We start from the raw sequence: 57,671 nt of genomic DNA, 5'->3' as shown, positions 1-57,671 counted from the left end.
GCGCTCTCGGCCGTCTGCGACCTGCGGGTCAGGTCGCCGATCACCAGCACGTCCGGATCGCGGTCGGCGACGGTCTCCCAGTTGATCTGGGGCCATTCCTCGTGGGTGTCGTCGAAGACGTTCTTCGCGCCGAGCTCCTCGGTGATGATGCCGGGGGCTCCGCAGCAGCCCGCCAGATAGGGGGCCTCGGCGTTGGCGAACCAGTAGAGCAGGGTGGTGCCGGACGCGTCGACGTCCGCGGTCGCCTCCGCGATCCTTTCCTGGAGACTCCCGACCAGCTTCTCGCCCCGTTCCGGGACTCCGAACACCTCGGCCAGGTCACGCACTTCGCCGTAGACGCCGTCCATGGTCAGTGGTGCGGTGCGGGAGCCGTCGCTGCTGCCGGTGTTGTCCTTGCCCGCGCAGTCCGTGGGTGAGAGGTACGTCGGTACGCCCAGCTCCTCGAACTGGTCCCGGGACGCCACACCGCCCTTGCCTAGGGTGGACTCGAACGACGCGCTGACGAAGTCGGGTTCCTCGGCGAGGACCTTCTCGGAGGAGGGCCGGCTCTCCGCGATGCGGGGCACCCCGGCCTCGTCCTTCTCCAGCCCCTTCATCACCGGGTCCGTCCAGGTCGCGCTGCCGGCGAGCCGGTCGGCGAGGCCCAGGGAGAGCAGGATCTCCGTCGATCCCTGGTCGAGGGAGACGGCGTGCCGCGGCGGCGCGTCGACGGTCACCGTGCGACCGCAGTTCTCCAGCGTCACGGGGAAGCCGTCGGCGGAGCCCTCCCGCGCGGCGCCGTCGGACGCGCTCCCACCCCCGCCGCAGGAGGTCAGGAGGACAAGTGCGGTGATGAGCAGGGCGGTTCGGTATGCGGTGCTAGCTATGGGCGGCACAAGGTCCCTCGGCGTCTCTGGGCTCATGCGCGGAGCCCGGTACGGTGTTCCGCTCCCGGTGCGGAAGCGGGTGCCAGCAGGTCTTCGGACTCGGGTTCGTCCGGACGGAGCGCCTTCCCGGTGCACCCGAGGGTGTTCCAGTGGCAGTGGCCCCGCCCGTCCCCCTCACCGCTGCGCGTCAGTTCCGGATTCACACCGGATTCCCTGACTCCACGTGGAGTGTGACTGGCGTCTGCAAGCTATCACGCGGCGTGTCGCCGGACTTCGGGGCCGTCGCCGGTCGTCGGGCAGCCGCTCCCCTCCGTACCGGCGACGGCCGTCGGGCGGGTCAGCGCATGGGGTGAACCGATTCGCCGCCGCCGCTCTGCGTCTTCCCGCACCGACGGGCGAGCACGGACGTGGTGCCCCAGTAGGCCAGCAGCACGGCACGCAGACCCAGGATCTCCAGGCGCTCGCCGAGCCCGCCGCACATCACCTGCTCCTTGCGCGGGGCGCTCACCGGGCGTCCGTCGCGGCGGTGTTCCAGGGGCCCTCGGGGTCGTCGTAGGCGTCGGCGTAGCCGGGGCCGGCGATCGGCCAGTCGGCGAGCAGCGCCTCGGGCAGGGCGAAGGAGTCGGCGAGCTGAGGGGCGTGAGCGGCGACGGCCGTGATCAGTTCCTCGGCGTCCCGCGCCAGGGTCTCGGTCTGATCGCCGCTCAGGAGACCGGCGGCCATCAGGTCCCCGCTGTTGCGAGCCACCCACTCGACGGCGAACAGGCGCTCCAGTTCCCCCAGCCGGTCCTTCGCGGCCCCTTCGGGCAGAGCGGCGCGGGCCTCGGCGTACGCCTCGGCGGCCTGCCGGTACGCATAGGCCTCGACCCCGCGCAGCGCGGGGCCCGATGCGACGTTCCAGCGTCCGAGCGCGTCGGCGTCCGCCGCCCGCAGCACCCGCTCCCTGGCCCGGGCGAACCAGATGTCCTGGACCGAGGCGAGGAGTGCGCCGAGGAAGCGCGGGTCGGCGAGGTCGCCGGTGTGCGCGGCCCGGTCGTCCGCACGGCCGGGCCCGGCGGCGAAGAGCATGTCGGCGGCCGCCTTGGTGTACAGGGCGATGTTGTCGCCCTCCGCCGTGATGGCACCCTCCACTCCGGTGACGAGTTCGGTCATGCCGTTGTTCTCGAGGAGTGCCTGCGCGCCGCAGCGTTCACGGCTCTGGACGATGACGTCACGGGCCCGCCACGTGATCCACGCCTTGGCGACGTCGACGAGCGTCCCGGCCTCGGCCCGGCCCTCGTCGTCCGTGCAGGCCTCCCAGCGTTCCTGTGCCCTGCGGTACAGCAGGGTCATGGCGAAGACGGTGGCCATGGCCGAGGCGAGCGGCCCGTGGTGGGTCCGGTGGGCGTTGACCGGCACGGGCGGCGCGCCGCGGCTGCCGGAGATCAGCCGGTGGCCGCCGTAGCGCACGGCCACCGCGAGGGTCGCGCGGGCCGAGCCGGCCGCGCAGGCGCTCATGGAGATCCGGCCGGGGGTGACCCGCCCGATCGAGGTCAGGAAACGCCGGCGCCTGTCTCCCGGCTCCGTCCTGAACTCCCCCTGGACGTCGCCGTCCTCGCCGGAGCCCAGCAGGGCGTCCCGCGCCACGAACAGCCGGTCGAACGAGGTCAGGCAGTGGTCCACGGGGCTGCCCATGCGGGCGGGGAGCCGTCGCACCCGGACGCCCGGGAGCGCCTGTTCGTCGTCGGTGAGCGGCACGAGGAAGAGGCGCACCCCGTGGTCCGCGCCGTCGGCCACCAGTCGCGCCGCGACCAGACCGGTCTTGGCTCCGCCCGCGGGGCTGGTGTTGGGCATGAACTTCTGCGCGCCCGCGTTCGGGGTGTGCAGGACGAAGCCGTCCCGTTCGCGGTCGTACGTCGCGGTGGTCTCCATGGCCGCGGCGTTGTTGCCGTGTGCCACCTCCGTACAGAGGAAGGTGCCGATGCGCCGCATCGTCAGATAGTCCGACAGGTCGCGGCTGCCGACGCTCTCGTGATCGAGGAGGCTGCCGAGGAAGAGGTTGTAGTGGATGCCCGCCACGGTGGTCAGGGCGGGATCCACCGGACCGAGCCAGGCGTGCAGGGCGGCCAGCGCCCGGAGGTCGGCGGCGAGCCGTGCTCCGCTGTCGAGGGCGCTATTGAGGATCCGCAACCGTGCGTAGGCGAGTTCCAGCCGCTCCTCGGGCGTTCCGCCGGCGGGGCGGCGGAACGGTTCTGTGCTGATCAGCCGCTGCCAGAAGCCGTGCTCGCGGCGGAACTCCGGACCGAGGAGGACGCCGGTCAGCAGGTCGGTCGTGGACGGTGGGACGGTGTCGGTAAGGGTCACGGTCATAACGAAGTGAACGACCGGGGCACGGGCGAGGACACCCTGGGCCCGCGCCTACCGGTCAGGGCCGGACCCGCCCGCCAGGGCGGCGGCCAGCTCCTCCCGGTCGGGAGGCAGGGCCCCGGCCCGTGCGACGGTCACCGCGGCCGAGGCCACGGCACGGCGCAGCACGTCGCCCAGGAGGGTGGTGTCCAGGGAACGCAGTCCCGCGCGGCCCTCCGTTCCGAGCAGTCCGTGCGAGGCCAGCGCGTGCAGGGCGCCGGACATGAAGGCGTCGCCCGCTCCCACCGTGTCCGCGATCCGCACGGGCGGCGCGCCCGTGCTCACCGCCGAGCCCGGCAGGAACGCCGTGGCTCCCGCGGCCCCCCTGGTCACCAGGACGACCGCCGGACCGGAGCGCAGCCACCGCCCGGCCGTCTCCTCCGGCGACTCGTCCGGGTACAGCCACCGCAGGTCCTCGTCGCTGGCCTTGACGACGTCGCTCAGCGCCACGCAGCTTTCCGCCCGCCGCACCGCCCGGGCGTGGTCACCCATCAGCGCGGGCCGGACGTTGGGGTCGTAGCTGACGGTCGACCCGTCCCGGAGCGACCGGACGAGGTCCAGGACGGTGCCCGCGCCGGGGTCCAGGGCGGTGGCGAGGGACCCGGTGTGGACGTGGCGGGGAGGCTCACCGGCCCGCTCCACCGGGCCGAGCGTCCAGGTGATCTCGAATCCGTACGTGGCCCGGCCCGCGTCGTCGAGTCCGACCGTGGCGGTGGGCGTGGGCGCGCCGCTCCCGTCGGTCAGGACCCGCACACCGGCCGACTCCAGGTGGTCCTTGATCAGCCGCCCGTTTGGGTCGGGGCCGAGCTGGGTGATCAAGGTGGTCCGCCGGCCCAGCCTGGCCAGCCCGTACGCGACGTTCGCGGGGCTTCCACCGGGATGCGTCCGGTCCGGGGCGCCCGGCATCCGGACGATGTCGGCGACGCACTCGCCGATGACCAGCAGGGCGGGGCTGTCGGGCATGGGCGCGGGTCTCCTGGAGGCTCGGGCGGGGGTGCCCCGCCGGAGCACGGCCGGCGCGGGACACACTGCCCACCGATTGTGCCCCGGGCGCGGTGAGCGGCGGAGACCCGGGCTCAGGAGGCGCCCTTGCCCCCTTCGTCCCCGTACCGCCGCTCGAACTTCGCTACCCGGCCCTCGGTGTCCACGACCCGCGCCTTGCCGGTGAAGAACGGGTGGCTCTCGGCGGAGATCTCCACGTCGACGACCGGGTAGCTGTTGCCGTCGTCCCAGTCGATCGTCTGCTCGCTCGACGCGGTGGACCGGGTCAGGAAGGCGTACCCGGCGGAACGGTCACGGAAGACCACGGGACGGTACGACGGGTGCTTGTCCTGCTGCATCTGTGCTCCTGGAAGTACGGGGGATCTCGCGTCCCGGCTCCGGGCCAGCCTCGCCAAGGGCGGCGGCCCGCGCGATCCGGGGGCGTCCGTACGGAGCATGAAAGCGGCGTCCGTACGGAGCAGGGAGCCGCCGGCCCGGGTGCGGTGCTCAGCCGCCCGACTCCTCCACGGCGTCCGCCACGAGAGCGAGGAAGCGCGCGTGGGCCTGCGGACTGCACAGGGGTTCCGGGTTCCACGGCACGGTCCGCGCGCGACGCCGGGCCGGTTCCCAGGCCGGGGCGGCGACCTCGTCGAGCGGGATCGCGTTGGACCGGATGTCCGTCAGGACGATGCCGGGCTCCAGGGCCGCCGCGGCCTCCCAGTCGACGGTGGCCCAGTTGACGCCGGCTCCGCCGGGCGGGGACACCAGAGCGACGCCCAGTTCGGCCAGGACCCGCAGCTCGGGCCACATCTGGGGACGGGCGGCGTACGCCTGTTCCTGGCCGGCGGGAGAGAGGGCCAGGACCCTGGGGTTGGCGGAGGCGGCGCGGACGGCCGCACGGAGCCGTACACGGGCGGTGCGCAGCTCGTCCGCCGCGTCCGTGGCCGGCGCGCCCCCGAGCGAACGCGCGAGCTCGGCGAACCGCTCGGCGACCCGGTCGAGGGTGCGCGCCTGGCCCACGTCGACCGCGACGACCGGGACGCTCTCCTCCAGGCGTTCGGCGGTCTCCGGGTCCAGGCCGTAGAGCTGGCCGTGGCCGTAGCTGACGGCGACGACCAGGTCGGGCCCGCCGCGTAACAGCGTGTCCACGTCCAGGTCGTCGCCCGCGCCCCGGTAGTCCACGGAGTCCAGCGGGAGCGTGCCCGTCTTCGCCCGGTCGGGCTCCGCCCCGTCGTGGCCGGAGCCGAAGATCCCCTCCGGACGTATCCCGTAGTCCCACAGCGTCGCTCCCGCCTGGACGTACGCGAGCACCCTGGACGGCCTGCGGTCGGCGGCCGCCAGCCGGCCCCGGTCGTCCTCGAAGCTCCACGCGCGCTGCTCGGTCATGCCGCTCACCCCTCCGAACCGGCGGCCTGGGCCCTCTCCCCGGCTCGCCGTCCACTACCTGCCCAGCTCTCCCGTCCCACACCCTCCGTGGAGCGCCCCAGATAGGTGAGCGGCCCGGGGTCGGGCACGTCGATCACGTGGAACCCGAGGCGGTCGTAGAAGGCCCTGGCCGGGGTGTTCGCCGTCAGCATCGACAGATGGACGGCCCGGACGCCCTTGCGGTGCAGGGCGTCCAGGAACGCTCCCATCAGCTCCCTGCCGTGCCCCTTGCGCTGCCAGGGGGGCAGCAGGTCGATGTGCAGGTGCGCGGGGTGGTCCTCCAGCTCGGGCAGGACCATGCGCTCGGGACGGTACAGAAGGGCCGTCATCGCGTCGGTGAGCGTCTCCGGTTCCCCCTCGGGCTCGGGGAAGCGGTCCGTCACCCGGGGCAGCCAGATCTCGCGGAAACCGGCCACGAACCCCTTCGTGTCCGCGGTCCCCAGGACGTAGCCGACCGCGCGTCCCGAGCCGTCGTCGAGCACGAAGGCCAGCTCCGGTTCGAGGTGGGCGTAGGGCTCGGCGAACAGCGCGGGCATCAGCCCGGGATCGGGGTACAGACGCGTGCTGTCGCCGCCGTTGTCGGCCGTGCGGACACAGATGTCCGCGAGGGCCTCCTGGTCGGCGGGTCGGTAGGGACGTACGTACGCGGTCCGGTTCACCGGCTCATCCTCACCCCTTGGGAGCGCTCCCACAAGGCCCTGGGGCCTCTCAGGTCACCGCCTGCCGGTAGTCGTCGTCCGAGCGGGCCAGCTCGACGTTGAACTGGGCGCCGACCAGGAGCGCCAGATTGGTGAACCAGATCCAGATCAGGAAGACGACCAGGCCGGCCAGCGAACCGTACAGGCGGCTGTAGCTCCCGATGTGGGTGGCGTACAGCGCGAATCCCGCCGAGGCCACCAGCCAGAGGAAGGCGGCGAGGACCCCGCCGGGCAGCCCCTTCCTCAGCCCCCGCGCGGAACGGGGACCGGTGCTGAAGAGGACCACGATGAGACAGGCGACCAGACAGAGCAGGATGGGCCACTTGAGGCCGGCCCACAACGTCTCGCCGGCCTGCGCGAGGCCCAGCCGACGGCCCAGCCAGCGCGCCAGCGGACCGGTGAGCACGAGGGCGAAGGCGCTGGCCATCAGGAGGACGAGCAGTCCGACGGCCGAGGCCACGATGATGTGGGCCTGGCGCAGCGGGGGCCTGGTGTCCTTCACCCGGTGCATGGCGTGCATCGCCCTGCGGAAGACCGCCAGGTAGCTGGAGGCGGACCACACGGCGCTCACGCTGCCCGTGACCACGAGCAGCCAGACGGCGCTGCGCTCGTGGGTGGCCGCTTCCAGGGGCCGGCGGAGGGCCGCGCCGGACTCGGCCGGCGCGAAGGCCGTGATGTCGGCGATCAGGGCGTTCGTGGCGCCGGGGTTGGCGAGCCCGATGACGGAGACGGTGACGAGGAGCGCCGGGAGCAGCGCGAGGATGGCGTAGTAGGTCAGGGCCGCCGCCCAGTCGGAGATGTCGTCGTTCCAGAGTGAGACAGGGGTGCGGCGCAGAGCGGTGCGCCAGCGCCTCCGCGCCGCGTCCCCTGCCGGGGGCGCGGTTCGTTCCGCGACGGGTTCGTCGGTCCTGCTGGGCACGCGGACACTCCGGGGGACGTAGGAAAAGGTGAGGCGCGGGACGCCGTCACCGGTGTGCCCGGCGTCCCCGTGGTCTCCCTTTGTCTCATGCCTCGATCCCGCGGGTGTACTCCAGGTCCGCTCAGTCGTTCACGGCGGTGAGCAGCACCACCGTGTCCTCCAGGGCGAGCAGCCCGTGCCGTTCCCGGGGAAGGGGGTGCAGTCCGCCCGACGTGAGGTCCACGTCCCCGGAGCCGGCGGTGACCCGGACCGTGCCGCGCAGCACCTGGAGGGACGCGGCGGGTGGTGCGTTGTGCTCGTCGAGGGCGGTCCCCCCGGTGAGCGCGATCACCGTCTGCCGCAGCGGCTCCTGGCGAAGCAGCAGGTGCGCGCTGCGCCCGTGCGTGTTGGCCCGGGCCGCGGCCAGGTGCTCGTCGGCGAGAGCGTTGAGGTCGTCCATACGACCACTCTGCCGCAGCCCGGGTCCCTTCGCTATCGCTTCCGGCGCAGCCAGGCCGCGGTGTCGTCCGGCAGCAGGCCCGAGCCGTCGAGGGGGCCACTGGTCAGCAGGATCCCGTCGTGCCCGGGGAGCGGGACCGGGCTTCCCGAGAGGTTGACGACGCAGATCAGGCCGTGGGTCCGCGTGAAGGCGAGGACGCCGGGGTCCGACGGCAGCCAGTTCAGCCGGCCGTCGGAGGTCTCGCCGGGGGCGGCGGCGAAGCCCGGCTCCGCGCGGCGCAGCCGCAGCGCGTCCCGGTAGAGGGTGAGCATGGAGCCGGGGTCGGCGCTCTGCCGGTCGGCCGCGTAGGAAGCCCAGGACGCCGGCTGCGGGAGCCAGGGTTCGACGGACGACCCGAATCCGGCGTACGGCTCCCCGGCGGACCAGGGCAGGGGGACCCGGCAGCCGTCCCTTCCCGGGTCGACGCCGCCGGAGCGCAGGTGCATCGGGTCCTCGATGCGGTCGCGGGGGATGTCGGCCTCCGGCAGCCCCAGCTCCTCGCCCTGGTAGAGGTAGACGGCGCCGGGCAGCGCCAGGGAGAGCAGGGCGGCCGCCCTCGCCCTGCGGGTGCCGAGCCCCAGGTCGGTGGGTGTGCCGAAGACCTTGGCGGCGAAGTCGAAGCCGGTGTCCTCGCGTCCGTAGCGGGTGACCGTTCGGGTGACGTCGTGGTTGCACAGGACCCAGGTGGCGGGGGCTCCCACCGGGGCGTGCTCGGCGAGTGTGTCGTCGATCGCGGAGCGCAGCGGTCCGGCGTCCCACGGGCAGGCCAGGAAGTTGAAGTTGAAGGCGGTGTGCAGTTCGTCGGGCCGCAGGTAGCGGGCGAAGCGCTCGGAGTCGGGGAGCCAGACCTCGCCGACGAAGATGCCGTCGTACCGGTCGGCGACGGCGCGCCACGAGCGGTAGATGTCGTGGAGTTCGTCGCGGTCGACGTACGGGTGGGGGTCGGTGCCCTTGACGAAGTCGGGCAGGGCGGGGTCCTTGGCGAGCAGGGCCGCCGAGTCGATCCGCACGCCCGCGACGCCCCGTTCGAACCAGAAGCGCAGGACGTCCTCGTGTTCCTGGCGGACCGCCGGGTGCGCCCAGTTGAGGTCGGGCTGGCCCGGGGCGAACAGGTGCAGGTACCACTGGCCGTCGTCGATCCTGGTCCACGGGGTACCGCCGAATTCCGAGACCCAGTCGTTGGGCGGGATCTCCCCGTGGTCGCCGCGTCCGTCGCGGAAGTGGAAGAGCTCACGCTCGGGGCTGCCGGGGGTGGAGGCCAGCGCCGCCCGGAACCAGCTGTGCCGGTCGGAGACGTGGTTGGGGACGATGTCGATGATCGTGCGGATGCCCAGCTCCCGGGCTTCGGCGATGAGCTTCTCCGCCTCGGCGAGATGGCCGAAGGCGGGATCGATGACCCGGTAGTCGGCCACGTCGTATCCGCCGTCGGCCAGCGGGGAGAGGTACCAGGGGGTGAACCACAGGGCGTCGACGCCCAGTTCGACGAGGTAGGGAAGTCTCGCCCGCACTCCCGCGAGATCGCCGGTGCCGTCCCCGTCGCCGTCGGCGAAGCTGCGTACGTAGATCTGGTAGATGGCGGCGTCGCGCCACCAGGGTGCGGTGGTGGCCTCGGTCGGACGGATGGCTGCCACGTGGCGTTCCTTTCGGGCAGGTGGTACTCCGCCCCCGGCCCGGACGCGGGGCATGCGATGGGTGGGCCGGCGGCGGAGTGCTGGTGGGAGGCGGGTGGTGCGGGACGGTGTCAGCCCTTCAGGCCGCCGGCGGTGAGACCGCTCATGATGTTGCGCTGGAAGAGCAGGAAGATCAGCAGCGTCGGGACGGACGCGATGGTGAGCGCGGCGATGAGCACGTTCTGCGGCACCCCGTTGGACAGCGAGTAGATGCCGACGTTGAGCGTCTGCTTACCCGGGTCCGGCAGGGTGAGCATGGGCCAGAGGAAGTCCTTCCAGACCCCGACGATCGCGAAGATGGAGACGACGCCGAGGATCGGCCGGGAGATCGGCAGGACGATGGAGCGCAGGGTGCGCAGGGGTGAGGCCCCGTCGATGGCCGCGGCGTCGAGGAGTTCGCCGGGTATGGAGTCGAAGAACCGCTTCAGCAGGAAGATGTTGAAGGCGTTGGTGACCGAGGGCAGCCAGATCGCCCAGGGCGAGTTGAGGAGGTTGCGCTCGAAGACCGGTACGTCGAGGACCGTGAGGTACTGCGGCACGACCAGGACGGTCGCCGGGATCATCAGGGTGGCGAGCATCATGCCGAGGATGGCCTTGCCGAGGACCGGCCGCAGCTTGGACAGCGAGTAGGCGGCTGCCACGTCCAGGACGAGCTGGAAGGCGAGCGCCCCGAACGCGTAGTAGAGCGTGTTGAGGAGCAGTTGGGCCAGGTCCATCACGGTCCACGCCTGGGAGTAGTTCTCCGTGTGGACCGAGGAGGGGAAGACGGTGGGCGGACTCTGTACGACTTCCTGGGTGGTCTTGAGGCCACCGGTGACCATCCAGTACAGCGGGCCCAGGAACACCAGGGTGAAGCCGGCGGCCACCAGGGCGAGGACGGTCCAGTAGACCAGCTTCCCCCGGGGCCGGCCGAGCTGTGCCGGTGAGATCAGGGTCCTCGGGCGGCCCTGGTCTGCGTCCCGGTGGCGTGACCTGCGTCCGCTGCCGGTTCCCCGCCGGGAGACAAGCGTGTTCGATGCCATCGTTCGTTCTCCCGTCCTAGTCTTCGCTGCTGCGGCTGAGGCGTACGTACACCGCGGAGAAGGCCGCGAGTACGACGAGCAGGAGGAGGCCGAGGGCCGCCGCTCCGCCGTAGTTGTTGAAGTTGAAGGCGTACTGGTAGATGAGGTAGACGACGGTCGTGGTGGAGCCCTCCGGTCCCGCGCCGTTGGTGAGCAGGAACGGTTCGGTGAAGACCTGCATCGTCGCGATGATCTGCATGAGCAGCAGCAGCGACAGGATGAGCCGGGTCTGCGGGACGGTGACGTGCCAGATCTTGCGGAACAGCCCGGCGCCGTCGAGTTCGGCGGCCTCGTACAGCTCCCCGGGGATGCCCTGGAGGGCGGCGAGGTAGATCAGCGTGGCCCCTCCCATGTTCATCCAGGTGGAGGCGATGACGACGGAGAGCATGGAGGTACCGGGGTCCTGGAGCCACTGCTGGGCGGGAAGATGGAGGAATTCCAGGATGCGGTTGAAGAGTCCGTAGCCGGGGTCGTAGAAGTACTTGAAGAGCAGGACCGAGGCGACCGGCGGCAGCATGACGGGCAGGTAGACCAGCAGGCGGAGGTATCCCTGCGCGTGCCGGAACTCGTTGAGCACGACGGCGACGACGAACGGGACCGCGAAGCCCAGCAGGAGCGCCAGGACGGTGAACAGCGCGGTGTTGCGCCATGCCTGCCAGAAGGCGGGGTCGTTGAAGACGTAGCTCAGGTTGGACCAGCCGGCCCAGGTCGTCTCGCCGTCCTCGGTCTTCTGGAAGGCCAGGACGAATTCCCTGACCATGGGATACCAGGAGAAGAAGGAGAAGCAGAGGACGGCTCCGATCAGGAACCCGTGCGCCGTGATGTTGCGGCGCAGGGCGCGCACGAACTCCTCGCGGGCGGAGGCGGTCCCGGTGGGCCGTGGGTGGTACGCGGGAGGCGGTGCGCTCGCCTTCCCGGTGGACAGGGTGGGGGCCGACATGGTCTCTCCTCGGTGCCGGTGCGGTCACTCGCAGACGGTGGGGTGCGGGGCCGGGCCCGCCCGGCCCGGCCTCCGCGCGTCCGTCACTGGTTGGCCAGGACCTGGTTGACCTGCTGCTCGGCGGTGTCGAGCAGCGTGTCGATGTCGGCTTCCTCGTTGGTGAGCACGGCGGACATCGCGTTGTCGAGGATCTTGTAGATCTCCTGGGCCTTCGGCGGTTCGGCCTTGCCCTGGACGGGGTTGTCCATGAAGGCCTTGAAGTTCTCGACGGGCATGGTGGCGTTGGCGGCGCGTTCGGCGTCGTCCTTCGCCTTGCTCTCGCCGGTGAAGAAGTTGGGCTGCGGGAGACCGACGGGCAGCTTGTCCGCCTTGGTGCGGGCCCACTCGAACTGCCCCTTGCCGGGGCTCAGGTTCTTGAAGTTCAGCCAGGCGACGGCCGCCTTGATCTTGTCGGGCGAGCTGCCCTTCTTGATCATGTAGTTGTTGCCGCCGAACAGGGTGCCCTGGGCGCCGGGAATCGGACCGAGTCCGAAGTTCTCGTACTCCGCCCCGAGCTGCTGCACCATGTAGGCGATGTCGTCGGGCGCGGCCAGGAACATGCCGAGCTTGTCCGTGGCTATCTGCTTCTGCAGGTCCCCCCACTTCAGCAGCTGGGTCTGTCCCATACTGTCGTCCTTCCAGCGCATGTCGTGCAGCTGCCGGAGGACCTGCCTGCCCTTGTCGTCGTTGAACGCGGCCTTCTTGCCGCTCGCGTCCACGACGTCCCCGCCCAGACCGTACTGCGTGGCGGTGAAGTGCCAGCCGCCGTTGTTCCCGGCGCTGTACTCGCCGAAGCCCGCGACGCCCTTGCCCAGCGCGGCGATCTTCCTGCTCGCCGCGCGGACCTCGTCCCAGCTCGCCGGCGGGCTGTCGGGGTCAAGACCGGCCTGCGTGAACAGCTTCCGGTTGATCATGAGGCCCATGGTGTAGTTGCTGGTCGGCAACGCGTAGAGCTTGCCGTCCTTGCGGGCCACGTCGAGGACCTGGGGCTGGATGTCCTTCAGTGCCGGGACGGAGGTGCCGGTGACGTACGCGGAGATGTCCGCGGCGCCGTCGTTGTCCAGCACCTGCTGGAGGTCGGTGAAGTACGCGTAGAACACGTCCGGCTGCGACTTGCCCTTGAGCATGGCCGTGAACCGCGGCGGCTCCAGACACTGGCCGGGCGTCGACTTCCCGTCGATCCTGACGTTCGGGTACTTCTTGTTGAACGTCCTGACGTCCTCGTTCCACTCGCGCAGTTCCGCCGCCTTCGCAGCCGGCGGCATGCAGTCGATCGTCAGCGTCACCTCGGTCTTCGGATCGAGCGGCGCCGACGGATCGGACGATCCGCTGCCGGAGTCGTCGTTCCCGTCGCCGCTGCTGCTCGTGCCGCAGGAGGCAAGGGCGGTCAGGGCGAGCGCGGTGACGACGGCGGCAGCGGAGGCTCGGCGGGTACGGCGAAACCCAGCACTTCTCATCGGTGGTCCCCTTCGGGCATGAGCACGGAAGACCCCCGGCCGGCTGTCTGCCGGGGCGCGGCACACTCAACCACCGGCGACAAGTGAGCGCAATATCTCGCGCAGTTTTCGTAAATGTTTGACAGCACTCCGCATGTGACGCCGTGTCATTCACAGTCGATGCGACACATCCACGGATCACCTCGACGAGGCCCGTTCGGGACGATGGCGGGCCTCGTCACGGCTCGACTGGGGCGCCGCGCCCCCGTTCCGCGCCACGAGCCGTGAGGGGTTGACGGGCCCTCGCACGCAAGAGACGGACGTCTCGCTGCAAGCGGTTACGCGGAGCGGGGTGCTTCCCGCTCCGTCTCCGGAACCGGGAAGCACCCCGCCGAGTCAGCACGGCTCCCTCACGGATTGATGTCGATCCTGAAGGTCGACGTGGTGTTCCTGACGTCCTGGGCGTTCCCGCCGAACTTCAGCCCGTTGAACGTGACCTCGCCGACGGCAGGACCCTGCCCCGCCTCCGGCATCTCGTTGGCCCAGAGCCCGAAGCCCGACTTGGCGTCGAAGGCGTCACCGCTCTTGCGCGCCCCGGTGATCGAGATGTCGCTGAGCACGGTGTCCTTGATCGGGAACTGGGGCTGTCCGCCGACGTAGTTGGTCTGGAACATGATCCCGCTGTACGTCGGGTCGACGATGTCCACGTGCGAGATCCTGATGCCCTGGAAGACCTTGGAGGCCGAGAACAGCCAGATCCCGGGGAAGGTCTGCGTCCCCCAGAAATGACCGCCGGACCTGATGACCGACACGTTCTCGATCGCCGTCGGGCCGGTCCCGAAACCGTTCATCGGATAGCCGAAGTCCAGGGAGCTGACCGTGATCCCGGCGTACACCAGGGTGTCGGCGACGAGGATGTTGCGGAAGGTGTTGCCGTAACCGCCGTACACGGCCACACCGGCGGCCCTCCAGGTGAGGAGGGAGGTGAGGTTCTCGTAGACGTTGTTCTTCATGTCCGAGCCCCCGGCGTCGATCGCCGAGAACAGGGCGAAGCTGTCGTCGCCCGTGGCCCGTGCCTCGTTGTTGGTCACGTGGTTGTCCGTGGACCCGTTGGTCATGTTGACGCCGTCGGCGAACATGTTCCGGATCCGGGAGTTCTTGATCGTGACGTTGTCGGTGTTGGCGCCCCAGTACAGGCACACCATGTGCTCGTTCCAGATGTTGTCGATCACGATGTCCGAGACGTTCGCGAAGTCGAACACCTTGCCCGGTCCGTCGATACGGGACGTGTAGTTGCCGAAGTACGCGAAGTCCGAGAACGACGACCCCTTCGCACTTGCCTCGGCACGGAACCCGATGTCGGTGTTGTCCTGCGTGGACGGGGCGCGGAACCGGGTGAACCAGGGGCCGGCGCCGACGACCTTCACGGCCTTGCCGTAGACCTGGAACTTGGCGGCCGTGGAATAGTCGCCGGCGGGCAGATAGACGCCCTTGAGCACGCCCGTGGTGTCCATCCGGACCTTGTCCAGGGCGTTCTGGACGTCCTGGTGAGTGAAGCCGGCGGGCACGGTGTAGGTGGCCGGGTCCGGGTTGGCCACCTGGGAGACCTGCTCCAGGCTGACGAAGTCGATCGCGTAGGTGCTGGTGTTGGCCGCGTCCTTCTGCAGACGGATCCTGCTGCCCGCCGGGACGTTCTTGCCCAGCATGACGTTCGCCTCGTCGTAGATGTGCCGGGGCGCTCCGGAGCCCGGGTCGTTGCCCGGACCGGTCTCGTTCCCGTACAGCCAGGCGTACTTCGAGGTGAGGTCGATGGCCTTGAGGAAGGTGCCGTCCACGTAGACGTTCAGCTTCGACTCGATGCCGCCGCCGCCCGCGGAGTCCGGGATGGAGAACCGCGTCACCAGGGTGTTGGTGGGCGCCCTGGTGGTGAACTCCACGTAGTTGCCGGTGCTGTCGAGGGTGACCGCCTTGCGGCCCGATGCCTCGCCCGCGACGTCCCCGACGGTCCGGTTGGGACCGACGACCTTCGCGCCGCCTCCCGCGACGCCGTCCTCGGCCTCGTACATGTCGTACGGCATGTTGGCGCCCCGGCCCACGAAGAGCGACTCGGTGCTGGTGTTGTTCGTGCGCTTCACCGGCAGTTCGTTGGCGTCGTCGGCGAGCACCACCTTCACCGTGTACGAGCCGTTGGCCGCCGCCCAGGTGCCGAGGGAGACGGGTGCCGTCGTGGCACCGGCGGCGATGGCTCCGCCGTGCGCCCCGGTGAGGGTCTTCACCGTGGCGCCCTTGGAGTCGAGCAGGCTCAGGGTGATGCCGTGGCTGCCGCTCGCGGAGGCCAGGGAACCCTGGTTCCTGATGGCGACCGAGAAGGTGACCGTGTCACCGTTCGACGGGGCCGACGGCGAGGTCGAGACCGAGCCCGCCACCAGGTCCGAGCTGGAGACCGGCTTCACGACCAGCGGAGCGCCGGCGGTGAAGGCGTTGTTGCTCTCGTTCTGCTCGATGATCTCGCCCGCCGGGTCGACGACCGCGCCCAGCGTGTAACTGCCCGCGTCGCGTGCGCCGATGGAGGCGGTGACCTGGGCGGAGACGCCGGCGGCGAGAGCACCGACCGATGCGGTGGCGACCTTGGAGCCGCCGAGCTGGAAGTCCAGCTTGCCGGCGGGAGAGGCGACGGCGCCGGAGTTCCGGACGGTGGCGGACAGGGTGATGGCGTCCGACTCGACGGGGGCCGAGGGCGAGGCGCCGACCGCCGTGACCTGGAGGTCGGGGTTCGGGGCCGGGGCGCCCAGCACCTGGAACTCGGCGACCTGGCCCGCGCCGGATCCGGAGTTGGACGTGAACCTCAGCTGGACGTCGGCCACCCGCGCGGTGACCGGGATCGTGACCGTGTTGCCCGTCGCGGGACTGAACGCGTAGTCCATGGCGGCGGCCAGGCTCGTGAACGAGGTGGCGTTCTGTTCCCGTCCGAGCACCTGGATGGTCTGGGTACGCGCACCCCAGCTGCTGTCGGGGTTGAGCTTGACGACGACGCTCTCGGTGTCGGCGTTGGCACCCAGCTCGACGGCCAGGGTGTTGGGGTAACTGCCGCCCGCGCCTTCCCAGTAGGTGGTGAGCGAGTTGTCGTTGGCGTGGGCCGCGACGAACGTGTGGACCACGGAGGAGGCGGTGATCGGCTTGGAGACGGCGAGGTTGGAGGCGCCGCTCGTGGAGCCGTTGCGCGTCACGGTGTTGCTGGCGCCGGATATGTTGCCCGCCGCGTCCCTGGCCCGCACCACGTAGCTGACGGTGGCGGCCGCGGGCTGGGTGTCGGTCCAGGTGGTGACGTCGCCGGCCACGCTCTTGCGGAGCACGTTGTCGGCGAAGACGTCGTAGCCGGTGACGTCCTTGTCGTCGGACGAGGCCGTCCAGGTCAGCTTGATCTGCCCGCCGGCCTGCTCGGTGAAGGCCAGGCCGGACGGCGCGGTGGGCGCCTGCGTGTCACCGGAGTCGCCCTGCCGGGTCACGGTGTTGCTGTTGCCGGACTGGTTGCCCGCGGCGTCCCGGGCCCGGACGTGGTAGGTCACGGTCTGGCTCGCCGGGCGGGTGTCCGTGAACGTGGTGACGTCACCCGCCACGGCGGTCAGCAGCGTGTTGCCGGCGTAGACGTCGTAGCCGGTGACGCCCGTGTCGTCCGACGACGCCTTCCAGGTCAGCTCGATCTGCCCGGTGGACGGTTCGGTGAAGGCCAGGCCGGACGGCGCGGTGGGCGCCTGCGTGTCACCCGTCGCCGGGCCGTAGACCTCCAGCTCGGAGAACTGGGCCGCGGGCTGGACCGAGTTGGCGGTGACCAGCACCCGGACGTAGCGCGTGGTCGTCGCGTCGAGGGCGATTGTCGCCGACTGGCCCCCCGCCGCGCCGAAGGTGTACGCCTTGGACGCGGTGAGGTCGGTGAAGTCCGAGCCGTTGGCGCTGCCCTGGATCTTCAGCGTCTGGGTCCGCTGCTCCCAGCCGTCGGGCAGCCGGAGCACCACGCGGTCGACCCGGACCGAGGAGCCCAGATCCGCCTGGAGCCATTGCGGCAGCGCGTTGTTCCTGCTCTCCCAGTAGCTGGCCTTGTTCCCGTCGTTGCCGTGGGCGGCGACGTAGGTCTCGGTGTAGCTGCTCGCGGTGAGCGTCCTGCCCGCGGCGAGGTTCGCCGACGACTCCCCGGCGGCGCGGACCTCCAGCTCGGAGAGCTGGGCGTTTCGCCAGCCCGTGTTGGCCGTGATGTGCACGCGCACGAAGCGGGTCTGCGCGGCCGGGAAGGAGATCTTCACCTCGTTCGAGGCGCCGGGGCTGAAGGTGTACGCGGCGGAGGTCTTGAGCGTCGCGAAGCTGGTGCCGTCGGCGCTGCCCTGGAGCGAGAGGGTCTGCTGCCTGCTCTCCCAGCCCGCCGGGAGCTTCAGCGTGACCTCGTCGACCCTGGCGGCCGAGCCGAGGTCGGTCTGCACCCACTGCGGCAGTGCGCCGCCCGTCCCCTCCCAGTACGTCGCCTGGTTGCCGTCCGTCACGTTCCGGGCGACGTACTCGTCGCCCGCGCTGCTCGCCGCCGTGGCCCGGCCTGCGGCGATGTCGGGGCCGGCGGCCGCCGCGACGGTGAGCGACGGCCATCCGATCATCAGAAGACTGCTCGTGACCATGACGGAAAGGGCCCGCCATCTCCAGCGTTGGGCTCGCATAGGTCCCCGATCTTCGGCCTCGGAGCGGGATGCGCCGAGAGCTGCGACTCTGTCCGATCGACCCTGTGGCGCCTGTTGTTTCTGCACGCACAGAACAGTGTTTTGCGCTTTGCGGTCAGAGAGTTGCAGAGAAGTTCGAAAGCGTCCACGCTTCGGACAGAAACCGGAACAAGGCCGGACGCGAGGAGGGCGGACGCAACGGACCCCGCGCGAAGGACATTCGAGGCGCTTCGGCAGGGGCAGGGAGACCGTGGAAGGCAGACGTCATGGATGTAAGTCTTTTGCGCACCGTCGCAAGCCGCCGAGAACGCGCTGATCCAGGGCACAGCGAAGAGCGGGGTCCGCAGGACGCGGACCCCGCTCCCGTGGAGCCGGCCGGAGGTCAGAGACCGCCGGTGTGGAGGAGCCGGTCGGGCGATCCGGTGCCCAGGCCCGTCAGGACGTCCGGGGTCGCCTCCGCGGCGAGCGCCTCGGTGACGTCCTGCGGCGACGCGTCGGGGTGCTGCTCCTTGTAGAGGGCGGCGGCGCCCGCGACGTGCGGACTGGCCATGGATGTTCCGCTCAGCGTCGTGGAGCCGCCGCCGAGCTTCGCGGACACGATGTCCACACCGGGGGCGTAGAGCCACACGCAGGTGCCCCAGTTGCTGAACGTCGCCTGACGGTCCCGGTCGTCACTCGCGCCCACCGCGAGCACGCCGTCGGCGCGCGCCGGGGAGACGTCACAGGCGTCCTGGTCCTCGTTGCCCGCCGCGACGACGGGCAGGGTGCCCTCAGCCGCGAGCGCGTCGAACGCGTCGTCGACGGCCGACGAGGCGGGCCCACCGAGGGAGGCGTTGACCACGGCCGGCTGCTCGGCGTTCTGGGCGATCCAGTCGAGGCCCGCGATGATCCCGGCCCACGTGCCCGAACCCTCGCAGTTCAGCACCCGCACCGGCACGAGGGACGCGGCGGGGGCGACACCGTAGGTCGCACCGGCCACGGTCCCGGCCACGTGCGTGCCGTGGCCGTTGCAGTCCTCACCGTCGCGGCCGTCACCGATCGCGTCGTACCCGGCACCCACCCGCCCGCCGAACTCGCTGTGCGCGGACTCGATACCGGTGTCGAGGATGTACGCCGTCACTCCCGCGCCCGCGCCGTCCACGTCGTACGTGCCGTCCAGCGGCAGATTCCGCTGGTCGATGCGGTCCTGCCCCCAGCTCCCGGCCACGGCCCGCTTCCCGCCCGCCGACTTCGCGGCGGGCGGCGAGACGGAGGCCTCACTGTTCTCCTCGACGGCCTGGACCCCCGCCGCGCCGCGCACCTTCTCCAACTGCGCGGACGTGAGCGAGGCAGCGAAGCCGTGCAGGACCTTGCTGTACGTGAAGATCGTGCTGACGCCGAGCTGCTCGGCCATGGCGGCGGGCTTCTGCCCGGGAGCGAGGGTGACGATGTACTGACCGGGCACGGCCCGGGCCGACGTCTGCACCGGGACGAGCGTCTCGGCGGTGTCGGCGGCGGCCGTCGTGGTGCTGACCAGTGGGGCGATCAGCAGCAGAGCGGCCGGTGCCCAGTGGGCGCGCAGGCGCATGCGTTCTCCCTTGGGTGGAGGAGCGGATCGCGGACCCGTCAGGTCCGCGAAGTGCGAACACCTGACCTTTCGTCCACATCTCCCGCGGGCCTGAGCCGCGTCAGCCGGACAGCGCAACGATCGGGACCGGAGCAGGCCCATTCGGCTCAGCGCATGAAAGGTTTCAAGGCCTGGCCGCAGGGGGACGGTAGGCCGGTCTCGCCGAGCGCGTCAACACCGCGCACGGCATTCTTCCAACCATCAAGCCATAAGCAGCGTGACCGCGAAGAAACTATTGACAGGGGCTCGTCAAAACTCTAACTTCACGGAACTGAAACGATTCATCGTCGCACGTCACGGAGCCGCGTTGTGATCAGCAGAAGACGACTGCTCAGCACCACCGCCGCCACCGCCGCGCTCGCCGCGGTGCCCGCCCCCGCCGCAGCCGCTCCCGGCCGGCCGCAGGCTGCGGCCGGCCGGGCCCGCGTCACCGGGCCGACCGTCGAGTACGTACGCCACCCGCTGGGTCTGGACACCCCACGTCCACGACTGAGCTGGCCCCTGGCCTCCGACGGCCCGGGGCTGAGCCAGACCGCCTATCAGGTGCGTGTGGCCACCGCCCCCGACCGCCTCGAGAAGCCCGATGTCTGGGACAGCGGGCGGGTGGAGTCCGCGCAGTCCCTGCTGGTTCCGTACGGCGGGCCCGAACCGGTGTCCCGGACGCGCTACTTCTGGTCGGTGCGGGTCTGGGACCAGGACGGCCGGGCTTCCGCGTGGAGCGAGCCGTCCTGGTGGGAGGCCGGTCTGCTGGACGCCTCGGACTGGTCGGCCGACTGGATCGCGGCGCCCGCAGCGCTGACCGCGACGCCCGCCCTTGACGACGCCTCGTGGATCTGGTTCCCGGAGGGGGATCCCGCCGTCGAGGCACCCGCGGCCACCCGGTGGTTCCGCGGCCGGGTGGACGTTCCGGAGGGCGTCACGCGCGCACGTCTGGTGATGAGCGCCGACGACGGGTTCACCGCCCGGGTGAACGGCGTGACGGTGGCGCACACGGAGGCCGACGGCCCCGCCGAGAACTGGAGGCGCCCCGTCCTCGTGGATGTGACGGCCCACCTCTCCCCCGGCGTCCGGGTGATCGCGGTGTCGGCGGCGAACGCCGTCGTCGGACCCGCCGGGCTCCTCGGGGTCCTGGAACTGACCACGGCCGACGGCGTCGTCACGGCCGTCACCGGCGCCGACTGGCGGACCACCGACGAGGAGCCGTCCGGCGAGTGGCACGCGGACGACTACGACGACACCGCCTGGGCCACCGCCGAGGTCCTCGCTCCCTGGGGCTCGGGTCCGTGGGGCGAGGTGACGGTCGCGTACTCCCCCGCCACCCAGCTGCGCCGGGAGTTCCGGCTGCGCGGCAAGCGCGTCGCACGGGCCAGGCTGTACTCGACCGCCCTCGGCCTCTACGAGGTGTCACTCAACGGCGAGCCGGTCGGCGACGACCGGCTCGCCCCGGGCTGGACGGACTACGACACGCGGGTCCAGTACCGGACGCACGACGTCACCGGTCTGCTCGCTCGGGGCGGCAACGCGCTCGGCATCACGCTGGCTGCCGGGTGGTACGCGGGGAACATCGCGTGGTTCGGACCGCGTCAGTACGGCGAGAGGCCCGCCGCGCTCGCCCAGCTGGAGGTGACCTACACCGACGGCTCGACCCAGCGCGTGGTGTCGGGGACCGACTGGCTCGCCTCGGCGGGGCCGGTCACCGGGGCCGACCTCATGGCGGGCGAGGAGTACGACGCACGGCTGGAGACCGACGGCTGGACACGGGCCGGATTCGACACGTCGGGCTGGCTCGCGGCGGACCGCGTCGACGGCGTCACGGCGCGGCTCGTGGCCGAGGTGGACGGCCCCTGCCGGGTCGAGCGGGAGCTGACGGCGCGTGAGGTGACCCAGCCGGAGCCGGGTGTGTTCGTGTTCGACCTCGGGCAGAACATGGTGGGCACGGCGCGCCTCACGGTGTCCGGACCGGCCGGCACGACCGTGCGGCTGCGGCACGCCGAGGTCCTGAACCCGGACGGCACGATCTACACGGCCAACCTCCGCACCGCGCGCGCCACCGACTCGTACACGCTCAGGGGAGGTGGCCGGGAGATCTGGGAACCGCGCTTCACGTTCCACGGGTTCCGCTACGTCGAGGTGACGGGATACCCCGGCACACCGGGACGCGACGCCGTCGTGGGCCGTGTCATCCACACCTCAGCGCCGTTCACCATGGACTTCGCGACCGATGTGCCCATGCTCGACCGGCTCCACAGCAACATCACGTGGGGTCAGCGCGGCAACTTCCTCTCCGTCCCGACGGACACCCCGGCGCGCGACGAGCGGCTCGGCTGGACCGGTGACATCAACGTCTTCGCGCCGACCGCCGCCTACACGATGGAGTCCGCGCGGTTCCTCACCAAGTGGCTGTACGACCTGCGCGACGCCCAGACCTCCGACGGCGCCTTCACGCACGTCGCCCCGGACCTGCCGGACGTCGGCAGCGGCGCGGCGGGCTGGGGCGACGCCGGGGTCACCGTGCCGTGGGCCCTGTACCAGGCGTACGGCGACGTACGGGTGCTGGAGCAGTCCTGGTCCTCGATGCTCGGCTGGCTCGGCTATCTCGAGGCGCACAGCACCGGGCTGCTGCGTCCGGCCGACGGGTTCGGCGACTGGCTCAACATCGAGGACGAGACGCCCAAGGACGTCATCGGCACGGCCTACTTCGCCCACAGCGCCGACCTGGTGGCCCGGATCGCCGAGGTGCTGGGCAAGGACCCGGCGCCGTACCGGACGCTGTTCGGCCGGGTGCGCGACGCGTTCCGCGCGGCGTACGTGTCGGCCGGCGGCCGGGTGAAGGGCGACACGCAGACCGCGTACGTGCTGGCCCTGTCCATGGACCTGCTGGCGGAAGGGGACCGCGGGCCGGCGGCCGACCGGCTGGTCGCGCTCGTCGAGGCGAAGGACTGGCACCTGTCGACGGGGTTCCTCGGCACCCCGAGGCTGCTGCCCGTGCTCACCGACACCGGGCACACGGATGTCGCCTACCGGCTGCTGCTGCAGCGGACGTTCCCGAGCTGGGGCTATCAGATCGACCGCGGCGCCACCACCATGTGGGAGCGGTGGGACTCGATCCGGCCGGACGGGACCTTCCAGGACGCGGGGATGAACTCCTTCAACCACTACGCGTACGGCTCGGTCGGTACGTGGATGTACGCGAACATCGCGGGCATCGCCCCCGGCGCACCGGGCTTCCGGAAGGTCCTCGTGCGGCCACGGCCGGGCGGCGGGGTGACGCGGGCCGAGGGCCGGTTCGAGTCACGGTACGGTCCGGTGTCCACCCGCTGGCAGAAGGACGCGGACGGTTTCGCGCTGGAGGTCGCGCTGCCCGCGAACACGAGCGGCGAGGTGTGGGTGCCGGGCGGCGGCCGGCGGAGTGCCGGGCGGGGCCCCGCGGTCCACCTGCGGCAGGAGGACGGGTGCGCGGTGTTCGCCGCGGGGCCGGGCACACATCGGTTCACGGCACCCGCCTGACGGTTGCCGCCGGGGTGTTCCGGGGACGGATCCGTCCCCGGAACACCTCGTCCGGTTACGCGGACACGTGTGGGAAGGGCGTGCTGCCCGACGCCAGGCGGAGCACGGCGACCCCGCGGGAGGGAAGGACGAGGCCGCCCCCGGCGGTCGGCTCGGGCCCGGAGAGGACCTCCCCGGCCACCGCGTCGAACGCGACGGGCTCGTCCGTGCGGTTGACGAGGAACCAGTAGGCCTGCGAGCCGTCGGTCCGCACGGTCAGTTCGACGAGCCCCCGCACCTCGGCGGGCAGTTCGCTGGACACTCCGGCCCCGGCCAGCAGCGGTGCCAGTACATCGGGCAGACCGTGGGGGCCCAGCCGGGTGGAGACGTAGGCGGCGGAGCCGCCGCCCTCCGGGGCGCGCCTGGTGACGGCGGGGCGCCCTGCCTGGTCGCCCGTCTCGTACCGTGCGAGGACGGTGACCTCGTCGGGGTCGGTGACGTCGATCCGGTCGGTCCACAGCGTGCCGGCGAGACCGTTGTCGAGGCGTACCTCCACGTCCTCCAGCAGGGGGCCGAACTCCTCGATGCGGATGCCCAGCAGGTCGCGCAGTGCCCCCGGGTAGCCACCGAGGTGGACGTGGTCGTTCTCGTCGACGACACCCGAGTAGTAGGTGGTGACGAGGTGGCCTCCGCCGTGCACATAGGCGTCCAGCCGGGCGGCGAGTTCCCGGGGGACGACGTTCAGGACGGGGGCCGCGACGAAGTCGTAGCCGGTCAGGTCCGCCGTGGTCGTGACGACGTCCACCCGGACGCCGAGGGCCAGGAAGGCCGAGTACCAGTCGAGTGCCTCCTGGCGGTAGCGCACCAGGGAGGACGGCTGGGAGTCACGCTCGACGGCCCACCAGGAATCCCAGTCGTACACCAGTGCCGCGCGGGCCGGTTCCCGGACGGAACCGGTGACCGGGGTGAGCGTCTCCAGCGTGCGGCCGAGGGCCGTCACGGCACGGAACACCTCGCTGTCGGGGCCGGCGTGGGGCACCATCGCGGAGTGGTGCTTCTCGGCGCCGGCGGCGGACTGGCGCCACTGGAAGAAGCAGACCGCGTCGGCACCGTGGGCGACGTGGACGAGGGAGTCGCGGGCCAGTTCGCCCTCGCGCTTGGCGACGTTGACGGGCTGCCAGTTGACCGCGCTCGTCGAGTGCTCCATCAGGAACCACGGCTTGCCGTGGGCGATGGAGTGCGTGAGGGCGGCGGAGAAGGAGAGCTCGTCGAGGCGCTGCGGTCCGGGGTGGGCGTAGTGGTCGTTGGAGACGAAGTCGATCTCCTGCGCCCAGTCCGGGTAGTTCATGCCCTTGGTCTCGCCCATCACCATGAAGTTGGTGGTGGCGGGGATGTCGGGTGTGATGCGGCGCAGGACCTCGCGTTCGGCCCGGAGATAGTCCTTCAGCGCGTCGGAGGAGAAGCGCTTGAAGTCGAGCTGCTGGGTCGGGTTGGCGTGGCTCGCGGCCAGCCGGGGCGGCTGGATCTGTTCCCATTCCCCGTAGTACTGCGACCAGAAGGAGGTCGCCCAGGCGCGGTTGAGCTCGTCCAGGGTGCCGTAGCGGGCGCGCAGCCAGTCACGGAAGGCCTGGGCCGCGTCCTCGGAGTAGTCGTAGATGTTGTGGCAGCCGAGCTCGTTGGAGATGTGCCAGGCGACCACGGCGGGGTGGTCCGCGTAGCGGGTGGCCATGGCCTCGACCAGTGCCAGCGCGTACGTGCGGAAGACGGGTGACGTGGGCCGCCAGTGCTGCCGCGCGCCCTGGGAGAGGGTCTCGCCGGTGCGGGTGACCGGCAGGATCTCGGGGTGCAGGGTGGTGAGCCACGGCGGCGGCGAGGCGGTGGCGGTGGCGAGGTCCACCGCGATGCCGTTGCTGTGGAGCAGGTCGAGAACCTCGTCCAGCCAGTCGAAGTCCCAGCGGTCCTCGGCCGGCTGCAGGCGGGCCCAGGAGAAGATGGCGACGGAGACGACGGTGACGCCGGCCTCGCGCATCAGCCGGACGTCTTCCTTCCACACCTCGCGCGGCCACTGCTCCGGGTTGTAGTCGGCCCCGTAGGCGAAGCTCGCGGGACGGCCGTCGGAGGGCGGGCGCAGCCAGTGGCGCTCGGAGGCGGGGGTCATGATGATCCTTTCGGATACGAGGTGCGAGTACGGCGCGGGGCGGCTGCCCGTCGGACGGACAGCCGCCCCGCGCGGTTCAGGGCCGGGACGTCACTTGTTGACGCTGAAGCCCTGGTCGTTGCCGTAGGTCACGGCGGACTTCTGCCACTGCTTCAGCCCTTCGGCCAGCGTGGTGTCGGAGACGTATGCCTTGCCGACGGAGTCGTTGAAGACGGAGTTCGCGTACACCTGGAAGGGCAGGTAGGACCAGTCCTCGGGGACCTGGCTGGCGGAGCGGGCGAAGATCTCGTTCGCCTTCTGGCCGCCGAAGTACGGGAAGGGGGTGTTCAGGAACGACTTGGAGGACAGGTCCGCCGTGGTCGCGGGGAAGGCACCGCCCGCGATGCGGGCCTGGACGCCGTCCGAGTGGTTCGCGTACTCGTTGAACGCGTACGCGAGGTCCTTGTTCTTGCCCGCCTTCATCAGGGCGAGGGAGCTGCCGCCGTTCTCGGAGCTGACCTCACCGCCCTTCTCGTACTGCGGGAGCGTGGCCGCGCGCCAGTCGCCCGAGGCCGACTCGACACCGGAGACGAAGTTGGCGGGCATCCAGGCGCCGGTGGAGAGCGTGGCGATCGTGCCGTCCGCCAGGCCCTTGTACCACTCGTCGCTCCAGCTCTCGATGGGCGCGAGGAGGTCCTCGTCGAGGAGCTTCTGCCAGACCTTGGTGAAGGCGGTGACGCCCTTGTCGGCGGTCAGGTCGACCGTCACCTCGGTGTCACGGGTCTTGAAGGGGGTGCCACCGGCCTGCCAGATCATGCTGGTGGTGAACCCGGCGTCACCGGTGTCGTTGGTGATGTAGGCCTTCGGGTCGGCCGCGTGGAGGGCGCGGGCCGCCTCGAGGTACTCGTCCCACGTGGTGGGCGTGGCGATCTGGTGCTTGTCCAGCACCTTCTTGTTGTAGAACAGCGCCATCGGGCCCGAGTCCATGGGCAGGGCGTACACGGCGTCGTCGACGGTGACCGAGTTCCACGGGCCCGGCGAGTAGTCGTCCTTGAACTCATCGGCGCCGTAGCGGCTGAGGTCCTCGAGGGACTTGCCGAGGGCGAACTGGCCCAGGGCGTAGTACTCGACCTGCGCGACGTCCGGCACACCGGATCCGGCCTGCACGGCGTTCTGCAGGGCGGTGTACTGGTCGTTGCCGGTCCCGGCGTTGACCAGCTTCACCTTGACCTTGGGGTACTCCTTCTCGAAGTCGCTGACCACCTGCTTCAGCGTCGGCTCCCACGCCCACACCGTGATGGAACCGCCCTTCTTGAGGGCCGCCCGGAGATCAGTTCCCCTCACGGTCTTTCCCGCTGCGGCGTCTTCGTCGGAGGACCCGCACGCGGTGAGACTCAGCGCGGCCGCGCACAGGAGGCCGACGCCACGCATCGCGCGTCTGGTCATGGTTCTCATAATTGCTCTACTCCGTTGTGGTGTGGGTGGTGCACGAACCCTGGAACGTCCGCACGGGGGTGCGAAGTTGGAGAGGGGTGGTACGCCGCGCCGGTCGAGGACCGGGGGGAACCGGTTCCGGAGCGCGGAGATCGGGTGGCCGGTGGAGCCGTGGTGCGGGTCACCCCTTGACGCTGCCCGCCGCCAGTCCGGACTGCCAGTAGCGCTGGAGCAGCAGGAAGGCGACGATCAGCGGCACGATCGTCAGCAGGGAACCCGTGATGACCAGGTTGAAGACCGGCTGGCCGCCCGCGGTGGAGGCCTGCTGGTTCCAGGCGTTCAGGCCCAGGGTCAGCGGGTACCAGTCCGGGTTCTTGATCATGATCAGGGGCAGGAAGTAGTTGTTCCAGGTCTGCACCATGGTGAACAGCAGCACGGTCACGATGCCCGGCGTCAGCAGCGGGAGTGCGACCTGGAAGAACGTCCGCAGCTCGCCGGAACCGTCCACCCGGGCGGCTTCCAGGAGTTCGGTGGGGATGGCCTCGGCGGCGAACACCCACATGAGGTAGAGCCCGAACGGCGAGATCAGGGACGGGATGATGACGGCCCACGGCGTGTTGGTGAGGCCCATCTTGCTGAACATGAGGAAGGTGGGGACGGCCAGCGCGGTCGCGGGCACGGCCACCGCTCCGATGACGGTGGCGAAGACGGCCCGCTTGCCCGCGAAGTCGAACTTGGCCAGGCCGTAACCGCCGAGGACCGCCAGGAACGTCGCGCCGCCGGCGCCCACGACCACGTACAGCAGGGTGTTGAGGAACCAGCGGACGAAGATGCCGTCGTCGTAGGTCAGCGTCTGCGAGATGTTGTCCCAGAGGGCGAAGTCCCCGCTGAACCAGAGGCCGAAGGAGTCGAAAAGGCCCTTCTGCGTCTTGGTGGCGTTGATGACGAGCCAGGCCAGCGGCAGGAGCGCGTAGATCGCGGTCAGGCCCATGAGGAGTGTGAGCACCGTGCTGCGGCGCGGCCGGGTCACCGAGTGCTGCCTGCGTGCGGCGCGCCGGGGTGCCGGGGCGCGGTGGGTGGTTCGCCGTGGCGTCTGTCCGGCGGTGAAGGAAGGGGCGCTCATCGCTCACGCCTCCTTTCGCATGCCGCGCAGCTGGACCGCGTAGGCGATGATCATCGTGACGACTCCCATGACGAGGGAGACCGTGGCCGCGTAGTTCTGCTGCCGTCCGGAGAAGGACAGCGTGAAGGTGTAGAGGTTGGGCGTGAAGTAGGTCGTGATCGCGTTGGGCGCCAGGCTCTGCAGGATGCTGGGCTCGTTGAACAGCTGGAAGCTGCCGATCACCGAGAAGATCGTCGCGATCACCAGGGCGCCGCGGATCGCGGGGATCTTGACCGCGGTGATGACCCGCCACTCGCCGGCGCCGTCGATCTCCGCGGCCTCGTAGAGGGACTTGGGCACGACGCGCAGCGCGGAGTAGAAGATCAGCATGTTGTAGCCGATGAACTCCCAGGTGACGATGTTGCCGATGCTGGCCAGCACGAGGGAGGGCGACAGCGGGTCGGGCAGGGACACCCCGAGGGCGTCGTTGATGTTCCCCACGAGCCCGAAGCGCGTGCCGTAGATGAAGCCCCACATCAGTGTGGCGACGACGGCGGGCACGGCGTACGGCAGGAAGACGGCGATCCGGAAGAAGCTCTTCCCGTAGAGCCGTCCGCTGTCGAGGGCCAGGGCTATGAGCAGGGCGAGCCCGAGCATGACGGGCACCTGCACCACGAGGAAGAGGAGCACCCGGCCGACGGCAGCCCAGAACTGCTCGTCCTCGAAGGCACGCTGGAAGTTGTCCAGGCCGACGAACGACGTCCCGCCCACCAACTGGTCGCGGAAGAAGCTCAGATACAGCGAGTAGGCGATCGGCGCGAGGAAAACCAGGGCGAAGACGGCCATGAAGGGACCTACGAAGACCCATCCCATCCGCCCGCGCCGACTGCGGGAGCCTCCCGCCGGTGGGCGGCGTCCGGTCGTGATCGGCGTAACGGCCGTCATGGGTACTCCTGTTGTTCCGGCGTTGAGCATGGCCCCGGCCGGATGGAGACACCGGACATCGTGGAGGCGCTGTGCTTGAGAGGGCCGATGTTTACGTAAACATTCATCGGTGAGAGGATGTTCACACGGTCTCCTCCCAACGGTCAAGGCCGGATTGTCAATCACTCGGACGAGTTTCGCCGATTTGTCCTCCATCAGCCCTGCCGTCTGATAGAGCACATCGTGACCTCAGGGCCCGCGTGTCGGCGCCGTCTGTCCGGCAGTGGTAGAAATGCCGGTGACCCGAGCCCCCGGTCCCGCGCGGTACGAGTCCGGACGTGAAGCAGCGACAGGGAGTCTCCCTGCCGGGTCATCCCCAGGAACGCACGCGGTGCGAGGACGACCCGCGGCCGGACGAGCACTCCCCACATGGTGAAAGGCTCACACGACGACGGAGGCGGACGAGTGCAGGAACAGGGGCGAGCCATGGACAGACCTCCGCGCAAGGAGGCGTCCATGGCCGATGTCGCGCGTCTCGCCGGAGTCTCCTCACAGACGGTGTCCCGGGTGTCCAACGGGCACCCCATGGTGTCCGAGGACACCCGCGAACGTGTCCTCGCCGCCATGAAGGAGCTCAACTACCGGCCCAACAGTGCCGCGCGCGCCCTCAAGAGCGGGAAGTTCCGCACACTGGGCGTGATCCTGTTCACGCTGGCCACGACGGGCAACGTACGGACACTGGAGGCCATTTCCTCCTCCGCGGCGGACGAGGGCTACGCCATCACCCTGCTCCCCGTGGCCACGCCCACCAGCACGGGCGTCAGGGGAGCCGTCACCATGCTCGGCGAGCAGATGGTGGACGGCATCATCGTCATCATGGAAGTCCGTTTGCTGGACGCCGCCATCTCGCTTCCGCCGCACACCCATCTCGTGGTGGCCGACTCCGACGCGGGCGACCGTTACAGCGTGGTGGACACCGACCAGTCCGGGGGCGCCGAGGCGGCGGTGCAGCATCTGCTCGACCTCGGTCACCGCACCGTGGTGCATGTCGCCGGCCCACCCGAGTCGTTCGCCGCGCAGCGCCGTGCCCATGCGTGGCGTCACACCTTGCGGCGGGCGGGCCGCCCGGTCCCTCCGCCGGTGGACGGCGACTGGTCGGCGGCATCGGGATACACGGCGGGCCTCGCACTGGCGGCGGACCCCGCGTGCACCGCGATCTTCGCGGCGAACGACCAGATGGCGCTGGGCGTCCTGCGCGCCCTGCACGAGAAGGGCAGACGGGTGCCCGAGGACGTCAGTGTGGTGGGGTTCGACGACATCGCCGATTCCGCCTCGTTCCTTCCACCACTGACCACCGTCCACCAGGACTTCGCGGAGATCGGTCGGCTGTGCGTGGACGGGGTGCTGCGGCAGATCCGGGAGGAGACGACGGAACGGGGTACCACCCTGGTCCCGACGCGGCTGGTCGTCCGGGGCAGCACGGCTCCTCCGCCGTCCTCCTGACCGAGGGTCCGTGCCCGCACCGCGAGGGGCGTCCTGTGCCCCAGCACGCCGGGGCCGCCCGGCTCGCCCGGATGACGCGGAAGCCGGAGGCGGGAGAGCGGATCGGCTGACCCGGTCGACCGGTCCGTCGGGGTGAGCGGGGTTCACCGCACCGACGGGCGCGGGTGGGTGGCCCAGTATTCGGCGGCGGTGATGCCGAGCAGCACGACGTCGTGGTGGGTGCCGGCGAAGAACTCGTGCTGGCGGAGCCGCCCCTCCTCGACGAAGCCCAGCCGGCGGTAGAGGGCCAGGGAGGCGTCGTTGAAGGCGTAGACCTCCACCTCGCACTTGTGGTGGCGCTGCTCGGCGAACATGTAGGTGAGGACGAGTTCGGTCGCCTCGGCGGCATATCCCCTGCGGCGGTGGGCGCGTGCGACCTCGATACCCGTCCTGAAGCGCCCGGCGCGGCTGTCCGTCTCCCCGACCGTGACGGACCCGGCGAACGCGCCGTCCGCCAGCACCTCGATCACCAGGCGGAACACCTCGCCCCCCGGCGGCCGCCGGGCCCGCTCGGCGGTCCAGGAACGGAAGCCTTCGGCGGAGCGCGGAGGTTCGACCATGTCGGCGTTGCGTACGTCGTGGGTGGTCCGGGCCAGGTCCCGGAAGCCCTCCCAGTCCTCGGGCTCGACGCCTCGCAGGCGCACCCTCTCACCGGTCCACATGTCGCCCATGGCGCGCACCACTTCCGTCTCGGTTGCAGGCGGCCCGCGCCGTGCACGTCGAGCTCGACACAGTAGCCGTGGGGCACACTCGGACGCTGAGCGATTTCCGGGGCGGGCGCCCGACGGGCTCGGCTCACGGGGAGCGGTCCAGTCGCACGGCGGCCGGTTCGACGTCCGGTCGCACGGCAGGCGGCAGGAGTCCGCCGCGGAGGTCAGCTGGCCGTGATTCCGCCGAGGATGAGGTCGATCCCGGCGAGGAACTCCTCACGGTCGTCGTGCTCGCGCAGTTGTCCGGCGACGTCCCGGGTGAACGCGTACCGGCCGGGGTCGAGCTCCTCCCACGCGGCAGCCGTGGCGTCGAGGAACTCGGTCCGGTTCGCGCCCGGCCTGGCCTTCCGGGTGTTGGCGGCGTTCTGGCCGGCGACTCCGAGGATGTAGTTCAGCAGCGTGGACGCCGCGGTGAACAGCGTGGCTTCGGGGACTCCGAGCGCCTGGACCTGGCGGCCGATGCGTTCGAAGATCCGCAGTTTCGGCGACGGTGACGGCGACGGCGTGCGAGCGAGGTCGGCGCCGACCCACGGATGAGCGTCGAACGCGTCGAACACGCCGAGCGCGAGTGCGCGGATCGCGTCCTGCGGCGTCGCGTCGGCGTCGTCGGCGGAGATGGCGGTGGTGACGACGGCGTCGGTGGCGGCGGCGAGGAGCTCGGCCTTGCCCGTGACGTGCCAGTAGATCGCGCCCGGGCCGGTCGAGAGACGTTCGGCCAGCGCGCGGAACGTGAGCCCGCCCTCGTCCACCGTGTCGAGGATCTCCACGGCGGCGGCGACGATCCGCTCCCGCGAGAGCGGTTCCTGCCGTCGCTCCGAACGGCGCGTCCTGGTTGCCATGCCCCCCACCCTAGACGTCCTGGAACATCGTTCCAGCTTGACAGTGAGTGGAACGGCGTTCCATCCTCGAATCACTGGAACACCGTTCCAGCTCTGCTCCGCGTGCTCACCCGGCGGTCCGCCGCGAGGAAGGAAGCACCATGACCACTCCGGTCACGATCATCGGCGGGGGGCTCGGCGGGCTGACGCTCGCCCGCGTCCTGCACGTCCACGGCATCCCCGCGACGGTCTACGAAGGGGAGGCGTCGCCCGCGGCGCGCACCCAGGGCGGCCTGCTCGACATCCACGAGGACAACGGGCAGCTCGCACTCAGGGCGGCCGGCCTGTTCGAGGAGTTCCTCGGCATCGTCCAGCAGGGCGCCCAGGCGTCACGCGTGCTCGACAGGAACGGCACCGTCCTGCTGGACGAGCCCGACGACGGTACGGGCGGCCGCCCCGAGGTCGACCGCGGCGCCCTCCGGCGGATTCTCCTCGACTCGCTGCCCGCCGACACGGTCAGGTGGGGGCGCAAGGCCACTGCGGCCAGGGCCCTCGGGGACGGCCTGCACGAGGTGACGTTCGCCGACGGGGCCACCGTGACGACGGGCCTGCTGGTCGGCGCGGACGGGGCGTGGTCGCGGATCCGCCCGCTGCTCTCCGACGCCGAACCGGAGTACACCGGCACATCCTTGATCGAGACCCGGCTGTACGACTGCGACACCCGCCACCCGTCGGGCGCCCGGGCCGTCGGCGGCGGTTCGCTGTTCGCGCTCGCCCCCGGGAAGGGGATCTGCGCCCACCGCGAACAAGGCGGCGTCCTCCACACCTATGTGACGATCAACAAGCCCCGGGAGTGGATGGACACCATCGACTTCACCGACGCGGTCGGGGCCAGGGCGCGTGTCGCCGCCGAGTTCCACGACTGGGCTCCGGAGCTCACCTCCCTCATCACCGACGGCGAGACCGCCCCGGTCCCGCGCACCATCAACACCCTGCCGCTCGACCACCACTGGAGCCGGGTGCCCGGTGTGACGCTGCTCGGCGACGCCGCCCACCTGATGTATCCGGCCGGCGAGGGAGCCAATCTCGCCATGTACGACGGCGCCGGACTCGCCACCGCGCTCGCCGCGCACCCGGATGACACCGAGGCCGCGCTCGCCACGTACGAGGAGGCCATGTTCACCCGCAGCGCCGCATCCGCCGCCCTGGCCTCACGGATCCAGGAGCTGTGCTTCGACGCCGACGCCCCGCACAGCCTCGTCGGCTTCTTCACCGGCCACGCCGCCCGTACCGGGTGATCCACGGCGCCGTCGCGGATCACCGGCCCAGGCAGCGGATCATCCCCGCGCCGTAGCCGAGCTCGCAGTCGACGCGCACCCTCTCGCCGCCCCGCAGCTCCCACAGTCACTCCACCGTCGCCTCCAGCCGCACCCGACCGATTCCATGGGCGAGCGGCTTCTCCCGGCGTGCGCAGACTCTTTACGGAGCTGTCATGCCCAGGTAATTTCCACCATGCAAGAGATTGCAGCAAGGTTCTGACAGGAATTTCTGCCAGGGCGCACTGCTCGCCCGAACCCCGAGGCGCGTCCGGGTTCTCCGGCGGGATCCTCACGGCCGCTCGCGGAGCGGCTGTGCTGTCGGCAGCCGCGGTCCACCCGCCCGCGGCCCTCCCCTGGAGACACACAAGATGAGACGCACCCCCTTGCGGCTGCTCGGACGCCTGTCAGCGGCCGCCGTCGCGGCCCTGGTGACGGCGGGGCTCCTGACCTCGTCGCCCGAGCCCCCAGGATCCGTTTCGGCCGTGCCCGTGGCCGCCTCGGAATCCACCGCCACGGTCTTCTACTACACGAAGACCAGGAACTGGTCGGCGTACAAGCTGCACTACGCACCCGACGGCGGATCATGGACCACCGTGCCTGGCGTGGCCATGGAGGCCGCGTGTACGGACTGGGTGAAGCAGACCGTCAGCCTGGGCGGCGCGGCCGGCCTGGCCGCGACCTTCAACAACGGCTCCGGCGTCTGGGACAACAACGCCGGCAAGAACTACGCCCTGGGCACCGGAAGCATCACGGTCAAGGACGGGGTCGTGGCCCACAGCGACCCGTGCACGGACACGGGTGCGGAGCCCGGTGAGGCGCACACCGCCTCGGTCTACTACTCGACGGCCACCGTCGGCTGGACGACCACCAACCTCCACTACCAGCCGGCGGGCGGCACCTGGACCACCGTGCCCGGCGTCGGCATGGAGGCAGCCTGCACCGGCTGGGTCAGGAAGTCGGTGGACCTCGGCACCGCCACCTCCATGCAGGCCACCTTCAACAACGGCAACGGGGTCTGGGACAACAACAACGGCACCAACTACACGGTCCCCGACGGGCTCTCCACGGTGAAGGCCGGGAAGGTCACCGCCGACGCCACCGACCCGTGCGCGAGCGCCGCCCCGGACACCGGCGCACCCACGGCGCCAACGAAGGTGTCGGCGAGCGCCGACGGCTTGTCCGTCGTGGTGACCTGGGATCCTTCCACCGATGACCGCGGTGTGACGAAGTACCAGGTCACCCGCACCGGCGGCACCAAGGGAACGGTGGTGACCGACGTCGGCTCCACGGTCTTCTCCGACACGGGCCTGGAGGCGAAGACGGCGTACAGCTACACCGTCAAGGCCGTCGACGCGGCGGGGAACGTGTCGGCCGCCTCGGCCGCCGCGACCGCGACGACCGGCGAGAAGCCCACGGCCCCCGTGTCCGGGAAGCCGCTGGGCACCGATCCCCGCAAGGACCCGATCTACTTCGTGCTCACCGCCCGCTTCAACGACGGTGACAGCTCCAACAACCGGGGCGGCAACCAGCACGAGAAGTCGGGCAACGCGGCCAACGACGACCCCATGTTCAGGGGCGACTTCAAGGGCCTGGTCGAGAAGCTCGACTACATCAAGGGCCTCGGCATGTCGGCCGTCTGGATCACCCCGGTGGTGCTCAACCGGTCGGACTACGACTACCACGGCTACCACGGGTACGACTTCTACGAGGTCGACTCCCGGCTGGAGTCCGCGGGCGCCTCCTACCAGGACCTCATCGACGCGGCCCACGCCAAGGGCATGAAGATCTACCAGGACGTCGTCTACAACCACTCGTCGCGCTGGGGCGCCAAGGGCCTGTTCACTTCCACGGTCTACGGAGTCCGCGACACGCAGTGGAGCTGGTACTACGACGAGAAGAACGAGGGCTTCGAATACGACGGCCTGACCGTCGAGACAAAGTCCGGGAAGTCGTACTACAACGGCGACCTGTGGTCCACCGCCGAACCCTCGGGCAACACCTGCGTCAACTGGGGCACCCCCACCCAGTACACCTCGCCGGAGGGCTACCGAATCTACAACTGCCAGTGGCCCAGTCCCACTTCGGGCATGTTCCCGAAGGCGTACTACCACAACTGCTGGATCGGCAACTGGGAGGGCGAGGACTCGCGCAGCTGCTGGCTGCACGACGACCTCGCCGACTTCGACACCGAGAGCGCGCCCGTGCAGAACTATCTGATCGGCGCGTACAACAAGTACATCGACATGGGCGTGGACGGCTTCCGCGTCGACACCGCCGTGCACATCCCCCGCACCACCTGGAACCGCCGTTTCCTGCCGGCCATCCAGGAGCGGGTGACCCAGCAGTTCGGCGCCGAGGCCGCGAAGAACTTCTTCGTCTTCGGCGAGGTCGCCGCCTTCGTCAACGACAAGTGGAACCGCGGCTCGGTCAACCACTCCGCCCAGTTCTACACATGGAAGGAGCGCAAGGAGTACAGCGCGGACGACGAGAAGGCCGCCCTGGAGATGTACGACTACGAGCAGCAGCAGGGCACCGGCTCCCAGCCGACGTCCACCAACGCCTTCCTGAACGGCAACAGCTACCACGCTCCGGACCACAGCAGGTTCTCCGGGATGAACGTCATCGACATGCGCATGCACATGAACTTCGGTGACGCGAACAACGCCTACAGCAACGGCAAGGATTCCGACGACAGTTACAACGACGCCACCTACAACGTCGTGTACGTCGACAGCCACGACTACGGCCCGAACAAGAGCAGCGAACGGTACGCCGGTGGCACGGACGCCTGGGCCGAGAACATGTCCCTGATGTGGACCTTCCGCGGCATCCCGACGCTGTACTACGGCTCCGAGATCGAGTTCCAGGCCGGAAAGAAGATCGACTGCGGGCCCACCTGCCCGCTGGCGACGACCGGACGGGCCTACTTCGGCGACCACGTCGCCGGCAACGTGACGGCGCCGGACTTCGGCACGGTCTCCTCCGCGACCGGCGCGGTCGCCGACACCCTGGCGAAGCCGCTGGTCAAGCACGTGCAGCGGCTCAACCAGATCCGCCGCGCGGTACCCGCGCTCCAGATGGGGCAGTACTCCACCGAGGGCATCACCGGCTCCATGGCCTACAAGCGCCGCTACACCGACGCGGCGAGCGGCACGGACAGCTTCGCTCTGGTGACGGTCACGGGGAGCGCCACGTACACGGGCATCCCCAACGGCACCTACAAGGACGCCGTCACCGGTGACACCGCGGTGGTGACGGGCGGCACGCTGTCCGTCGCGGCACCGGGCAAGGGAAACCTGCGGGTGTACGTCCTCGACCTCGGCGGCAGGAACGCGGCCCCGGGGAAGATCGGGACGGCGGGTGCCTACCTGAAGTGACGCGTGGTGTGACGGACGCGCGGCGCGCGTCCGTCACACCAACGGCGTCCGATGCCCGGTCATCACGTCGGCGGACCGGCGCGTCCTGCCTCACACGTGCGCCGGACCGACTGCCCGGCCCCCGTCCCGCTAGTGCTGCAGATGCGGGAAGCGCATTTCGGTGCGGCTGCGCGCGGTGTCGCCGGGGCGCAGCACGGTGCTGGGCAGGTCCGGCCGGTTGGGTGAGTCGGGCAGGTGCTGGGTCTCCAGGCAGAGCGAACCGTGCCGTCCGTGGCGGCGCCCGGTCCCGTCCGTGAAGGAGCCGTCGAGTTGGTTGGCGGTGTAGACCTGGATGCCTGGCTCCGTGGTCCAGACCTCCATGACCCGGGCCGCGTCCGGGGCCGTGAGGCGTGCGGCGCGGCGCAGAGCGCCGCCGGTGTCGCGCAGGACCCAGCAGTGGTCGAACCCGCCCGCGGCGCGCAGTTGCCCGTTCTCCGTGCCGAGGCGCTCCCCGAGGACCTGGGGCGTGGTGAGGTCGAACGGGGTCCCGCGGACCTCGGCCGGCGGGCCCAGGGGGATGCCGTCGTCGTCCACCGGCACGTAGGAGTCGGCGTCGACCTGCAGGGTGTGGCCGAGGACGTCGTCGTGTCCGGCCAGGTCGAAGTAGGCGTGGTTGGTGAGGTTGACGACCGTGGGGCGGTCGGTGACCGAGGCGTAGTCGACGGCGAGGGTGCCCGCAGTGTCGAGGGTGTACGTGACGGTGGCGTCCAGTGCCCCCGGGAAGCCCATGTCCCCGTCGGGGCTGTGCAGGGTGAGCCGTACGGACACACTGTCGTCGGTCCGGTCCGGGGCGGCCTCCCAGACCTTGGTGTGGAAGCCGTCCGGTCCGCCGTGCAGCGCGTGGCCCCGGTCGTTGGCGGGGATGTGGTGTTCTGTCCCGTCCAGGACGAAACGGCCGTGGGCGATGCGGTTGGCGTAGCGGCCGACGACGGCGCCGAAGTAGGGGTGCTTGGCGGTGTAGTCGTCGAGGGTCGCGAGCGACCGGACGACGGAGGCGTCGGCGCCCGCGGTGTCGGGCACGGTGAGGCGGTGCAGGGACGCGCCGTAGGTCAGTATCCCGGCGCGGACCCCCGTCCCGCTGTCGAGGGTCCACAGGTCGGTCCGGGTCCCCTGGACGGAGCCGAACGGGGCGCGGTGCACGGTGGGGCGCGGCATCAGAGATCCTCGGTGTGGCCGGAGTCGGGCCCGGGTGTGGTGGATTCGCGGACGACGAGGCGGTAGCCGGGGCGTGGCCTTCGCGGTTCGGCGACGGGTGCGCCCGAGAGCTGTTCGACGAGGCTGTCGACGGCGAGACGGGCGATGGCCTCCTTGTCGGGGGCGATGGTGGTGAGTGTGGTGGTGGTGTAGCGGCTCTCCTCGATGTCGTCGAAGCCGACGACGGCGATGTCGTCCGGGATCCGCAGGCCTCGCTCGGTGACGGTGCGCATGGCGCCGATGGCGATGAGGTCGTTGTAGGCGAACACCGCGTCGGGCCGGTCCTCCCGGTCCAGGAGCCGCGCCATGCCGGCGGCGCCGTCCTCGCGGCCGTAGCCGTCGGTGACGACGACGAGGGATTCGTCCGGTGTGATGCCGGAGGCCGCGAGTTCCTCGCGCCAGCCCCGCAGGCGCAGGTGCGCGGGCTGGCGTTCCTGGCCGGTGCGGGATCCGAGGAAGGCGATCCGCCGGTTGCCCTGGGCGACGAGGTGGCGGACGGCCTCTCGGGCCGCCGCCACGTTGTCGATGGCGATGTGCTCGTACGGCGCCTCGTACTCGCGCTCGCCCAGCAGGACCAGTGGCGCCGTCTCGGTGCGCGCCATGAGGTCCTCGGTCTCGAGGTGGATGGGGCTGAGGATGAGACCGTCGATCACATGGGACCGGAATCCCTGGCTGACCAGGAGTTCCTTGTCCCTGAGGCCGGCGGTGTGGTCGACCAGGACCGTGTAGTCGTGCCGGGCCGCGGCGTCGATGACCGCTCCGGCGAGTTCCGCGAAGTACGGGTTGCCGAATTCGGGGACGGCGAGGGCGATGATGCCGGTGCGGCCCTTGCGCAGGTGACGGGCGGTGAGGTTCGGCCGGTAGCCGAGCTCGTCGATCGCCTTCTGCACCTTGGCGCGCATGGCTGGTGTGACGTGCTGATAGTTGTTCACCACGTTCGACACGGTCTTGATGGACACGCCTGCCCGTTGCGCAACGTCCTTGAGGCTGACGCCCACGGCACTCCTTGGTTCGGCTCGGCTCGGCTTGGCTCTGCGTCCGGCCTCCGCGGGCCGGCGCGTCGTCAGGTGCTTCTGCGACTGCGCGCGAGATAGCGCTGGGCCACCACGACAACGATAAGGAAGCCGCCGCTGACGACCGACTGGTAGGAGGAGTTGAGCGAGCCGATCTGGTTGATCAGGTTCTGGATGACGGCCAGCAGGAGGACGCCCCAGAGGGTGCCGCTGATCGATCCGGCGCCCCCGACGAGGAGCGTGCCGCCGATGACGACGGCGGAGATCGCGTCGAGTTCCATGCCCACGCCGACGATGGTGACGCCGGAGGAGAGCCTGGCCGCGTTGAGGGCGCCGGCGAGGCCGGCGAGCAGGCCGCTGAGCGTGTAGACGAGGATCTTCGTGCGGGCGACGGGGAGGCCCATCAGGGTGGCCGCGTCGCTGCTGCCGCCCACGGCGAAGAGGGTCTGGCCGAACGAGGTGCGCTGCAGGACGAGTCCGCCCGCCCCGAACAGCACCAGGGCGATGAGGATCGGGTAGCCGAAGCCCCAGACGCTGCCCTGGCCGAGTTCTCCGAAGGCGGAGTCCTTGGGCACGAGGTAGGTGGTGGCGCCTTCGTCGGTGAGGGCGAGCAGCAGGCCGCGGGCACCCAGCAGGGTGGCGAGGGTGACGATGAACGGTGCCATGTTCCCGCGGGCGATCAGCAGCCCGTTGAGCAGGCCGATCCCGCCGCACACCACGAGGGGGAGCAGCAGGGCGGCGAGGAATCCGTACTGCGAGGCCCAGGCGGCGATCACTCCGCCGAGGGCGAAGACCGACCCGACGGACAGGTCGATGCCGCCGGTGATGATGACCATGGTCATGCCGAGTGCGACCACGGCGAGGAAGGACGCCTGGATGGTCACCCCGCGGGCGTTGTCCAGGGAGGCGAACGTCGGGTAGATGAACGAGGCGGCGATCACGACGGTCAGCAGGACCGCGAGGACGCCCTGGCGCTGCAGGAGTTCGGCGACGCGCGCGCGGCCGGTCCGCTCGGGCCCGGCGGGGCGGACCGCGGGCGTCTTCGTCGGCACGGGGGCCGGGGCGGCGGTGACGGGCTTGGTTTCGTTCATCGGGACCGACGCTCCCGGGCGACGTAGACGGCGGCGATGATGATGGCCGCCTGGGCGATCTGTGCGGTGGAGTCGGGCAGGTCGTGCTTGACGAGCGTGGCGCGCAGGAGCTGCATGAGCAGGGCTCCCGCGACGGTGCCGAGGACCCGGACGGATCCCCCGTTGAGGGGGGTGCCGCCGACGACGACCGCCGTGATGGCGGAGAGTTCCATGAGGGTGCCGAGCGAGGACGGGTCGCTCGCGGTGAGCCTGGCGGTGGCGAGGATGCCGGCGAGCGCGGCGAGCACCCCGCAGATCACGTACACGCCGATGAGGACGCGCTTGACGGGCAGTCCGGCGAGCGCGGCGGCGGAGCGGTTGCCTCCGACGGCGACGACCTGCCGGCCGAAGGTGGTGCGCTGTACGAGGAACGCCACGGCGACCGCGAGCACTCCGGCGATCCAGACGACGAGCGGGACGCCGAGGAAGGAGCCGGTGCCCAGAGACAGCAGGTCGGGGTTGACGATCTGCTTGAGCTGGCCGTCGGCCATGACGAGGGCGAGCCCGCGGCCTCCGACGAAGAGCGCGAGCGTGGCCACGATGGGCTGCAGCCCGACGAGGGAGACGAGGGCGCCGTTGACGGCTCCGACGACGGCTCCCGCCAGGAGGGAGACGACGAGCGCGGGGACGAGCCCGTACCCGAGGTAGAGCGGGAGGAAGGCGGCGGCCAGCGCCATGGTCGAGCCGACGGACAGGTCGACGCCCTCGGTGCCGATGACCAGGGCCATGCCCAGGGCGACGATGACGATCGGGGCGACCTGGACGAGCTGGGTGCGGAAGTTGTCCGCGGTCATGAAGTGGTCGGTGAACAGCGCGTTGAAGAGCAGGACCACCGCCACGGCGACGTAGACGCCGTAGCGCTGGTACCAGGAGGGGTCGCGCAGTCGGGCCAGCGGGCTCGCGGACTTCGGGGGCTTGTCGCTCTTGGCGGGCGGGGCGACGGCGGTCTGGGTCATCGGGGGTCCTCCTGGGCGGCCGGGGCCCGGTCCGCCGGGTCCGGCGCGTGGTCGGCGAGCACTTCGAGCAGCCGGTCCTCGGCCACGTCGTCGCCCGACAGCTCACCCGCGACGGCCCCGCCGCGCAGGACGACGAGGCGGTCGGCGCCCTCGATGAGCTCCTCGATGTCGGAGGAGATGAGCAGGACGGCGAGGCCCTCGCCGGCGAGGTCGTCGATGAGGCTCTGCACCTCGGCCTTGGCTCCGACGTCGATGCCCCGGGTGGGTTCGTCGAGGAGGAGGACCTTGGGTTCCAGGCAGAGCCAGCGGGCCAGCAGGACCTTCTGCTGGTTGCCGCCGGAGAGTTCTCCGACCTTCTGCTCCGGGCTCGACGCCTTGATACGCAGGCGCTTCATGAAGATGTCGACGATCCGGTCCTGCTTGGCGCGCGAGACGACACCGGCCCGGGAGAGACGGGGCATGGCCGCCAGCACGATGTTCTCCCGGACGGAGAGTCCGGGCACGATGCCTTCGGCCTTGCGGTCCTCGGGGAGCAGGCTGATGCCGGCCCGGATCGCGGCCGCCGGGGTGAGGCGCTTCAGGGTGGTGCCGTCGACGGTGAGTTCGCCCGCGTCCAGGGGCAGCGCCCCGGAGAGCGCCTTCGCCGTCTCGCTTCGGCCGGAGCCGAGGAGACCTCCGAGGCCGAGCACCTCTCCCCCGTACAGCGACAGGGATATGTCGTGGAGCTGGAGCCGACTGGAGAGGCCGGTCGCGGTGAGCACGGGCGTACGGGCGGCCTCGTGCCCCTCCGCGGCGAAGCTGGTGACGCCGGAGCGCCGCACTTCGGAGAGGTCGCGGCCGAGCATCATCGACACGAGCTGCATCCGGTCGAGGTCGGCGAGGTCGCCGGTGTGGATGTGGCGTCCGTCGCGAAGGACGGTGACCCGGTCGCAGATCCGGTAGAGCTCGTCCATGCGGTGGCTGACGTAGAGGACGGCGATGCCCTTGTCCCGCAGGTTCCCGATGACCCGGAAGAGGGTCTCCACCTCGCGTGGTTCGAGCGAGGAGGTGGGCTCGTCCATGATGACGACCTGGGCGTTGACGGACACGGCCCGGGCGAGGGCGACCATCTGCTGGGTGCCGACACCGAGGGTGTGCAGGGGGCGCCGGGGGTCGACGCGTACGCCGAACCCGTCGAGCAGTTCGCCCGTCTCCCGGTGCATGCGTGCGAAGTCGATGAGACCGAAACGGTTCCTTGGTTCGCGGCCCAGGAAGATGTTCCTCGCCACGCTCATCAGCGGGACGAGGTTGACCTCCTGGTAGATCGTGGAGATCCCGGCCTGCTGCGCCTCGAACGGCCGGGCGAACCTGACCGGTTCGCCCGCCATCCGGAGTTCACCCCCGTCCGGCCGGTACACACCGGTCAGCACCTTGATGAGGGTCGACTTGCCCGCGCCGTTCTCCCCGACCAGCGCGTGGGTCTCCCCCGCGCGCAGGGAGAAGCTGACGTCGTCGAGAGCGACGACGCCGGGGAACCGTTTGCTCACCGAGCGGGCTTCGAGCACGGCGGAGGCCGTGTCCCCGGCCGCCTCCGGCGCCTGAGGTACTGCTTCGGGTGGTGCCATGGGTGTTTCTGGCCTTCCGCTGTCCAGGGGTGAGGGCCCGGGGGCCGCCGTGGCCCGGTGCAGGTGCCACGGCGGCCGGGGCCGTTGGGTCAGGAGCGGATCAGTACGCCCCGCCGAGGGATTCCTTGGCGTTGGTCTCGTCGTAGGCGCGGTCGGTGATGATGACGTTCTCGGGGATCTCCTCGCCGCCGTAGAACTTGCTCGCGGTCGCGAAGGCGAGCGGTCCGAAGCGCGGGTTGGACTCGATCACGGCGTTGTACTCGCCGTTGACCAGGGCCTGGACGGCGTTGCGGGTGCCGTCGACCGAGACGATCTTGACGTCCTTGCCGGGCTTCTTGCCGGCGGCCTTCAGCGCGGTGACGGCGCCGAGCCCCATCTCGTCGTTCTCCGCGTAGACGGCGGTGATGTCCGGCTTGGACTGGATGAGCTGCTCCATGACCTGCTGGCCCTTGTCGCGGGCGAACTCGCCGGTCTGCTGGGCGACGATCTCGATGCCGGGCGCCTCGGCCTTGATCTGGTCGACGAAGCCCTTGGTCCGGTCGGTGGTCACGTTGTTGCCGGAGGCGCCGAGGAGGATCGCCACCTTGCCCTTGCCGTCGGTCGCCTTGATCATGGCGTCGGCGGCCCGCTTGCCCTGCTCGACGAAGTCGGAGCCGAGGAAGGCCACGTAGTCCTTGCAGGCGGTGGAGTTGACCTTGCGGTCGATCGTGAGGACGGGCACCTTCTTCGCCGCCGCGGCCTTGAGCGCCGGCTCGAGACCGTCGGAGTTCAGCGGCGCGATGATGAGGAACTGGGCGCCCTGGGACAGCATGTCCTGGATGTCGCTGATCTGCTTGGACAGCTGCGACTGCGCGTTGGTGGTGAGCAGCTTCTTGACCCCGATCTTCGCGGCCTCGTCCTTGATCGACTGGGTCTCGGCGATCCGGAACGGGTTGGCCTCCTTCTCCGACTGGGAGAAGCCGACCACCGCGTCCTTGAGGTCGATCTTGGGCGCGCCGTAGGTCTGCAGCGAACAGCCGGGGCCGGAAGCGGCCTCGGGGGACTTGGCCGCCTGTGCTCCCTGGCTGCTGTCACCGCCCGCGTCGTTCGTGGTCTCCGACTTCGAGCAGCCGGAAACGGCCAGCGTGGCGGTGGCGGCGAGCAGGCAGGCCGCGGCGAGGGTACGGGATCGACGCTGGATCATCATGCGCGGGACGCTCCTTGGCGAGGTGACGGCACGCTGTTCGGCGTGCGTCGGGCATGGCGGGACGGTGCGTCAGCCGCTGGGCGGCAGATGACGCCGGATCCCTCGCGACCCCGCTTCGAGCTGCGGAAACGACGGTCGTGAGGGGCTTGTGCGGCCTCTCGGCGGCTGGGTTTACAACGTTATATAGGCGAGGCGCCGCAAGCGGCAAGAGAGTTGTCGATGCGTTTCCAAAATGTGTCGACCGGAGTCCACGGCTCCTGCGCACCCGCGCGCCCGGCGCGATCGCACCAGGTGCTGCGCCACCTCTGGACACCGGCTTGACCGCGTGCTGTCATACCGCCGACATCATTTTTCCAACGTTGAAAGCTCGTCGTCGTGTCCCCGGGCCCGGGCGCGGCAGGCTCCTTCGCCATGCGCCGGCCCGGTCCGGGCCGGTCACCCCCTCGTCAGGCCGAGCAGAAGCGGAGTCCCCACACGATGTCCCTGAACCGCAGGCAACTCATGACCGGCGCTCTGGCCACCGTCGCCGCGACCACCGCGGCCGGCCGCTGGGCCACCACGGCGACCGCGGCCGAGGGCCTGATGGCCGCGGCACGGGGTGGCCACTACTCCCCCAACGCCGCGCCGCTGCACCCCACGGCGTTCCTTAAGCTTCCTCCCGGGCGGGTGACCGCCAAGGGCTGGCTCGCCGGGCAGCTCCGGCTCCAGCTGGACGGCCTGTGCGGCCGCTACGAGGAGATCTCGCACTTCCTCGACTTCGAGGCTTCCGGCTGGGTGCGCCCGGACCGCGGCGGCTGGGAGGAAGTCCCCTACTGGCTGCGCGGATACACGGACCTGGCCATCGTCACCGGGGACGCGAAGGCGCTGGCCGGCACCCGCCGCTGGATCGACGCGATCCTCACGACCCAGCAGTCCGACGGCTTCTTCGGACCGAAGGCCCTGCGGACGTCGCTGAACGGTGGCCCGGACTTCTGGCCCTTCCTGCCCCTGGTCCAGGCGCTGCGCTCCTGGCAGGAGTACGACGGCGACACCCGGGTCATCCCGTTCCTCAGCAGGTTCTTCCGGTACATGAACGCCCAGGGTCCCGGCGCCTTCGACACCAGCTGGATCGCGCTGCGCTGGGGCGACGGGCTGGACAGCGTCTACTGGCTGTTCAACCGCACGGGTGACACCTTCCTGCTCGACCTCGCCGACAAGATCCACCGGTACGGCGCCGACTGGGGCGACAACCTGGTGAACCCCCACAACGTCAACATCGCGCAGGGCTTCCGCGAACCAGCCCAGTACGCACTGCGCAGCGGATCGCAGCAGGACACCCGGGACACGTACGGGACGTACGCCAAGGCCATGGACCGGTACGGCCAGTTCCCCGGTGGCGGCTTCGCCGGGGACGAGAACGCCCGGCCGGGCCACGGAGACCCCCGGCAGGGTTTCGAGACCTGCGGAATCGTCGAGTTCATGGCGAGCCACCAGCTGCTCACCCGGATCACCGGCGACCCGCTCTGGGCGGACCGGTGCGAGGAGCTCGCCTTCAACTCGCTGCCCGCCGCGCTGGACCCGTCGGGGAAGGCGGTCCACTACGTCACCAGCGCCAACAGCGTCGACCTGGACGACGTGCCCAAGCACGACCGGCAGTTCCAGAACGGCTTCGCCATGCAGGCGTACCTGCCGGGAGTCGACCAGTACCGCTGCTGCCCGCACAACTACGGCATGGGCTGGCCCTACTTCACCGAGGAGCTCTGGCTCGCCACCCCGGACGGCGGACTGGCCGCCGCGATGTACGCCGCCAGCCAGGTCACCGCCAAGGTCGCCGACGGCACGGAGGTGACCTTCACCGAGGAGACGGACTACCCCTTCACGGACACGGTCACGCTTTCCCTCAAGGCCCCGAAACCGCTGCGTTTCCCCCTGGTGCTGCGCGTTCCCGCCTGGTGCACCGAGCCGGACGTCCGGGTCAACGGTCAGCGGGTCGCCGCCCCGGCCGGCCCCGCCTTCACCCGGATCGAACGGACCTGGGCGGACGGCGACGAGGTCACCCTGCGCCTCCCCCAGCGGACCGCCGTGCGCACCTGGACGGACAACCACGGCTCGGTGAGCGTGGACCACGGGCCGCTGACGTACTCCCTGCGCATCGGGGAGTCGTACGAGCGCATCGGCGGCACCGAACAGTTCCCGGAGTACGCCGTCCACGCCACCACACCGTGGAACTACGGCCTCGTCCTGGACGGGGCGCGGCCGGCGTACTCGCTGCGCCGCCGGTCCACCGGACGCGCCCCCGGCGACAACCCGTTCACCCTGGACGGCACCCCACTCGTCATGACCGCCCGGGCCCGCCGGATCCCCGAGTGGAGCGCCGACGACGAGCACGTGGTGGCGCCCCTGCAACCGAGCCCCGCGCGCAGCACCTCCCCGGTCGAGGAGGTCACGCTCGTCCCGATGGGCGCCGCGCGGCTGCGGATCGCGTCCTTCCCGACGGCGAGCCCGGACGGAACGCCCTGGCTGGCCGACGGCCGGTACCGGATCGCCAACCGCAACTCCGGCAAGGTGCTGGGCGTGGACGGCATGTCGACCGCGAACAGCGCCCACGTCGTCCAGTTCGGCGACACCGGGACCGCGGACCACCTGTGGCGGCTCGTGGCCAACGGCGACGGCTGGTACCGCATCCGCAACCAGCACTCCGGCAAGGTGCTGGGCGTGGACCTCATGTCCACCGCGAACAGCGCCCACGTCGTCCAGTTCGACGACAACGACACCGCGGACCACCTGTGGCAGCTCGTGCCGGACGGCGACGGCTGGTACCGCATCCGCAACCGCAACTCGGACAAGGTGCTCGGCGTGGACCTGATGTCCACCGCCGACAGCGCCCACGTCGTGCAGTACGACGACAACGGCACCGCCGACCATCTCTGGCAGCTGCTCCGATGAGCAGTTGCTTCCGGTACCACTCCCCGTACCGCTCCGGTGCGGCGAGTCCTTCCCTCCGTCGAGGAGATCCGGAATGAAGTCAGCACCCGCACCACGCCGTCGCACCTTATGGAGACGGCTGACCGCCTGCACCGGCCTGCTGGCCCTGCTCGCCACCGCACTGGTGGGGGCGGGCACCGCTCCTGCGGCGGCGGCACCCGCGGCCTGGGCACCGAAGCCGGCCCCCATGACGACGCCCTGGACGAATCAGGTGTCCGTCGACAACCCTCTCCCCGAGTACCCGCGCCCCCAGCTCACGCGCCCCGACTGGGCCAACCTCAACGGCATCTGGGACTTCGCGGTGACCGGCCGCGACGCCGGGCAGCCCGCGTCGTTCTCCGAGCAGATCAGGGTGCCGTTCGTCGCGGAGTCCTCCCTCTCCGGCATCAAGCGGAAGATCACGGAGAACGACAAGCTCTGGTACAAGCGCACGTTCACCGTTCCGTCCAACTGGAACGGCCGCCGCGTCGTGCTCAACTTCGGCGCGTCGGACTGGCAGAGCACGGTGTGGGTCAACGGCACCCAGGTCGGCGCCCACAAGGGTGGCTTCGACTCGTTCTCGTACGACATCACGCCCCAGCTGAACGGCGGCTCGAACACGATCGTCGTCTCCGTGTACGACCCGACGCAGACCGGCGGCCAGGCCGTCGGCAAGCAGCGCATCAATGACGTGAACCCGCACGCGGGCGGCGGCATCTTCTACACCGCCGCTTCCGGGATCTGGCAGACCGTGTGGCTGGAGCCCGTCGCCGCGTCGCACGTCACGCGCCTCGACATGACGCCGAACCTCGGCGACAGCACCCTGCGGGTCAAGGTCCAGGCGGCCTCGGCGAGCGGCCGGACCGCGCGGGTCACCGTGTCGAGCGGCGGCACCGTCGTGGGGACGGCGACCGGGGCGCCCGGCAGCGACATCTCCGTCTCCGTGCCGAACCCGCGGCTCTGGAGCCCGGACGACCCGTTCCTGTACGACGTGCGCGCCGAGCTCCTCGACGGCGCGTCCGTGGTGGACACGGTGGGCAGCTACGCGGGCATGCGGTCCATCGCCGTGGCGAAGGTCGACAACATCCTGCGCCCCGTCCTCAACGGGAAGTTCGTCTTCCAGACCGGCACGCTCGACCAGGGCTACTGGCCCGACGGCATCTACACGGCGCCCACCGACGCCGCGCTGAGGTCCGATCTCCAGGCGCACAAGGACCTCGGGTTCAACATGGTCCGCAAGCACATCAAGGTCGAACCGCAGCGCTGGTTCTACTGGGCGGACAAGCTGGGCCTTTTGGTCTGGCAGGACATGCCGGCGATGGACACCGGCAAGACCCCTGACAGCGCGGCACGGACCCAGTGGGAGGCCGAGTACCACGCGGTCATCGACCAGCACCGCAGCTCGCCGTCGCTGGTCATGTGGGTGAACCAGAACGAGGGCTGGGGCCAGTACGACCAGGCCAGGATCGCGAACGAGGTCAAGGCGTACGACCCGTCCCGGCTGGTGAACAACATGAGCGGGGTCAACTGCTGCGGATCCGTGGACAGCGGCAACGGCGACGTGATCGACAACCACGTCTACGTCGGCCCCGGCAACACGGCCCCCACTGCGACCCGGGCCGCCGTGCTCGGGGAGTTCGGCGGACTGGGGTACAAGGTCCCCGGCCACGAGTGGTTCCCGGGCGGCGGCTTCAGCTACGAGGACCAGGCGAGCGTCTCCGCGCTGGACAACCGGTTCGTCGGGCTCCTCGACGCCCTCAGGATCGGCCAGCTGCCGGCCGGCCTGTCCGCCTCGGTCTACACGGAGATCACCGATGTGGAGAACGAGGCGAACGGGCTGCTCACCTACGACCGCCAGGTGGTCAAGGTGGACACCGCGCGGGTGAAGGCCGCCAACCAGGCACTCATCCAGGCGTCGAGGACCCCGGCCCCGCCGGTCACCCTGCCCACCGGGGGGTACAAGTCGCTCCGGGTCACCACCCCGGGTCACACGAACAAGTACCTGCGCCACTCCGAGGCACTCGCCTACACGGCCGTCGTCGACAGCGGCAGCAGCGCGCTGCTGAAGAGCGACGCCACCTGGAAGGTCGTCACGGGCCTGGCGAACGGCAACTGCTATTCGTTCGAGTCCCGCAACTACCACGGTGAGTACCTGCGTCACCGGGACTTCCGGGTCCGTCGTGACGCGAGCGACGGTTCGGCGCTCTTCAAGGCCGACGCCACCTGGTGCGCGGTCGCGGGCTCGGGTGGGGTACGGCTGTCGAGCGCCAATCTGCCCGGCAGCTATCTGCGCCACATCAGCTCGGAGGTGTGGCTGGCCACTCCCGGTGGCACGCACGCCTGGGACAACGCGGCCACCTTCACCGAGGACACCACCTGGGCCGTGGACGGGCCCTGGGCTCCCTGAGGCGAGGTGTCCGGGCCCGGTGCCGTCCGTTCGGACCGGCGCCGGGCCCGGACGCGTCACGCGTCACCCATGACCAGGCCCTCGATGGTGTGCTTCTGGACGATGGGGGTCAGCTCCTCCACCACCGGGCAGTGCAGATGGGCCCGGACCCGCCCGGGCAGGGAGGCCCAGTAGGCACGGGTGACGGCCATGTCGTGCTGGGCGTCGTTCCCCGCGCCCGGGGCGTCGACGCCCAGCACGAGGACCGGCCGGGAGTCCGTCGAGCGGTTGGCCGTGCCCCGGTGGACCGTCAGCGCGGAGCGGGCCGAGATGTCCCCGCGCCGGGGGTACTTGCGCTCGGCCAGCCCCCCGTAGCGCGCGTAGGTGTCGCGGGGCGGGAACATCGCGTGGCCGAAGCGTGCGTCGTCGTCCCACTGGGTGCCCGGCGCGATCTCGAAGGGGCCCATGTCCTCGCGGGTGTCCACGGCGGTGAGGTTGAACGCGAGGGACGTCAGCCGGCGGCGGTGCCGGGTCTCGTCCGGCATGGGGAAGTCCCGGTGCCAGGGCTGGTTCACCGCGCCGGCCAACGGGACGTCGAAGCCCAGCTCGACGACGCGGTAGTCGGGTCCCAGTACCGCCTCGCACACTCCTCGCACCCAGGGATGGTCCACGAGTTCGACGAAACCACGCAGCTGCTCGGGGTGGATCTCGACGTAGTAACGGTGGGGCCCCCGGCCCACGGCCCCGCCCTCCCGGCCGCGTGCCTCGGCGAAGGCCGTCTCGATGTCCTCGCTCATCACGTCGGCCCACTGCGGGGTGAAGGCGCCCCGGCGGGCGGTGATGCCTGCCGTGTACAGGTCCTGGACGGCCTCTTCGAGGGGCGGGGCGAGGGCGGCTTCGGGCATGACGGTGGTCCCTTCGTCGACGGGTCGCACGGTCGGCCGTCCCGCGACGGCGAGGTACTCCTCGTCCGCGGGCCTGCCGACGCACCCATGTTGCAACGTTGCAGGCAACGTGGCAAGAGTGTGCGCGCACCGGGGTTCGGCAGGGCTGTTACGGTGCACGGGGCACGGTCCGCCGACCGCCCCGGCGCACCCAGGGACAGGAGCTCACCGACCGTGGCAGCGAGACTCAAGGACGTCGCCGCACTCGCCGGCGTGTCCGTCCGGACCGTCTCCAACGTGGTGAGCAACGCCGCGGCCGTCGCCCCGGCGACGCGCGCCCGGGTCATGGCGGCGGTGGAGGAGCTGGGATACCGCCCCAATCTCGCCGCCCGCAACCTCCGGCAGGGGCGCACGGGGCTCATCGGGGTGGTCGTTCCCGAGATCCACTCCCCCCACTTCGGCGCCCTGGCGGGTCTCCTCATCGACGCCGCGCGGGAGCGCGGCTGGACGGTGCTCCTGGAGCGGACCGGGGGACGCCCGGATCTGGAACGGCGCCTGCTGGACGGTTCGGAGGGGCACCAGGTCGACGGGATGATCGTCAGTCCGTGGTCGACGTCCCCGGCCGAACTGGCCTCGCTCGCCGGGGGTCTGCCGCTCGTCGTCCTGGGCGAGCTGGCGCCGGACGGGTCCATCGACCACGTTGCCCTGGACAACGTGGCGGCGGCGCGGGACGCCGCCCGCCATCTCGTCGCGGGTGGCCGCCGGCGTGTCGCGGCGATCGGCCTGCAGTCGGGGCTCGGCCACGGCACGGCCGAACTGCGCGCCGAGGGTTTCCGGGAGGGGCTGCGGGAGGCCGGCCTGTCCCCGGTGGCCGAGGTGGAGGTGGCCGATCTGCACCGCGGGGAGGGCGCGCGGGCCCTTCGTGAACTGCTGCGCCGGTCCGGGCGCCCCGACGCGGTCTTCTGCTTCAGCGACGAACTCGCCCTCGGCGCCCTGCGCGTGGCGGCCGAGGAGGGCGTGCGCGTGCCGGAGGACCTGGCGCTCATGGGCTTCGACGACATCGAGGACGGCCGCTTCGCCACCCCGTCCCTCACCACGATCGCCCCGGACCGGGAGCAGATCGCCGAGCGCGCCGTGCAGTGCCTCACCGAGCGCGTCCTGGGCCGGCTCGAGGCGCTGCCCGGCCGCCGGATCGTGGTCCCGCACCGCGTGCTGACACGGGAGAGCACCGGCCCCGCGATCTCTCCGGACACGGGAAACCACCTCTGAGCATCACATCGGCGGTGCGGCGGCCTCCAGTTCGGCGGCGGAGCCGGCCATGATCGTGCGCACGTGCCGGGTGATGTGCTCCAGGGGCCAGTCCCACCAGGCGGCCCGCAGCAGCCGCTCGATGTCCTCGTCCCCGTGACGACGGCGGATGAGGCGGGCAGGATTGCCGCCCACCACTCCGTAGTCGGGCACGTCGTCCACGACCACGGCGCCGGAGGCGATGATCGCGCCGTGCCCGATCCTCACGCCGGGCATCACCGTCGACCGGTACCCGAACCACACGTCGTTGCCGACGACGGTGTCACCGCGACCGGGCAGGCCGGTGATCAGGTCGAAGTGCTCCGCCCACGAGCCGCCCATGATCGGGAACGGGAAGGTGGACGCGCCGTCCATACGGTGGTTGGCGCCGTTCATGATGAACCGCACCCCTTCACCCAGGGCGCAGAACTTCCCGATGACCAGCTTCTCCGGCCCGTAGTGGTAGAGCACGTTGCGGGTCTCGAACGCGGTCGGCTCGTCGGGGTCGTCGTAGTACGAGAAGTCACCGACCTCGATGAGCGGGGAGGTGACGAGGGGTTTGAGCAGCACGACCCGTGGCTGCTCGGGCATGGGGTGCACCACGTTCGGGTCGGCCGGTACCAGGGGCATCGCTCGGTGTTCCTTCCTCGGGGTGTGTCCGCGGCGGGCCCGGGATCCGGCCCCGGCCACGGGGTTTCCGTACCGCGCCGGGGCGTCGCCCCGGCGGTCCGGTGTCAGTGCACGGTCCGCCGGACCCGCCGGTCGGCCGTCAGCGGCTTCCCCTCCAGGTTGCAGCTCCACGAGACGGTCGGGGTGATCTTCATGCAGGGCGCCGTTCCGGACGGCGTCCGCCGCTCGACCAGTTCGGCCACTCCGTAGATCCGCAGGTAGCGCGGCGCCCACGGGTCGGTGGTGACCACGTCGTCGATGACGATCGCGATCTTGTCGTTGCCGGCCCGTACATTGCGGAACTTGCGGGTCCTGACGGGATCGCCACCGCCCACGAACAGGTGTGTCCCGTCGAACTCGAACCCCACCGGGGAGACGTCCGGCTGCCCGTCCGGCGCCGCCGTCGAGATCCGGGCAAGTCGCTGCGACGCCATGTAGGCGATCTCTTCCTCACTGAACGACGGCACGGCTGCGTCCCTCCACCTCGTCAAAGAGCCCTCTCGCCGCAGGGAACCGGCGCACGTCCGTACACGATCGCGGACCCGGGGGGACGGAGCAAGATCGGAATGCGAAAGTATGGATGAGCCCAGCTAATGACGGAGGCGCCGGTGGAGCGGCATGAGATCGAGGCGTTCCTGGCGCTGGCTGAGGAACTGCACTTCGGGCGTACGGGTGCACGGCTGGGCGTGTCGCAGGGCAGGGTCAGCCAGACCATCAAGGGCATCGAACGTCGCATCGGCGCGCCCCTCTTCGACCGCTCCAGCCGTCGGGTCGCCCTCACCTCGCTTGGCCGGCAACTGCGCACCGAGCTGGAACCGCACCACCGGGGGATCCAGGAGGCGATCAGCCGCGCCACCGAGACCGCCCGCGGCCTCACGGGCCGGCTGGCAGTCGGCTACACCGCCGCCTGGAACGGCAGCCTCCTCCTCAGGGCCGTCGACCGGCTGCGCACGCGTCACCCCGAGTGCTCGGTGGAGATCCTGGAGGACTCCTACGGCGCCACCTCACGGTCACTCCGCTCGGGCAGGGTCGACCTGCATCTGGCCGAGCTTCCCGTCGAGGAGCCCGGCATCACCGTGGGGCCGACCGTGTGCACGGCGCCGCGCGCGCTCGCGGTCCCGGCGGATCATCCTCTGGCCACGCGCGACACGGTCGGCCTGGAGGACCTCACGCTGGCGCCGCTGATCAGACCCGCCGGCATGTCACAGGTCTTCCTCGACGCCCATTTCCCGCAGCACACGCCCGGTGGCCGCCCTGTTCCTCCCGGCCCGGTCGCCGCGAGCTGGCAGGACTTCCTCACGCTGGTGGGATCGGGCAGGGGTGTCACTCCCACCTGCACCCTGGCAGCCGCCTTCTACGCCCGTCGGGACGTCGTCTACGTCCCGTTCCGCGACGCCCCACCGATCCGCTACGCCCTGCTCTGGCCCACCCGCACGGCCGGCGCGAAGGTCCATGCCTTCGCCCGCGCCGTCACCGACGTCGCCGCGGCCGGGTGAGGCGCACGCACGGCAACGGCAACGGCCGGAGCTCCCGGCGGCGCGGCCTGTGCGCGCGCCGCCGGGAGCGGTCCTGCGGGGGTGCTGCTTACGGCTGTTCGCCGTCGTGGAGCGCGGTCACCTCCTGGTCGGAGAGCGCCTTGTCGTAGACCTTCACCTGGTCGACCGAACCGTTCCAGAAGTCGACGTTGCCGCCCGACCACTTGGCACGGCCGACGGACAGCGCGCCGGTGCTCACGTCGGCGCTGCCGGCGGCCGCCGTGGAGGCGAGTTCGCCGTCGACGTAGAGCTTGATCTCGTCGCCGCTGCGGACACCGACGAGGTGGTACCAGTGGCCCAGCTCGGGCTTGATCTCCAGCCGGGCGCGGTGGCCGCCGGGGGTGGAGAAGGCGAACGCGCCCTGCCCGTACTGCAGGTAGAACGGGTTCTCCTGGCGCCGGCCGTCCTGGCTGACGACGGTGGCGTAGTTCCCGGGCAGCGCGTCCAGCGACGCCCAGGCCGAGACGGTGTAGTCACCGGTGGTGTCGACGACCGGGCCGTCGGTCTGCGCGTACTGGCCCTGGCCGTCGAACTTCAGCGCCGAGCCCTTGACGCCAGGCGCCCAGGACGTGCCCTCGGAGAGCGTGAGGTCCTTGTGGTTGGGGCCGCTGTCGGCGGCCTCGGTGCCCTTGTTCTCATCGAGCGACCACGCACCGCCGCCCTTGATCTCGTCGCGCTCACCCGCGGCGGCGCCGGCGGCGATGACCTCCTGGTTGATCTTCCGCACCTTGGCGGGATCGACCTTGATCTCCCGGCGGTCGTACGTCCAGAGGCCGTTGAGCTCGTTCTCCAGGTCGGTCACCTGGGTGTAGATCGAGCCGGAGAGCTCGGCGCGGGCCGCGTCCAGGTAGTACGTGCGGGTGTTGTCGACGTACTTCGCTGTCAGGGCGTCCTTGTCCGCGACACCGCTGTAGATCGCGGTCGGGGCACCGGGCCACATGCGGCCGGGGATCCGCAGGGTGAAGCCGCCGTGCTCACCGTCCATCGCGGCGCGCTTCTCGTCGGGGAAGGCCGGGTCGGTGTTGTTGTAGTCGTGGTGGTCGATGATGTCGCCCTTGCCGGAGTCACCCTTCGAGTTGCAGCAGTTGACACCGCTGTGGGCGTTGACGACGCGCGAGGGGTCGGCGGCCTGGACCCTCTCGGTGATCTTGCCGGTCTCGGTGCGGTCCCATTCGCCCCAGCCCTCGTTGAAGACGATCCAGGCACCGATCGACGGGTAGTTGTGCAGCTGCTCCATCATCTCGGCGCCCTGGTCGAGGAAGGCCTTCTGGCCCTTCTCGCCGGTGATGTTGCCGGAGACGAAGTCCTGCCACACCAGGAGACCCAGCTGGTCGGCGTGGTAGTACCAGCGGGCGGGCTCGACCTTGATGTGCTTGCGGACCGAGTTGAAGCCGAGGTCCTTCTGCGCCTTCAGGTCGAAGACCAGGGCCTTGTCGCTGGGCGCCGTGTTCAGACCGTCGGGGTAGAAGCCCTGGTCGAGCTGGGCGAGGGAGAAGAACGGCTTCCCGTTGAGCACCAGCTTCTGGTAGCCGCCGACCTCGGCGACACCGAAGGAGCGCATCCCGAAGTAGCTGTCGACGGTGTCCTTGGAGCGCCCGTCCTTGAGGGTGACCTCGAGGTCGTACAGGTAGGGGTCGTCCGGCGTCCACAGGTGCTGCTTGGCGACCGGGAGGCTCAGCTCGCCGTTGGCGGGACCGGTGACGGTGCCGACGACCTTGCCCTTCTTGTCACGTGCCACGGCCGTGACCTTGGCGGACTTCGAGGCGCCCTCGGAGTTGACCGTGACCGCGAGCCGGCCCTTGTCGATGTCCGGCGTGGTCTTCAGGGAGTCGACCGCGGCGGGCGCGACGGGCTCCATCCAGACGGTCTGCCAGATACCGGAGGAGGCGGTGTAGAAGATGCCGCTCGGGTTCGCGGACTGCTTGCCCGTGGGCTGGTCGGCTCCGGTGGTGTCGGTGACCGCGACGACCACCTCCTGGGGGCCGGTGCCCTTGAGCGCGTCGGTGATGTCGGCGCTGAAGGCGGTGTAGCCGCCGGTGTGCTCGGCGACCTGCTTGCCGTTGACCCAGACCCGCGCGTGGTAGTCGACGGCGCCGAAGTTGAGCTTCAGCCGCTCGTCGCTGCCCCGCTTGCCGACCGACCAGCTCTTGGGCACGGTGACGAGCTTGCGGTAGAACATGTGGTCTTCGTGGCGCTCGAGCCCGGAGAGCTGGGACTCGACGGGGTAGGGCACGGTGATGCGCTCGTCGAGCGACTTGCCGAAGACCGGCTGCTCACCGGCGGCGGCTCCCGCGAACTCCCACTGGCCGTTGAGGTTCTTCCAGTCGTCGCGGACCTGCTGCGGCCGGGGGTACTCGGGCAGCGGGTTCTTGCGGTCGACCTTGTCGCCCCACGGGGTGGTCAGACGGTGCGTGGAGAGGTTCTTCGCCCTGCGGCTGATCTCCGGGACGGTCTCGTCGCCGTTCTTCAGGCCGCCCTTGCCGTCGTACGCGATCCGGACCTGCTGGCCCTTCTGGACGGCCGCGTCCAGCGTGACCACGAGCGCCTTGCGGTTGTCCGACGCCCTGGCGACGGACTTCACGGGCATCGGCGTGGTGTCCGCCTCGACCGTGAGGTGGTCCTTCACGTCCGTGATGCCGCTGAGCTCGTGGTCGAAGGTCGCCTGCACCTGGAGGCCGTTCCCGGCGACGCTCAGCGCGACCGGGTACACCTCGAAGTCGGCGGGCGGGGTGAAAGCGGACTCGGGCACGATCTGCTTGGCCAGCTTCGCGCTGGACCAGCGCAGGAACATGTTCGCCCCGCCGACGTCCTGGAACATCTCCAGCCGGAACGTGTGCTGCTCTCCGGCCTTCAGGGAGACCGGAGCGCTGGTCTGCTCCTTGTCCCAGTCCGGCACCCAGTGGTCGATGACCGGCTTGTCGTCGATGAAGAGCCGGAAGCCGTTGTCGCCGATGGCGGAGAAGGTGTAGTCACCGGTCTCGGGGGCCGCGATCTGCCCCGTCCAGCGGGCGGTCGTGTGCTCGGTCCTGCCGGTGGCCGACTCGAACGCCCCGGTCAGTCCGGGGAAGTTGATCTCCGGGTCGAGCGCGGTCGCGCCGAGTTCGGCGAAGTCACGGGCGCCCGGCGCGGACATGGCGAAGTACTCGCCCTTGAGTCCGTGCGGCTCGGTGGACGGGTCGTCCTTCACGAACGCCGAGGCTGCGGCGGCCCCGTCGGCGGGAGCGGCGGCGGGAGCGGCGGCCGCGGCCGTCGGGACCAGCGTGGCCCCGACGGGAAGCAGCAGCGCCGCCGTACAGGCGAGCGTTCTGAAAAGCGTGCGGGGGCGGGCTAGTTGTCGTATCAAGGCGTCGTCCTCGTCGAAGAAGCCGAAGTGCTCCGAACCGCGAAGCACTGCACATAGTCGAACATTGAGCCACAGCCTCAAACAGCTGACAACGGTCGTGCACGCAGAATTTTCAACGATAGAAAAACGAGACCTCATCCGGGCCCCGCACCGGAGGCGCGGGGCCCGGTGGGCGGCGTCACACCGCCCACCGGGCCCCGCCACGGCCACAGTCGGGGATTTACCGCGGAAGACCCGCAGGTCCCGTGGCCCAGGACGTGTTCGGCCCCTCGGCCAGCCGGTAGGTCAGCGACCCTCCTCGGGTGGCCAGCCGGGCGTCCACCCAGGACCTGTCGACCGCCCGCCCGTCCACCGTCACGGCGTCGATGTACGGATGTGTCGCATCGGCGGCCGGGGCGCTGATCCGGATGTCCCCGCCCTGGGACCGCTTCAGCACCGCGGACGGGAAGAGCGGTGTTCCGAGCAGCATGGTGGCGCTGCCCGGGGTCTGCGGGTAGAGGCCGAGCGCCGAGAAGACGTACCAGGCCGACATCGTGCCGAGGTCGTCGTTGCCGGGCAGGCCGCGCGGTCCGGTGCCGTAGACCGTGTTCACGATCTCGCGTACGGTCTCCTGGGTCTTCCAGGGTCGGCCGAGCGCGTTGTAGAGCCAAGGGGCGTGGATGCCCGGCTCGTTGGTGGGGTCGTAGCGCAGCGCGTCCCCACCCTTGACCGACCAGGAGCCGTCCGCCTTGTGGAAGAAGGCGTCGAGGCGCTCCGCCGCCGTCTCACGGCCGCCCATGGCCTCGGCCAGCCCCTGCACGTCCTGCGGGACCATCCAGGTGTAGGTGGCGCTGGTGCCCTGCGCGAAGCCCTTGTCACTGCCGGGGCTGAAGGGCGTCACCCAGGAGCCGTCGAGGTTGCGCGCCTGGATGTAGCCGGTGGTCCCTGCGCCGTCTCCGGCCGCGGGGTTGAAGACGTTGCGCCACCAGAGGCCGCGCTCCTCGAAGGCGTCGGCCTCCTCGTCGCGTCCGAGCAGCCGGGCCCAGCGGCCGAGCGCGTCGTCGGCGACCGCGTCCTCCAAGGTCTCGGCGGCGCCGCCCCAGCAGTGGCAGACGTCCTGCGGCGCGTAGTGGGATTCCAGGTACTGGGCGAGGTTGGGCCGCTGACCGGTGCACTGGCCGGGGCATCCCGCGTCGGAGAGGCCGTCCGGGTGGGGCACCGTGGCCTGGCGCGCCAGGGACTCGAAGGCGCCCTCGTAGTCGAAGTTGCGTACCCCCATCGCGTAGAACGTGGCGAGCGTGGCGGCGGTCGGGTCCCCCGTCATCACGTGCGTGGCGCCGTTGACGTGCACCCAGCGGTCCCAGACGCCGCCGTTCTGCCGGGCGAAGTTGTACAGGGACTGGGCGAAGTCCCCCGCGATCCTGGGCTTGAGGAGGGCGAGGAGCTGGATCTGGGCGCGGTACTGGTCCC

The 57,671-nt window shown here is 70.5% G+C and carries 40 protein-coding genes and 1 riboswitch (2 of these 41 cut by a window edge); of the genes, 8 read left to right on the top strand and 32 right to left on the bottom strand.

The features are described 5' to 3' along the window. From LWJ43_RS30915 to LWJ43_RS30845, 15 genes are all read right to left on the bottom strand, one after another. Positions 1 to 902, bottom strand: partial view of an ABC transporter substrate-binding protein gene (locus tag LWJ43_RS30915; protein ID WP_277335472.1) — the 5' portion only. The gene continues 172 nt to the left of window position 1, outside the view; only the first 902 of its 1,074 coding nucleotides appear in the window; its start codon is at positions 900 to 902; the stop codon falls past the left edge of the window. Positions 903 to 933: 31 nt separating this feature from the next. Further along, positions 934 to 1,120, bottom strand: a riboswitch (cobalamin riboswitch). Between the two features lie 83 nt (positions 1,121 to 1,203). After that, positions 1,204 to 1,374: a hypothetical protein gene (locus tag LWJ43_RS30910; RefSeq protein WP_277335471.1), complete on the bottom strand. Its 171-nt coding sequence runs from the start codon at positions 1,372 to 1,374 to the stop codon at positions 1,204 to 1,206. Then, positions 1,371 to 3,215, bottom strand: coding sequence for an acyl-CoA dehydrogenase family protein (locus LWJ43_RS30905; protein ID WP_277335470.1), 1,845 nt, complete (start codon positions 3,213 to 3,215; stop codon positions 1,371 to 1,373). The genes LWJ43_RS30910 and LWJ43_RS30905 overlap by 4 nt, the downstream gene beginning before the upstream one ends. A gap of 48 nt (positions 3,216 to 3,263) precedes the next feature. After that, positions 3,264 to 4,214, bottom strand: a complete 951-nt coding sequence (locus tag LWJ43_RS30900) for a carbohydrate kinase family protein (protein WP_277335469.1) — start codon at positions 4,212 to 4,214, stop codon at positions 3,264 to 3,266. A 113-nt stretch (positions 4,215 to 4,327) separates the two neighbouring features. Further along, entirely contained in the window at positions 4,328 to 4,591 is a 264-nt protein-coding gene (locus LWJ43_RS30895) for a type B 50S ribosomal protein L31 (RefSeq protein WP_277335468.1), read from the bottom strand. Positions 4,592 to 4,739: 148 nt separating this feature from the next. Next, positions 4,740 to 5,618, bottom strand: a complete 879-nt coding sequence (locus LWJ43_RS30890) for an ABC transporter substrate-binding protein (RefSeq protein WP_277335467.1) — start codon at positions 5,616 to 5,618, stop codon at positions 4,740 to 4,742. Between the two features lie 5 nt (positions 5,619 to 5,623). Next, a complete protein-coding gene (locus LWJ43_RS30885) occupies positions 5,624 to 6,316 on the bottom strand; it encodes a GNAT family N-acetyltransferase (RefSeq protein WP_277335466.1) in 693 nt (230 codons plus the stop codon). 49 nt (positions 6,317 to 6,365) lie between these two features. Continuing rightward, complete coding sequence (locus tag LWJ43_RS30880) at positions 6,366 to 7,274, bottom strand: YihY/virulence factor BrkB family protein (protein ID WP_277335465.1); 909 nt, start codon at positions 7,272 to 7,274, stop codon at positions 6,366 to 6,368. A 121-nt stretch (positions 7,275 to 7,395) separates the two neighbouring features. Beyond that, complete coding sequence (locus LWJ43_RS30875) at positions 7,396 to 7,713, bottom strand: cupin domain-containing protein (protein ID WP_277335464.1); 318 nt, start codon at positions 7,711 to 7,713, stop codon at positions 7,396 to 7,398. A 32-nt stretch (positions 7,714 to 7,745) separates the two neighbouring features. Continuing rightward, complete coding sequence (locus tag LWJ43_RS30870) at positions 7,746 to 9,383, bottom strand: glycoside hydrolase family 13 protein (RefSeq protein ID WP_277335463.1); 1,638 nt, start codon at positions 9,381 to 9,383, stop codon at positions 7,746 to 7,748. 110 nt (positions 9,384 to 9,493) lie between these two features. Next, positions 9,494 to 10,444: a carbohydrate ABC transporter permease gene (locus LWJ43_RS30865; RefSeq protein WP_277335462.1), complete on the bottom strand. Its 951-nt coding sequence runs from the start codon at positions 10,442 to 10,444 to the stop codon at positions 9,494 to 9,496. A gap of 16 nt (positions 10,445 to 10,460) precedes the next feature. Further along, the gene (locus LWJ43_RS30860) at positions 10,461 to 11,423 is read right to left on the bottom strand and encodes a carbohydrate ABC transporter permease (RefSeq protein WP_277335461.1); all 963 of its coding nucleotides are present in this window, start codon (positions 11,421 to 11,423) and stop codon (positions 10,461 to 10,463) included. Between the two features lie 83 nt (positions 11,424 to 11,506). Further along, complete coding sequence (locus LWJ43_RS30855) at positions 11,507 to 12,919, bottom strand: extracellular solute-binding protein (RefSeq protein ID WP_277335460.1); 1,413 nt, start codon at positions 12,917 to 12,919, stop codon at positions 11,507 to 11,509. 389 nt (positions 12,920 to 13,308) lie between these two features. Beyond that, on the bottom strand, positions 13,309 to 17,598 hold the full coding sequence (locus LWJ43_RS30850; protein WP_277335459.1) for a discoidin domain-containing protein: 4,290 nt from the start codon (positions 17,596 to 17,598) through the stop codon (positions 13,309 to 13,311). A gap of 382 nt (positions 17,599 to 17,980) precedes the next feature. After that, a complete protein-coding gene (locus LWJ43_RS30845) occupies positions 17,981 to 19,165 on the bottom strand; it encodes a S8 family peptidase (RefSeq protein WP_277335458.1) in 1,185 nt (394 codons plus the stop codon). A 348-nt stretch (positions 19,166 to 19,513) separates the two neighbouring features. Between LWJ43_RS30845 and LWJ43_RS30840 the strand changes: the two genes are divergently transcribed. After that, a complete protein-coding gene (locus LWJ43_RS30840) occupies positions 19,514 to 22,711 on the top strand; it encodes an alpha-L-rhamnosidase (protein WP_277335457.1) in 3,198 nt (1,065 codons plus the stop codon). 55 nt (positions 22,712 to 22,766) lie between these two features. Here the strand turns inward: LWJ43_RS30840 and LWJ43_RS30835 are convergent, their stop codons facing one another. From LWJ43_RS30835 to LWJ43_RS30820, 4 genes are all read right to left on the bottom strand, one after another. Next, the gene (locus LWJ43_RS30835; protein WP_277335456.1) at positions 22,767 to 24,848 is read right to left on the bottom strand and encodes a beta-galactosidase; all 2,082 of its coding nucleotides are present in this window, start codon (positions 24,846 to 24,848) and stop codon (positions 22,767 to 22,769) included. A gap of 90 nt (positions 24,849 to 24,938) precedes the next feature. After that, a complete protein-coding gene (locus LWJ43_RS30830) occupies positions 24,939 to 26,282 on the bottom strand; it encodes an ABC transporter substrate-binding protein (protein ID WP_277335455.1) in 1,344 nt (447 codons plus the stop codon). Positions 26,283 to 26,442: 160 nt separating this feature from the next. Further along, the gene (locus tag LWJ43_RS30825; protein ID WP_277335454.1) at positions 26,443 to 27,384 is read right to left on the bottom strand and encodes a carbohydrate ABC transporter permease; all 942 of its coding nucleotides are present in this window, start codon (positions 27,382 to 27,384) and stop codon (positions 26,443 to 26,445) included. A 3-nt stretch (positions 27,385 to 27,387) separates the two neighbouring features. Beyond that, the gene (locus tag LWJ43_RS30820; RefSeq protein WP_277335453.1) at positions 27,388 to 28,308 is read right to left on the bottom strand and encodes a carbohydrate ABC transporter permease; all 921 of its coding nucleotides are present in this window, start codon (positions 28,306 to 28,308) and stop codon (positions 27,388 to 27,390) included. Positions 28,309 to 28,803: 495 nt separating this feature from the next. Here LWJ43_RS30820 and LWJ43_RS30815 point away from each other — a divergent pair, with 495 nt between their 5' ends. After that, positions 28,804 to 29,790: a LacI family DNA-binding transcriptional regulator gene (locus tag LWJ43_RS30815; RefSeq protein WP_277335452.1), complete on the top strand. Its 987-nt coding sequence runs from the start codon at positions 28,804 to 28,806 to the stop codon at positions 29,788 to 29,790. 143 nt (positions 29,791 to 29,933) lie between these two features. Here the strand turns inward: LWJ43_RS30815 and LWJ43_RS30810 are convergent, their stop codons facing one another. Then, on the bottom strand, positions 29,934 to 30,500 hold the full coding sequence (locus tag LWJ43_RS30810; RefSeq protein WP_277335451.1) for a GNAT family N-acetyltransferase: 567 nt from the start codon (positions 30,498 to 30,500) through the stop codon (positions 29,934 to 29,936). Positions 30,501 to 30,703: 203 nt separating this feature from the next. Next, positions 30,704 to 31,378: a TetR/AcrR family transcriptional regulator gene (locus tag LWJ43_RS30805; RefSeq protein WP_277335450.1), complete on the bottom strand. Its 675-nt coding sequence runs from the start codon at positions 31,376 to 31,378 to the stop codon at positions 30,704 to 30,706. A 140-nt stretch (positions 31,379 to 31,518) separates the two neighbouring features. Here LWJ43_RS30805 and LWJ43_RS30800 point away from each other — a divergent pair, with 140 nt between their 5' ends. Continuing rightward, positions 31,519 to 32,655 carry an FAD-dependent oxidoreductase gene (locus tag LWJ43_RS30800; protein WP_277335449.1) on the top strand — a complete coding sequence of 379 codons (1,137 nt, stop codon included), beginning with the start codon at positions 31,519 to 31,521 and terminating at the stop codon, positions 32,653 to 32,655. Between the two features lie 389 nt (positions 32,656 to 33,044). Beyond that, positions 33,045 to 36,053, top strand: coding sequence for a carbohydrate binding domain-containing protein (locus tag LWJ43_RS30795; protein ID WP_277335448.1), 3,009 nt, complete (start codon positions 33,045 to 33,047; stop codon positions 36,051 to 36,053). Between the two features lie 129 nt (positions 36,054 to 36,182). On the opposite strand, the gene LWJ43_RS30790 is transcribed toward LWJ43_RS30795, so the two are convergent. The 6 genes from LWJ43_RS30790 to LWJ43_RS30765 all read right to left on the bottom strand — a co-directional run bounded on the left by LWJ43_RS30790 (position 36,183) and on the right by LWJ43_RS30765 (position 43,175). Continuing rightward, positions 36,183 to 37,247 (bottom strand): aldose epimerase family protein, encoded by a 1,065-nt coding sequence (locus tag LWJ43_RS30790; protein WP_277335447.1) that lies wholly within the window; start codon positions 37,245 to 37,247, stop codon positions 36,183 to 36,185. After that, positions 37,247 to 38,284 carry a LacI family DNA-binding transcriptional regulator gene (locus LWJ43_RS30785; RefSeq protein ID WP_277335446.1) on the bottom strand — a complete coding sequence of 346 codons (1,038 nt, stop codon included), beginning with the start codon at positions 38,282 to 38,284 and terminating at the stop codon, positions 37,247 to 37,249. Before LWJ43_RS30785 ends, LWJ43_RS30790 begins: the two co-directional genes overlap by 1 nt. A 65-nt stretch (positions 38,285 to 38,349) precedes the next feature. Continuing rightward, positions 38,350 to 39,390 (bottom strand): ABC transporter permease, encoded by a 1,041-nt coding sequence (locus LWJ43_RS30780; RefSeq protein WP_277335445.1) that lies wholly within the window; start codon positions 39,388 to 39,390, stop codon positions 38,350 to 38,352. After that, positions 39,387 to 40,385, bottom strand: a complete 999-nt coding sequence (locus LWJ43_RS30775; RefSeq protein WP_277335444.1) for an ABC transporter permease — start codon at positions 40,383 to 40,385, stop codon at positions 39,387 to 39,389. The genes LWJ43_RS30780 and LWJ43_RS30775 overlap by 4 nt, the downstream gene beginning before the upstream one ends. After that, positions 40,382 to 41,989, bottom strand: coding sequence for a sugar ABC transporter ATP-binding protein (locus LWJ43_RS30770; RefSeq protein ID WP_277335443.1), 1,608 nt, complete (start codon positions 41,987 to 41,989; stop codon positions 40,382 to 40,384). The genes LWJ43_RS30775 and LWJ43_RS30770 overlap by 4 nt, the downstream gene beginning before the upstream one ends. 100 nt (positions 41,990 to 42,089) lie before the next feature. Then, the gene (locus tag LWJ43_RS30765) at positions 42,090 to 43,175 is read right to left on the bottom strand and encodes an ABC transporter substrate-binding protein (RefSeq protein ID WP_277335442.1); all 1,086 of its coding nucleotides are present in this window, start codon (positions 43,173 to 43,175) and stop codon (positions 42,090 to 42,092) included. Positions 43,176 to 43,652: 477 nt separating this feature from the next. Here LWJ43_RS30765 and LWJ43_RS30760 point away from each other — a divergent pair, with 477 nt between their 5' ends. Together LWJ43_RS30760 and LWJ43_RS30755 are read left to right on the top strand one after the other, a co-directional pair. Next, entirely contained in the window at positions 43,653 to 46,100 is a 2,448-nt protein-coding gene (locus LWJ43_RS30760) for an RICIN domain-containing protein (RefSeq protein WP_277335441.1), read from the top strand. A 73-nt stretch (positions 46,101 to 46,173) separates the two neighbouring features. Next, the gene (locus LWJ43_RS30755; protein WP_277335440.1) at positions 46,174 to 48,525 is read left to right on the top strand and encodes an AbfB domain-containing protein; all 2,352 of its coding nucleotides are present in this window, start codon (positions 46,174 to 46,176) and stop codon (positions 48,523 to 48,525) included. A gap of 56 nt (positions 48,526 to 48,581) precedes the next feature. Here the strand turns inward: LWJ43_RS30755 and LWJ43_RS30750 are convergent, their stop codons facing one another. Then, positions 48,582 to 49,409, bottom strand: coding sequence for a phytanoyl-CoA dioxygenase family protein (locus LWJ43_RS30750; protein ID WP_277336038.1), 828 nt, complete (start codon positions 49,407 to 49,409; stop codon positions 48,582 to 48,584). A gap of 213 nt (positions 49,410 to 49,622) precedes the next feature. On the opposite strand from LWJ43_RS30750, the gene LWJ43_RS30745 reads away from it, so the two are divergent. Beyond that, positions 49,623 to 50,657, top strand: coding sequence for a LacI family DNA-binding transcriptional regulator (locus tag LWJ43_RS30745; protein ID WP_277335439.1), 1,035 nt, complete (start codon positions 49,623 to 49,625; stop codon positions 50,655 to 50,657). Between the two features lie 3 nt (positions 50,658 to 50,660). Here the strand turns inward: LWJ43_RS30745 and LWJ43_RS30740 are convergent, their stop codons facing one another. Further along, positions 50,661 to 51,305, bottom strand: a complete 645-nt coding sequence (locus tag LWJ43_RS30740; RefSeq protein ID WP_277335438.1) for a CatB-related O-acetyltransferase — start codon at positions 51,303 to 51,305, stop codon at positions 50,661 to 50,663. 104 nt (positions 51,306 to 51,409) lie between these two features. Further along, positions 51,410 to 51,811, bottom strand: a complete 402-nt coding sequence (locus tag LWJ43_RS30735; RefSeq protein WP_277335437.1) for a PPOX class F420-dependent oxidoreductase — start codon at positions 51,809 to 51,811, stop codon at positions 51,410 to 51,412. Between the two features lie 126 nt (positions 51,812 to 51,937). On the opposite strand from LWJ43_RS30735, the gene LWJ43_RS30730 reads away from it, so the two are divergent. After that, positions 51,938 to 52,840: a LysR family transcriptional regulator gene (locus LWJ43_RS30730; protein WP_277335436.1), complete on the top strand. Its 903-nt coding sequence runs from the start codon at positions 51,938 to 51,940 to the stop codon at positions 52,838 to 52,840. An 88-nt stretch (positions 52,841 to 52,928) separates the two neighbouring features. Here the strand turns inward: LWJ43_RS30730 and LWJ43_RS30725 are convergent, their stop codons facing one another. Both LWJ43_RS30725 and LWJ43_RS30720 read right to left on the bottom strand, forming a co-directional pair. Further along, positions 52,929 to 56,270, bottom strand: a complete 3,342-nt coding sequence (locus tag LWJ43_RS30725; RefSeq protein WP_277335435.1) for a LamG-like jellyroll fold domain-containing protein — start codon at positions 56,268 to 56,270, stop codon at positions 52,929 to 52,931. A 172-nt stretch (positions 56,271 to 56,442) separates the two neighbouring features. Further along, positions 56,443 to 57,671, bottom strand: partial view of a GH92 family glycosyl hydrolase gene (locus LWJ43_RS30720; protein WP_277335434.1) — the 3' portion only. It continues 1,207 nt past the right edge of the window; the window shows 1,229 of its 2,436 coding nt (coding positions 1,208–2,436); its start codon lies off the right edge, out of view; its stop codon occupies positions 56,443 to 56,445.

The sequence above is a fragment of the Streptomyces sp. JH34 genome (assembly GCF_029428875.1).
In the GTDB taxonomy this organism is placed as follows: Bacteria; Actinomycetota; Actinomycetes; order Streptomycetales; family Streptomycetaceae; genus Streptomyces.
This window is presented reverse-complemented; position numbering and strand designations above follow the sequence as displayed.

Coding starts and splice junctions, on each gene's coding strand:
- LWJ43_RS30905 (WP_277335470.1), bottom strand. CDS start 3,215: ATGACCGTGACCCTTACCGACACCGTCCCACCGTCCACGACCGACCTG.
- LWJ43_RS30900 (WP_277335469.1), bottom strand. CDS start 4,214: ATGCCCGACAGCCCCGCCCTGCTGGTCATCGGCGAGTGCGTCGCCGAC.
- LWJ43_RS30895 (WP_277335468.1), bottom strand. CDS start 4,591: ATGCAGCAGGACAAGCACCCGTCGTACCGTCCCGTGGTCTTCCGTGAC.
- LWJ43_RS30890 (WP_277335467.1), bottom strand. CDS start 5,618: ATGACCGAGCAGCGCGCGTGGAGCTTCGAGGACGACCGGGGCCGGCTG.
- LWJ43_RS30875 (WP_277335464.1), bottom strand. CDS start 7,713: ATGGACGACCTCAACGCTCTCGCCGACGAGCACCTGGCCGCGGCCCGG.
- LWJ43_RS30865 (WP_277335462.1), bottom strand. CDS start 10,444: ATGGCATCGAACACGCTTGTCTCCCGGCGGGGAACCGGCAGCGGACGC.
- LWJ43_RS30860 (WP_277335461.1), bottom strand. CDS start 11,423: ATGTCGGCCCCCACCCTGTCCACCGGGAAGGCGAGCGCACCGCCTCCC.
- LWJ43_RS30855 (WP_277335460.1), bottom strand. CDS start 12,919: ATGAGAAGTGCTGGGTTTCGCCGTACCCGCCGAGCCTCCGCTGCCGCC.
- LWJ43_RS30850 (WP_277335459.1), bottom strand. CDS start 17,598: ATGCGAGCCCAACGCTGGAGATGGCGGGCCCTTTCCGTCATGGTCACG.
- LWJ43_RS30845 (WP_277335458.1), bottom strand. CDS start 19,165: ATGCGCCTGCGCGCCCACTGGGCACCGGCCGCTCTGCTGCTGATCGCC.
- LWJ43_RS30835 (WP_277335456.1), bottom strand. CDS start 24,848: ATGACCCCCGCCTCCGAGCGCCACTGGCTGCGCCCGCCCTCCGACGGC.
- LWJ43_RS30830 (WP_277335455.1), bottom strand. CDS start 26,282: ATGAGAACCATGACCAGACGCGCGATGCGTGGCGTCGGCCTCCTGTGC.
- LWJ43_RS30825 (WP_277335454.1), bottom strand. CDS start 27,384: ATGAGCGCCCCTTCCTTCACCGCCGGACAGACGCCACGGCGAACCACC.
- LWJ43_RS30820 (WP_277335453.1), bottom strand. CDS start 28,308: ATGACGGCCGTTACGCCGATCACGACCGGACGCCGCCCACCGGCGGGA.
- LWJ43_RS30815 (WP_277335452.1), top strand. CDS start 28,804: ATGGCCGATGTCGCGCGTCTCGCCGGAGTCTCCTCACAGACGGTGTCC.
- LWJ43_RS30810 (WP_277335451.1), bottom strand. CDS start 30,500: ATGGGCGACATGTGGACCGGTGAGAGGGTGCGCCTGCGAGGCGTCGAG.
- LWJ43_RS30805 (WP_277335450.1), bottom strand. CDS start 31,378: ATGGCAACCAGGACGCGCCGTTCGGAGCGACGGCAGGAACCGCTCTCG.
- LWJ43_RS30800 (WP_277335449.1), top strand. CDS start 31,519: ATGACCACTCCGGTCACGATCATCGGCGGGGGGCTCGGCGGGCTGACG.
- LWJ43_RS30795 (WP_277335448.1), top strand. CDS start 33,045: ATGAGACGCACCCCCTTGCGGCTGCTCGGACGCCTGTCAGCGGCCGCC.
- LWJ43_RS30790 (WP_277335447.1), bottom strand. CDS start 37,247: ATGCCGCGCCCCACCGTGCACCGCGCCCCGTTCGGCTCCGTCCAGGGG.
- LWJ43_RS30780 (WP_277335445.1), bottom strand. CDS start 39,390: ATGAACGAAACCAAGCCCGTCACCGCCGCCCCGGCCCCCGTGCCGACG.
- LWJ43_RS30775 (WP_277335444.1), bottom strand. CDS start 40,385: ATGACCCAGACCGCCGTCGCCCCGCCCGCCAAGAGCGACAAGCCCCCG.
- LWJ43_RS30770 (WP_277335443.1), bottom strand. CDS start 41,989: ATGGCACCACCCGAAGCAGTACCTCAGGCGCCGGAGGCGGCCGGGGAC.
- LWJ43_RS30765 (WP_277335442.1), bottom strand. CDS start 43,175: ATGATGATCCAGCGTCGATCCCGTACCCTCGCCGCGGCCTGCCTGCTC.
- LWJ43_RS30760 (WP_277335441.1), top strand. CDS start 43,653: ATGTCCCTGAACCGCAGGCAACTCATGACCGGCGCTCTGGCCACCGTC.
- LWJ43_RS30755 (WP_277335440.1), top strand. CDS start 46,174: ATGAAGTCAGCACCCGCACCACGCCGTCGCACCTTATGGAGACGGCTG.
- LWJ43_RS30750 (WP_277336038.1), bottom strand. CDS start 49,409: ATGCCCGAAGCCGCCCTCGCCCCGCCCCTCGAAGAGGCCGTCCAGGAC.
- LWJ43_RS30740 (WP_277335438.1), bottom strand. CDS start 51,305: ATGCCCCTGGTACCGGCCGACCCGAACGTGGTGCACCCCATGCCCGAG.
- LWJ43_RS30730 (WP_277335436.1), top strand. CDS start 51,938: ATGACGGAGGCGCCGGTGGAGCGGCATGAGATCGAGGCGTTCCTGGCG.